This is a genomic window from Bradyrhizobium sp. AZCC 1678 (assembly GCF_036924765.1).
GTDB lineage: Bacteria > Pseudomonadota > Alphaproteobacteria > Rhizobiales > Xanthobacteraceae > Bradyrhizobium > Bradyrhizobium algeriense.
Map to the genome: position 1 here is coordinate 6009242 of NZ_JAZHSE010000001.1, position 57671 is coordinate 6066912.

51 protein-coding genes (2 of these 51 running past the window's edge) are annotated in these 57671 nt (G+C 63.6%); 19 read left to right on the forward strand and 32 right to left on the reverse strand.

From position 1 onward, the window contains the following. The 4 genes from flaF to V1294_RS28965 form a co-directional block, all read right to left on the reverse strand. Window positions 1-294 carry the 5' portion of a flagellar biosynthesis regulator FlaF gene (gene flaF / locus V1294_RS28950; protein WP_334501937.1) on the reverse strand. It extends 75 nt beyond the left edge of the window, so 294 of the gene's 369 nt are visible here — the first part of the coding sequence; its start codon is at window positions 292-294; the stop codon falls past the left edge of the window. Window positions 295-297: 3 nt separating this feature from the next. Continuing rightward, window positions 298-675, reverse strand: coding sequence for a flagellar biosynthesis repressor FlbT (gene flbT / locus V1294_RS28955; RefSeq protein ID WP_334358984.1), 378 nt, complete (start codon window positions 673-675; stop codon window positions 298-300). A gap of 230 nt (window positions 676-905) precedes the next feature. Then, window positions 906-2165: a flagellin N-terminal helical domain-containing protein gene (locus tag V1294_RS28960; RefSeq protein ID WP_334501939.1), complete on the reverse strand. Its 1260-nt coding sequence runs from the start codon at window positions 2163-2165 to the stop codon at window positions 906-908. A gap of 280 nt (window positions 2166-2445) precedes the next feature. Then, window positions 2446-3696, reverse strand: coding sequence for a flagellin N-terminal helical domain-containing protein (locus tag V1294_RS28965; protein ID WP_334501941.1), 1251 nt, complete (start codon window positions 3694-3696; stop codon window positions 2446-2448). Between V1294_RS28965 and V1294_RS28970 the strand changes: the two genes are divergently transcribed. Beyond that, a complete protein-coding gene (locus V1294_RS28970) occupies window positions 3695-3847 on the forward strand; it encodes a hypothetical protein (RefSeq protein WP_334501943.1) in 153 nt (50 codons plus the stop codon). The two genes, V1294_RS28965 and V1294_RS28970, sit on opposite strands and share 2 nt — an antisense overlap. 236 nt (window positions 3848-4083) lie before the next feature. Here V1294_RS28970 and V1294_RS28975 read toward each other — a convergent pair whose 3' ends face one another. The 5 genes from V1294_RS28975 to V1294_RS28995 form a co-directional block, all read right to left on the reverse strand. After that, complete coding sequence (locus tag V1294_RS28975; protein WP_334501945.1) at window positions 4084-5571, reverse strand: flagellar biosynthesis protein FlgL; 1488 nt, start codon at window positions 5569-5571, stop codon at window positions 4084-4086. Between the two features lie 39 nt (window positions 5572-5610). Continuing rightward, on the reverse strand, window positions 5611-7467 hold the full coding sequence (flgK, locus tag V1294_RS28980; RefSeq protein WP_334501948.1) for a flagellar hook-associated protein FlgK: 1857 nt from the start codon (window positions 7465-7467) through the stop codon (window positions 5611-5613). A 53-nt stretch (window positions 7468-7520) separates the two neighbouring features. Continuing rightward, window positions 7521-9365 (reverse strand): flagellar hook-basal body complex protein, encoded by a 1845-nt coding sequence (locus tag V1294_RS28985; RefSeq protein WP_334501951.1) that lies wholly within the window; start codon window positions 9363-9365, stop codon window positions 7521-7523. A 189-nt stretch (window positions 9366-9554) separates the two neighbouring features. Continuing rightward, window positions 9555-10055, reverse strand: a complete 501-nt coding sequence (gene msrB, locus V1294_RS28990) for a peptide-methionine (R)-S-oxide reductase MsrB (protein WP_334501954.1) — start codon at window positions 10053-10055, stop codon at window positions 9555-9557. Window positions 10056-10139: 84 nt separating this feature from the next. Next, a complete protein-coding gene (locus tag V1294_RS28995) occupies window positions 10140-11606 on the reverse strand; it encodes an NAD(P)/FAD-dependent oxidoreductase (RefSeq protein WP_334501956.1) in 1467 nt (488 codons plus the stop codon). 94 nt (window positions 11607-11700) lie between these two features. On the opposite strand from V1294_RS28995, the gene V1294_RS29000 reads away from it, so the two are divergent. The 3 genes from V1294_RS29000 (at window position 11701) to V1294_RS29010 (ending at window position 13424) form a co-directional block, all read left to right on the forward strand. Next, window positions 11701-12255: a SixA phosphatase family protein gene (locus tag V1294_RS29000; RefSeq protein ID WP_334478868.1), complete on the forward strand. Its 555-nt coding sequence runs from the start codon at window positions 11701-11703 to the stop codon at window positions 12253-12255. 159 nt (window positions 12256-12414) lie between these two features. Then, the gene (locus V1294_RS29005; RefSeq protein WP_334501958.1) at window positions 12415-12840 is read left to right on the forward strand and encodes a universal stress protein; all 426 of its coding nucleotides are present in this window, start codon (window positions 12415-12417) and stop codon (window positions 12838-12840) included. Between the two features lie 257 nt (window positions 12841-13097). Beyond that, a complete protein-coding gene (locus V1294_RS29010; protein ID WP_334501960.1) occupies window positions 13098-13424 on the forward strand; it encodes a hypothetical protein in 327 nt (108 codons plus the stop codon). A 212-nt stretch (window positions 13425-13636) separates the two neighbouring features. On the opposite strand, the gene V1294_RS29015 is transcribed toward V1294_RS29010, so the two are convergent. The 4 genes from V1294_RS29015 to V1294_RS29030 all read right to left on the reverse strand — a co-directional run bounded on the left by V1294_RS29015 (window position 13637) and on the right by V1294_RS29030 (window position 19513). After that, the gene (locus V1294_RS29015) at window positions 13637-14857 is read right to left on the reverse strand and encodes a Bcr/CflA family efflux MFS transporter (RefSeq protein ID WP_334501962.1); all 1221 of its coding nucleotides are present in this window, start codon (window positions 14855-14857) and stop codon (window positions 13637-13639) included. A 193-nt stretch (window positions 14858-15050) separates the two neighbouring features. Continuing rightward, entirely contained in the window at window positions 15051-16214 is a 1164-nt protein-coding gene (locus tag V1294_RS29020; protein ID WP_334501964.1) for a helix-turn-helix transcriptional regulator, read from the reverse strand. Between the two features lie 214 nt (window positions 16215-16428). Beyond that, window positions 16429-19053, reverse strand: a complete 2625-nt coding sequence (locus V1294_RS29025; RefSeq protein ID WP_334501966.1) for an autotransporter outer membrane beta-barrel domain-containing protein — start codon at window positions 19051-19053, stop codon at window positions 16429-16431. 223 nt (window positions 19054-19276) lie between these two features. Next, a complete protein-coding gene (locus tag V1294_RS29030) occupies window positions 19277-19513 on the reverse strand; it encodes a DUF1127 domain-containing protein (protein ID WP_334501969.1) in 237 nt (78 codons plus the stop codon). 180 nt (window positions 19514-19693) lie between these two features. Here V1294_RS29030 and V1294_RS29035 point away from each other — a divergent pair, with 180 nt between their 5' ends. Next, a complete protein-coding gene (locus tag V1294_RS29035; RefSeq protein ID WP_334501971.1) occupies window positions 19694-21034 on the forward strand; it encodes an aminotransferase-like domain-containing protein in 1341 nt (446 codons plus the stop codon). Between the two features lie 2 nt (window positions 21035-21036). Here the strand turns inward: V1294_RS29035 and V1294_RS29040 are convergent, their stop codons facing one another. Then, the gene (locus V1294_RS29040; RefSeq protein WP_334501973.1) at window positions 21037-21648 is read right to left on the reverse strand and encodes a YdcF family protein; all 612 of its coding nucleotides are present in this window, start codon (window positions 21646-21648) and stop codon (window positions 21037-21039) included. A gap of 87 nt (window positions 21649-21735) precedes the next feature. Then, window positions 21736-22341, reverse strand: a complete 606-nt coding sequence (locus V1294_RS29045) for a hypothetical protein (protein ID WP_334501975.1) — start codon at window positions 22339-22341, stop codon at window positions 21736-21738. A gap of 70 nt (window positions 22342-22411) precedes the next feature. Between V1294_RS29045 and V1294_RS29050 the strand changes: the two genes are divergently transcribed. Continuing rightward, window positions 22412-22846: a hypothetical protein gene (locus V1294_RS29050; protein WP_108513464.1), complete on the forward strand. Its 435-nt coding sequence runs from the start codon at window positions 22412-22414 to the stop codon at window positions 22844-22846. On the opposite strand, the gene V1294_RS29055 is transcribed toward V1294_RS29050, so the two are convergent. Together V1294_RS29055 and V1294_RS29060 are read right to left on the reverse strand one after the other, a co-directional pair. Further along, entirely contained in the window at window positions 22843-25245 is a 2403-nt protein-coding gene (locus tag V1294_RS29055; RefSeq protein WP_334501978.1) for an EAL domain-containing protein, read from the reverse strand. The two genes, V1294_RS29050 and V1294_RS29055, sit on opposite strands and share 4 nt — an antisense overlap. Before the next feature lie 334 nt (window positions 25246-25579). Then, window positions 25580-26086, reverse strand: coding sequence for a YciE/YciF ferroxidase family protein (locus V1294_RS29060; RefSeq protein ID WP_334501980.1), 507 nt, complete (start codon window positions 26084-26086; stop codon window positions 25580-25582). Between the two features lie 383 nt (window positions 26087-26469). Between V1294_RS29060 and V1294_RS29065 the strand changes: the two genes are divergently transcribed. Both V1294_RS29065 and V1294_RS29070 read left to right on the forward strand, forming a co-directional pair. After that, on the forward strand, window positions 26470-27525 hold the full coding sequence (locus V1294_RS29065) for a lysylphosphatidylglycerol synthase transmembrane domain-containing protein (RefSeq protein WP_334501982.1): 1056 nt from the start codon (window positions 26470-26472) through the stop codon (window positions 27523-27525). Between the two features lie 97 nt (window positions 27526-27622). Beyond that, the gene (locus V1294_RS29070) at window positions 27623-29614 is read left to right on the forward strand and encodes a hypothetical protein (RefSeq protein ID WP_334501983.1); all 1992 of its coding nucleotides are present in this window, start codon (window positions 27623-27625) and stop codon (window positions 29612-29614) included. Here V1294_RS29070 and V1294_RS29075 read toward each other — a convergent pair. Both V1294_RS29075 and V1294_RS29080 read right to left on the reverse strand, forming a co-directional pair. After that, window positions 29611-30219, reverse strand: coding sequence for a DUF2147 domain-containing protein (locus V1294_RS29075; protein ID WP_334504857.1), 609 nt, complete (start codon window positions 30217-30219; stop codon window positions 29611-29613). The two genes, V1294_RS29070 and V1294_RS29075, sit on opposite strands and share 4 nt — an antisense overlap. A 125-nt stretch (window positions 30220-30344) precedes the next feature. Continuing rightward, a complete protein-coding gene (locus V1294_RS29080; protein WP_334501984.1) occupies window positions 30345-31373 on the reverse strand; it encodes an NAD(P)/FAD-dependent oxidoreductase in 1029 nt (342 codons plus the stop codon). Between the two features lie 159 nt (window positions 31374-31532). Between V1294_RS29080 and V1294_RS29085 the strand changes: the two genes are divergently transcribed. Together V1294_RS29085 and V1294_RS29090 are read left to right on the forward strand one after the other, a co-directional pair. Beyond that, window positions 31533-31988: an acyl-CoA thioesterase gene (locus V1294_RS29085; RefSeq protein ID WP_334478843.1), complete on the forward strand. Its 456-nt coding sequence runs from the start codon at window positions 31533-31535 to the stop codon at window positions 31986-31988. Window positions 31989-32138: 150 nt separating this feature from the next. After that, window positions 32139-32642 carry a hypothetical protein gene (locus V1294_RS29090; RefSeq protein WP_334501985.1) on the forward strand — a complete coding sequence of 168 codons (504 nt, stop codon included), beginning with the start codon at window positions 32139-32141 and terminating at the stop codon, window positions 32640-32642. Between the two features lie 14 nt (window positions 32643-32656). Here V1294_RS29090 and V1294_RS29095 read toward each other — a convergent pair whose 3' ends face one another. Together V1294_RS29095 and V1294_RS29100 are read right to left on the reverse strand one after the other, a co-directional pair. Continuing rightward, window positions 32657-32977 (reverse strand): 2Fe-2S iron-sulfur cluster-binding protein, encoded by a 321-nt coding sequence (locus tag V1294_RS29095; protein ID WP_247836033.1) that lies wholly within the window; start codon window positions 32975-32977, stop codon window positions 32657-32659. A gap of 140 nt (window positions 32978-33117) precedes the next feature. After that, window positions 33118-33495 (reverse strand): Hpt domain-containing protein, encoded by a 378-nt coding sequence (locus tag V1294_RS29100; protein ID WP_334501986.1) that lies wholly within the window; start codon window positions 33493-33495, stop codon window positions 33118-33120. 390 nt (window positions 33496-33885) lie between these two features. Between V1294_RS29100 and V1294_RS29105 the strand changes: the two genes are divergently transcribed. From V1294_RS29105 to V1294_RS29115, 3 genes are all read left to right on the forward strand, one after another. Then, window positions 33886-39168, forward strand: a complete 5283-nt coding sequence (locus V1294_RS29105; protein ID WP_334501987.1) for a negative regulator of septation ring formation — start codon at window positions 33886-33888, stop codon at window positions 39166-39168. 168 nt (window positions 39169-39336) lie between these two features. Further along, window positions 39337-39639, forward strand: coding sequence for a hypothetical protein (locus V1294_RS29110; RefSeq protein WP_334501988.1), 303 nt, complete (start codon window positions 39337-39339; stop codon window positions 39637-39639). Next, window positions 39636-40073 carry a PIN domain-containing protein gene (locus V1294_RS29115; RefSeq protein ID WP_334501989.1) on the forward strand — a complete coding sequence of 146 codons (438 nt, stop codon included), beginning with the start codon at window positions 39636-39638 and terminating at the stop codon, window positions 40071-40073. Before V1294_RS29110 ends, V1294_RS29115 begins: the two co-directional genes overlap by 4 nt. Before the next feature lie 24 nt (window positions 40074-40097). On the opposite strand, the gene V1294_RS29120 is transcribed toward V1294_RS29115, so the two are convergent. The 3 genes from V1294_RS29120 to V1294_RS29130 form a co-directional block, all read right to left on the reverse strand. Then, on the reverse strand, window positions 40098-40994 hold the full coding sequence (locus tag V1294_RS29120; protein WP_334501990.1) for an MlaD family protein: 897 nt from the start codon (window positions 40992-40994) through the stop codon (window positions 40098-40100). A 131-nt stretch (window positions 40995-41125) separates the two neighbouring features. After that, on the reverse strand, window positions 41126-41896 hold the full coding sequence (locus V1294_RS29125; RefSeq protein WP_334501991.1) for an ABC transporter ATP-binding protein: 771 nt from the start codon (window positions 41894-41896) through the stop codon (window positions 41126-41128). 2 nt (window positions 41897-41898) lie between these two features. After that, window positions 41899-43032 (reverse strand): MlaE family lipid ABC transporter permease subunit, encoded by a 1134-nt coding sequence (locus V1294_RS29130; protein WP_334478832.1) that lies wholly within the window; start codon window positions 43030-43032, stop codon window positions 41899-41901. A 142-nt stretch (window positions 43033-43174) separates the two neighbouring features. On the opposite strand from V1294_RS29130, the gene dgcA reads away from it, so the two are divergent. After that, entirely contained in the window at window positions 43175-44170 is a 996-nt protein-coding gene (gene dgcA / locus V1294_RS29135) for an N-acetyl-D-Glu racemase DgcA (RefSeq protein ID WP_334501992.1), read from the forward strand. Here the strand turns inward: dgcA and V1294_RS29140 are convergent. Continuing rightward, on the reverse strand, window positions 44140-45339 hold the full coding sequence (locus V1294_RS29140) for an MFS transporter (protein WP_334501993.1): 1200 nt from the start codon (window positions 45337-45339) through the stop codon (window positions 44140-44142). The two genes, dgcA and V1294_RS29140, sit on opposite strands and share 31 nt — an antisense overlap. Before the next feature lie 76 nt (window positions 45340-45415). On the opposite strand from V1294_RS29140, the gene V1294_RS29145 reads away from it, so the two are divergent. Both V1294_RS29145 and V1294_RS29150 read left to right on the forward strand, forming a co-directional pair. Beyond that, a complete protein-coding gene (locus V1294_RS29145) occupies window positions 45416-46768 on the forward strand; it encodes a pentapeptide repeat-containing protein (protein WP_334501994.1) in 1353 nt (450 codons plus the stop codon). Between the two features lie 167 nt (window positions 46769-46935). Next, on the forward strand, window positions 46936-47877 hold the full coding sequence (locus V1294_RS29150; RefSeq protein WP_334501995.1) for a diacylglycerol/lipid kinase family protein: 942 nt from the start codon (window positions 46936-46938) through the stop codon (window positions 47875-47877). A gap of 24 nt (window positions 47878-47901) precedes the next feature. On the opposite strand, the gene V1294_RS29155 is transcribed toward V1294_RS29150, so the two are convergent. The 4 genes from V1294_RS29155 to V1294_RS29170 form a co-directional block, all read right to left on the reverse strand. After that, window positions 47902-48363 (reverse strand): universal stress protein, encoded by a 462-nt coding sequence (locus V1294_RS29155; protein ID WP_334501996.1) that lies wholly within the window; start codon window positions 48361-48363, stop codon window positions 47902-47904. A 141-nt stretch (window positions 48364-48504) separates the two neighbouring features. Next, the gene (locus V1294_RS29160; protein ID WP_334478822.1) at window positions 48505-48933 is read right to left on the reverse strand and encodes a universal stress protein; all 429 of its coding nucleotides are present in this window, start codon (window positions 48931-48933) and stop codon (window positions 48505-48507) included. Window positions 48934-48975: 42 nt separating this feature from the next. Continuing rightward, window positions 48976-50280: a metal-dependent hydrolase family protein gene (locus tag V1294_RS29165; RefSeq protein WP_334504859.1), complete on the reverse strand. Its 1305-nt coding sequence runs from the start codon at window positions 50278-50280 to the stop codon at window positions 48976-48978. A gap of 126 nt (window positions 50281-50406) precedes the next feature. Further along, entirely contained in the window at window positions 50407-50979 is a 573-nt protein-coding gene (locus tag V1294_RS29170; protein ID WP_334501998.1) for an HdeD family acid-resistance protein, read from the reverse strand. On the opposite strand from V1294_RS29170, the gene V1294_RS29175 reads away from it, so the two are divergent. Further along, complete coding sequence (locus tag V1294_RS29175) at window positions 50951-51181, forward strand: hypothetical protein (protein WP_334501999.1); 231 nt, start codon at window positions 50951-50953, stop codon at window positions 51179-51181. The two genes, V1294_RS29170 and V1294_RS29175, sit on opposite strands and share 29 nt — an antisense overlap. A gap of 191 nt (window positions 51182-51372) precedes the next feature. Here the strand turns inward: V1294_RS29175 and V1294_RS29180 are convergent, their stop codons facing one another. Then, on the reverse strand, window positions 51373-53022 hold the full coding sequence (locus V1294_RS29180) for an MFS transporter (protein WP_334502000.1): 1650 nt from the start codon (window positions 53020-53022) through the stop codon (window positions 51373-51375). A gap of 74 nt (window positions 53023-53096) precedes the next feature. Continuing rightward, the gene (glsA, locus tag V1294_RS29185; protein ID WP_334502001.1) at window positions 53097-54095 is read right to left on the reverse strand and encodes a glutaminase A; all 999 of its coding nucleotides are present in this window, start codon (window positions 54093-54095) and stop codon (window positions 53097-53099) included. Window positions 54096-54618: 523 nt separating this feature from the next. Here glsA and V1294_RS29190 point away from each other — a divergent pair. Both V1294_RS29190 and V1294_RS29195 read left to right on the forward strand, forming a co-directional pair. Continuing rightward, window positions 54619-55140 carry a DUF1269 domain-containing protein gene (locus V1294_RS29190; RefSeq protein WP_334502002.1) on the forward strand — a complete coding sequence of 174 codons (522 nt, stop codon included), beginning with the start codon at window positions 54619-54621 and terminating at the stop codon, window positions 55138-55140. Between the two features lie 296 nt (window positions 55141-55436). Next, window positions 55437-57215, forward strand: coding sequence for a metallophosphoesterase family protein (locus V1294_RS29195; RefSeq protein WP_334502003.1), 1779 nt, complete (start codon window positions 55437-55439; stop codon window positions 57213-57215). Here V1294_RS29195 and V1294_RS29200 read toward each other — a convergent pair. Beyond that, a protein-coding gene (locus V1294_RS29200; protein WP_334478814.1) for an AI-2E family transporter crosses the window boundary here: on the reverse strand, window positions 57212-57671 show its final stretch. 533 nt of this gene lie beyond the right edge of the window; 460 of the gene's 993 nt are visible here — the last part of the coding sequence; its start codon lies beyond the right edge, outside the window; it ends in the stop codon at window positions 57212-57214. The two genes, V1294_RS29195 and V1294_RS29200, sit on opposite strands and share 4 nt — an antisense overlap.

The window sequence follows — 57671 nt, forward strand, 5'->3', positions numbered from 1 at the left end:
GCTGATCTGCAGCGCCATGGTCTGGCTCAGAACGAAGATACCGAGGTTGGCGATGTTCTGCCGCACTTGCAACGGTTGCTGGTTTTCGTCGCGCAAGACGTCGCTGAGAAAGATGGCCCATAGCTTCCGGTTGAACATCAGCGCTTCGGAGATCTGTTCGCTCGTCGCGTTTTCGTTGCCGACGATGGCCTGCAACTTGTTCGCCGCCTTCAGCAGGGCCTGGGCTTCGATATCACGGGGGGAAGAGGTGGTGTTTGCAATACGTGCGTAGGCATTGGCGGCAGCACTAGACATTCGTCACCTCAGCAACTCCTCTTCCAGTTTGATAAGCTTGCGGATTTCCTTTAACGAATTGTAGAGTTGGCCGCTTAAAATTAGCTTACTTGCGTCCTCGATCTGCGGCCTGAAGCTCGGCACCGCCTCCAGCAAATCCTTGACGAAGCCCATATAAAGCTCCTGGTACTTCGGGATGTCCTTTTCCAGGTACATCATCTGCGCGCAGAGATAGAGCCGCTTCACCGGGGAATTGGCTGTCTCCGCCGTCAGGATGTCCTTCTCGCGCAGGATCGGCGCTGCGCCATCGATCAAAAAGTGGGCTCGCGTCTCCGAATTGGTGATGACGCTTTCACCGATGATGATCCGCTCGAACGGCTTCAATTCAACCTTCAGCGCCATCGCCTTATCCCTTGCAAACCGCCGCAGCGCGGCGCGCGTGTCCGGAAACAGTTACACGAATCACCATGAACAATACCCGAACATTCGAATGCAAAACTGCATCAAAAAAAAGGCTTTTGCTTCATCAACGGAGCTGGTTTTGGGGCGTCGTCCGTCGGCTCCATCGCGGTTTCAAGGAAAAGCGGCGGGGCCCTGCCCCGCCGTTTTGATGGCTCGAAACGGTTCTCCGCTTACTGAAGGAGCTTGAGCACGCTCTGCTGCGACTGGTTGGCGAGCGCGAGCGCGGAGACCGCGATCGACTGGCGGGTCGACAGCGCCTGGCTGTTGGCCGCCTCCTCGTTGGAGTCGGCCAGAGTCAGGTTGGACGAGCCGGTCTGCAGCACATTGATGATGTTCTTCGCGAAATCCTGGCGGATCTGCACGATCGAGAGGTTGGCGCCGAACGCCGAGGCCTGCGAGCGCAGCGTGCTGCTGGCGTTGTTGAGCGCCGCCAGCACCTTGCCTGTCAGCACGTTGTCGATGAAATCGGTGCCGGCGGCGAGCTTTGAGAGGCCGAGGCCATTCGGGTCGAAGCTGACGCCTGCAATCGTCAACGTCGACTTGCCGGTTTCGTTGAAGATCAGCTTCAGCGAGTTGCCGTCCAGAAGGTTGATGCCGTTGAACGATGCATCCTGCGCCGTGGTCTTGATCTGGTCGATGACCTGATTGTACTGGCTGACCAGGGTGGCGCGCGCGGTTTGCGAAACCGCGTCGGGAACCGCCGGAACGACCGCACCGCCGACACCGCCACCGAACGCGTTGGCGCTGATGTTGATTGCGTCTAGCGCCGTCGGCGGCGTAGGGGACGCGGTGCTGGTGATGGTCTGACCTGCACCGTCGTTGGTGGACGTGAATGTCAGGTTATCGGTTCCTGTGATCGAGGCCGACAGGTTGATGCCTGCCACTGCCAGCGCCGTATTGAGCTGGTCGAGAGTTTTGACAGTCGCCGCCTTGGTCGTCGGATCGAAGGCCGAGGCAGCCGTGCCGATCGTGATCGTCGCAGCGAGGCCCGCGGAATTGTTGAACGTGTAGACACCACCGTTGAGCTTGCTGACCGTAAGGTCGGCGGCAGTCGCCGGACCTACGGGGGCGACGCCGGTTCCCGCACCGATGTACTGAATGTTGGATTTCGTGCTGTAGCCCGTCGGCTGCTGCAGCGCCTGGTTGGCGATCGACTTGGCGGTATCGACCAGCTTCTGCAGCGAGGTGATGCCGGTGTTGGCGGCCTGCAGCACCTGGACGCCGTTGCCGATGCTGTCGAGCAGATTGCTGATGTCGCCGGCGCGGGCATCGAGCCCGGCTGCGGTGAAGTAGTTGGTCGGGTTGTCGAGCGCGCTGTTGACCTTCTTTCCGGTGGCGAGGCGGGTCTGCGTGGTCGAGAGCAGATCGGCGGTGCCCTGCAGCGAGAGCAGGTTCTGGCGGACTGCCGCCGTCAGGACGATATCGGACATATTCAACGCCTTCCTCAAGTGTGCGTCGCCAGCGACTTCTCCCGCGCCGACGGGCTACATGACCTCACCCGAGTACGTTATGAACAAAAGCTTTTAAAATGTGGTTAACGGTACCTTATGAGGCATGGTTAATGACTGGTGCCCTGCTCACGATGGTTTAAGGCGCTGTTTTCGAGCGACCTGATCCTCCTGTTTGCGATGCCAGTTCCGGACCTCCGGACACAAAAAAACGGCGGGGCCGAAGCCCCGCCGCCGTGATGGATCGAATAGTACGCCGAAATCAGCGCAGCAGCTGGAGAACGCTCTGGTTCGACTGGTTGGCGAGCGCGAGCGCGGAGACCGCGATCGACTGGCGGGTCGACAGCGCCTGGCTGTTGGCCGCTTCCTCGTTGGAATCGGCCAGGGTCAGGTTGGACGACCCGGTCTGCAGCACGTTGATCAGGTTCTTCGAGAAGTCCTGACGGATCTGCACGATCGAGAGGTTGGCGCCGAACGCCGAAGCCTGCGAGCGCAGCGTGGTGCTGGCGGTGTTGAGCGCCGTCAGAACCGTGTTGGTCTGGGCGTTGTCCGTGAAGTCAGTGCCGGCGACCAGCGACTTCAGGCCGAGGCCGTTCGGATCGAAGGTCACGCCCGTGATCGTCGAGGTCGACTTGCCGGTTTCGTTGAAAACCAGCTTCAGCGAGTCACCATTCAGCAGGTTGACACCGTTGAAGGACGAGTCCTGCGCCGTTGTCGTGATCTGCTGGATGATCTGGTTGTACTGCGCGACGAGACTCGCACGAGTGCTCTGCGAGACAGCATCCTTAACCGCAGCGCTAACGGTGCCTGCAGCCGCGCCGGTCGTATTAATGTTGATCGTGTTCGCAGCCACCGTTGTCGGAGCAGTCGTGCTCGTGGTGATGGTCTGGCCGGCAGCATCGTTGGTCGACGTGAAGGTCAACTCGTCAGAACCCGTCAGCGAAGCTGTCAAACCGACGCCAGCAGCGCTCAAGGCGGTGTTGAGGTCGTCCAGCGACTTGACGGTCGCGGTTTGCGCCGAGGCATCGAAAGCAACAGCCGTGGCGCCAACGGTGATCGTAACGGCCACGCCAGCGGCATTCTTGAACTCAAGGGCGGCAGCGGCGAGCTTGCCGGAATTGAGGTCGGCGGCCGTCGCCGGATTTCCCACGGTCGCATTCGAACCGGTGATCGCAACGTTAGCTTTCGAGCTGTAGCCCGAGGTGGTCTGCAGTGCCTGGTTGGCGATCGACTTGGCGGTATCGACCAGCTTTGACAGCGAGGTGATGCCGGTGTTGGCAGCCTGCAGCACCTGCACGCCGTTGCCGATGCTGTCGAGCAGGTTGCCGATGTCGCTGGCGCGGGCGTCGAGGCCGGCGGCGGTGAAGAAGTTGGTCGGATTGTCGAGCGCGCTGTTGACCTTCTTGCCGGTGGCGAGGCGGGTCTGCGTGGTCGAGAGCAGATCGGCGGTGCCCTGCAGCGAGAGCAGGTTCTGGCGAACCGAAGACGAGAGGGTGATGCTGGAGAGAGACATGGAACAAACCTTTCTGGTGTACGCAACAGCTCAGCCTTCTTGGCCGAACCCGGGGGGCACCCTGGAAGCAAATGATCAACGAGAAATAAATTGGGACCGGCAGAAACGGGGCTACCGCGCCGGTTTCAAAATCATGGTTAAAAAGGGGTAAAGAGGGTGGGAGAGATCAAATCGATGTGGCGGGCGAGGTGCTGGCCAGGTCTTAAGTGAACGTGAATCCTGCCCGTCGTTCCTGCGAACGCAGGAACCCATACGTCGCAGCCATCATTGTCGGAAAAGACAAGTTAACAACCAGCGCGCAAAACAATTGCTGCCGGTGGCTATGGGTCCCTGCGTTCGCAGGGACGACGCTGAGAGTTTGAACAAATTCAAACCGGGCGGCGCGCCTTAGATGTATTTCAACAGCGTGGTCTGATACAGCATCGCCGTCGTCTGGTACGACGCGTTGAGGCTGTTCTGCACGGCGAGGAGTTTCGCCGTGACCTCCGCGTCGGTAACGCCTTCGATCGATTGCAGCATGGTCTCCGCGGTGTTCCTGGTCTGGGTCTGGCGATCGCCTGCCGACTTCATCGCGGCCTGCGCGCCGGCGAAATCCGCCGCAATATCCTGCACGCTCTGCTGGCCGGTCTGCGTCAAAAGTTTTGTCGCCACCCGCTGGTAGAGCGCGCCGATCTGGGCGCTGGCGTTCGGGTCGCCGGTCGTGGTGGTCATGGCGGCCATGGCGGCAATGGTCTGCAACTGCGCCGTCAGCGCCTGCTCGTTGGCGCGGGCGCCATATTGCACGGTGATGCTGCCGTCGACGCGTGCCACCGCGGTGCCGCGCGCGGGGTCGGTGCCGGTTTCACCAGTATACCAGGAGAGCGTATTCGCAGCCGTGCCGGGCACCTGCGTCGTCGCGGTGGCGAACGGCGGACCGCCGACGCGCGGCACCGGGCTGCCGCTGAAGAATTCGCTGGACGCCTTCAGCGCGGACGCTGCGACCAGGGCGCCGTTGGCGAGGCCGCCGACGGCGGTGGTCAACGCGGCGTTGATGTTGGCGGCGGTCGCGGTCGAGTTGGCGCCGATCAGGAACTGCCCGGCCTGCGGCGGCGTCGTGGTGGTCGCGGTCAACTGCACGTTTTCCGAGGTGCCGTCCGGTAGATTGAACGCCAGCGTGATAGTGTCGCCGGTGTTCAGGTTGGTCGCGCCGAGATCGAACGACCCGGTGGCCGGCGAGCCGGTCGGCCCGGTGGTCGTGACGCTTGCGGCCGACGAGGTGATCGAGGCGAGCTTCAGGCCAAACGGACCTGTGTCCTCGGTCAATGAAATCGACGTCGCCGTCGGCGTCGCCTGTGTCAGCCGGCCGGTGCCGGAGCCGACATCGGCTTGCTTGCGTTCCGCGATCAGCTGCTTCAGGCCCGCCTGCGCGCCGACGCCGTTGAGAACGTCGGCGGTCGCCGCCGTCGCCGCCGTGTCGGTGGCCCGTCCGGAAAACAGATAGCGATCGCCCGACTGGCTGTTCAGCAGGCTCAGCATCTCGTCGAGCGAACTGCGCGCCGTGCCCTGGGCAATGGTCTGGCCGTTGCTGGTGATCTGCGTCGAGGACGTCACCGCCGCGCCCTGCACCGTGGTTCCGATCGCGATAATCCGCGTCAGTGCCGCGTTGGCGACGTTGATGCGCGTGGTGACGTTGGTCATCGTATCTGCGAACGCGTCGATGCTGCTGATCTGCGCGCGCAGCGCGACGGCAAAGCCGCGGTTGACGCCCATGCCGGCATAGGTGTTCGATTTCTTGCCGGTGGCAAGCTGGGTCTGCAGACTGTCGAACTGGCTTTGCAAGTCCAGGATTCGCGATGCCAGAATCGATGTCTTGGTGCCTACACCGCTAACCGTCATGATGACCTACTCCAAAACCGTCGCGCCAAACGCATAACGCTAGACCTGCAACAACGCGTCGAACATCTGCTTGACGGTCGACATCACCCGCGCGTTCGCCGCATATGCATTCTGCAGCGACAGCAAATGCGCCATCTCTTCGTCGATGTTGACGCCGGACTCGCTGTTGAACTTCTCCTGCAGCGTGCTCAGCACCACGTCCTGACCGTCGGCGATCTGCTTGGCGGTGTCCGCCGCCTGGCCCTGGGCGCTGGCGATCTGCTGCGAAAAATTCGATAGCGTCGCCTGGAACGGTAACATCGAGGTACCGAAGCCGGTCGACGGCGAATACAGCGACTTGCCGGCGGTGAGCTGCTGGTAAAGGAAATCCGGTCGCGTGGTGTCGCCGGACGGCGTCGTCGCGTTGTACTGCACCAGCTTCGCCGGATCACCGACGATCTGGCTGTTCACCCGGATGCGCGCCGCGAGCCCCACCGACTGCTGGCCTGCCGCGGTGATCGCGCCGGTATAAAGGCTGTTGCCGTCGGTAAACAACGGCACCTCGCCGCTGCCGCCCAGCAGCGACGATGTGGTCGACGTCACGGAGGCGGCATTCACGGTCGCGGTTCCGAAGCCGTTGTCGAGCACCCGCAGCGTCGAGCCGGTGTTGGAGAATTGCAGGCCGGCTGAGCCGAGCGCCGCGTTGAGCTGGCTTGTCACCGAAGCCATGCCGGCGGAGAAATCGATACCGATCACCTGATCGTTGGGATCGGTGGTGGCGTTGTTGGACAAGGGCAGCACCGACGGATCGTTGACCCGCAGCAGCGACAGCTGATGCTGGACGTTGCTGGTATCCGTATAGGTGAGATGGATTACATTGCCGTTCTGCAGGCCGGACAGATCGAGATCGAAGCCGTTCGACGCCCCCGAACTCACCGCAGTTCCCGCCGTGGTCTTGTCGGACAGCAGGCTCGACATGTTGGCGGCAAACTGGTCAAGCTGGGTTTGCGCCTGCACCAGCGTTTTGTCGCGCAGCTCGAGATAGCCGGCGATGGTGCCGGAACGGATCGAATTGGTCTGAATCAGGTTGAGCGAACCACCGTTCGGGAAGTGGAGCGTGAGGGTGCCGAGGTTGCTCTTGGTCGGATCGGCGTCCCACTGGGTGTTCGGTGTCACCGTGCCTTGCGGATTGAACGACAGCGTCGAGGCCTCGGCACCGACCAGTTGCACGCCGGAATTGGTGAAGACCTGGATTTGATTGTTGCCGTTGTCGATGACGCGAATGTCCATCAGTTGCGACAACTGATCGACATACTGGTCGCGCTGGTCCCTCAGGGCTGCGGCCGCAGCATCGGTGGTGTCGCCGCTAGCAAGCTGGGCGTTGAGATTGACGATCTGCTGCATCGCCGTATTGGCGGTGTTGACCGCCGAATTGAGCCCGGATTCCGCCTGGCTGCGCAGCGACTGGATGCCGCCCGACATGCTGTTGAGCTGCTGCGTCAGCGACTGCGCGGCATTGAGCACGCCGATCCGTGCCGACTGGCTGTCCGAGCTGGTCGATAGCCCCTGCACCGCGGTGACCAGTTTGTTGAACGCGGTTTCCAGCGTTCCGGTGCCGCCGGGGGTGCCATAGATCGACTGCAGGCTACTCAGGATCGAGGAGCGCAGGTCGGCGTACGACGCGCCGGACTGCTCGGTGCGGATCTGCTGCTGCAGATACAGGTCGAGTTCGCGATTGACGCCGGTGACGCTGACGCCGGCGCCGATCGAACCGGAGGACGTCTGGATCTGGTTGACGGTCTTGCGGATGTAGCCCGGCGTGTCGGAATTGGCGACGTTCGACGACGTCAGCGACAGCGCGAGCTGGTTGGCGCGCAACCCCGACATGGCAATCGAGAGGGCTTGACTGAGACTCATGACAAACTGCTCGTTTCAATTCCCTGCCGGATCAGACCGTCCATGTGCGCGACCTATCGCAGCACGTTCAGCAGATCCTGAACCATGGAGTTGGATGTGGTGATCACCTTCGTGTTGGCCGAATAGGCCTGCTGGGTGACGATCAGCTTGGTGAACTCGTCGGCGATGTCGGTGTTGGAGTTTTCCAGCGACGAGCCGACGATCGTCCCGCCGCTGCCGTACAGCGCCTGGCCGGACTGGTCCGTCGCCTCGAACGCGCCGCCGTCGATGCGTTTGAGGAAATTGGTGCCGTTGAAGGTTGCGACCGAGATCTGCGCAAGGTCGATGTTGCGGCCGTTGGAATAGTTGCCGACCACCCGGCCGTTCTGGCCGATCGACACGGTCTGCAGCGATCCGGCCGGAAAGCCGTCCTGCTGGATCTGGTTGACCTTCACGTTGCCGTTGGCATCGGCGAACTGGGTGACGCCGCCGGCGCCGAAGTTGATCGAGATATTGCCGAGCGGCACGCCGCCGATGGTCGGCGCCGTCAGGGTGATGCCGGCGATCGGTGGCGTCATCTGGCCGTTCGGCGAGAAGGTGAAGTCGGTATTGACGTTCTGCCAGGCGAGGTCGGTGCCGGTGGCGCTGGAGTTGACCTGGTAGAACATGTTCCAGGTATCGGTGTGGCCGGCGCCGAGCGATGAACTGTCAACCTTGGCCCAGCGCAGTTGCAGGCTGACCGGCGAGCCGGAGATGTCGTAGGCCGTCACCGCTCCGCCGCTGACGGATTCGTTGATGAAGGCCTGGAGATCGCTGCCGAGCACCTGTCCGGTGCCGGCAGTGCCGCCGCCGGTGCGCGGCACATTCACGGGCGCGGTCAGGCCGAGGGCCCCAAATGCAGTAGTATTGGTGGTAGTGATCGTGAGGTTGGCGGCAATGCCGCTATGCAGCGTGATCGCACCGCTGCTGTTGATCGTGGACGGCGTTGGCGGCGTCGTCGATGACGCACCGGTGATGCCGTCGATGGTCGAGAGCAGGTTGCCGACGGTGGCTGTCGCAAGATCGAGATAAAGATTCGGCGGCGCGCCTGGGGTGCCGCCGGCAGCCGAGTCGTAGAACTGGATGGTTGTTGAGTTCACGGTGATGGTATTGCCGGCGACGAAGTTCGTGGTGAGCGAATTCGTATTGGTGCCTCCGGCCAACAGGGTTGATGTCGAGATGGGTGTCGGCGTCGTCAGCTTGTTGTTCTTGGCGGCGCCCACGATCGTGGCGTCGCCATAAGGCGTGGCAGGCGTGCCGAGCGAACGCGGATTGCCGGACGCGAAATCCGCCGGCTGCAGCAACTCCGACCCCGGAATCGAATTGTCGTGCTTGGTGGTAAGCGGATAGCTCGCCAAATTGGCGCGATAGCTCACCACCGATGTCGGCACCGCCGGCAGGAAGTCGTTGGCGAATTTCAGCACCTGCGGCACGCTGCCGGTCATGTTGCCGGTCGCCGGATCGATCGGAACGCCTTCGACATAATAGCCCGCGCCGTTGACCAGGTAGCCGTTCTTGTCGAGCGCAAAGTCGCCGCGGCGGGTGTAATTGTCGACGCCCGAAAATATCGGCTGGTTGTCGCTGAAGCTGCCGGGCTTCTGCACCACGAAGAAGCCGTTGCCGTTGATCGCCATGTAGGTGGAGACCGACGCGGCCTGCACGTCGCCCTGCACGGTGTTGGTCTCACGCGATGCGGTGGTGACGCTGCCGGCGAGCTGATTGTTGACGCCGGTGTCCGGGATCAGATCGAGGAAGCTGGTGTCGATCCGCTTGAAGGCGGTGGTCTGCGAGTTGGCGATGTTGCCGGAGATGTTTTCCAGCGCATAGGACTGCGCGCGCAGGCCCGCAACCGAGGTCGTAAGAGCGCCGAAGATACCCATGACATTTTCTCCAAATTCGATCCGGGCGGCTCGCCGGTGTCAAAAGAACCCAGGCCGCGTCGGGAGAAGATGTCGCAAGCGTTGTGCCAAACTACAAAATCATTATAAATCAATGACTTAAATAAAAAGCCCCGGTCCGAAGACTGGGGCACATTTGCCGGGCGGGCAACAATTGCCGGGCAGCGCCTGTTACGAAGCCGAGGGACCGGCCGGGTGAAACACCAGCCCAAACCCGTCGATGCAATAGCGCAAACCGGTCGGCTTCGGTCCGTCGTCGAAGACGTGACCCATGTGTCCGCCGCAGCGGCGGCAGTGGACTTCCGTGCGCGTCATCCCGAACGTCGTGTCCTTGGTTTCGCCAAGGGCATTGTCGAGCGGCTTCCAGAAGCTCGGCCAGCCGGTGCCGCTATCGTATTTGGTGTCCGAGGAGAACAGCGGCAGATCACAACCGGCGCAGGCAAAGATGCCCTTGCGTTTTTCCTTCAGGAGCGGGCTCGAACCCGGCCGCTCGGTGCCGTGCTTGCGCAGGATTTCATACTGCTGCGGCGTGAGCTGTGCGCGCCATTCGGCGTCGGTCTTTTCCACCTCGAATTTCTCGGCGGCTTGCGCCGGCGTGGTACGCAGCCAGCGGAAAGCGGCGAGGCCAAACAGGCCGGCCAGGGATGCGAGCAGGATACGGCGTTCGATCATGGAAATCTCCGTGCGAGGCGGGCGTAACGGTTCGCCATCAAGTACGGCCCACAGGCGCCGACGTTACACGGAACCGTCCCGGAATTACTCACTTTCCTGCGAGGAAGCCGCTGATATCCCGCCGTCCTGCGCCGCTAGCGGTCGCGGAGGCTGCGGACGCACCGGGCGCGGCGCAGCCGACGGACCGCGCGGCGGCCTGGTTCCGGCCTGCCGGTTGGCCTCCGCCAATCGCGCCTCGCGCACGCGTTCCCGGGCGCGGGCGCCTTCGCGGTAACGGGCCAGCGCGCCCGCCGCGGCGGAATGGCCCCGCCCCCACAGGCCGATCAGATGGCCGGCGGCGCGACCGGTGGCGCCGCCCGCCCAAACCAGTTCGAACGGCGAGAACAGTTTCCAGCGTTCCTCGCCCCACAGGATGCTGCGCGCGATGACCTGCCCCGCCATCGCCGAGGTGTTCAGCCCATGGCGGCCGAAGCCGCTGGCGACCCACAGCCCTTTGCGCAGCTGGCCGATCTGCGGCATGCCGTGCACGGTCACCCCGACCGCGCCGCCGAACACGTCTGATATCGCGACCTTGCCGAGCCCTGGAAAGATGGTGGCAATGCGGCGCTGAATAACGGGTCCAAAGCGGCGCGGCCGCGCCTCCCAGGTGGTTTCCGGGCTCGCCCACATCAGCCGGTCGCCGTCGACGATGCGGAAATGATCGATGCCGTCACTGTCGGCCACCGACCCCTTGAAGGCGATCACCTCGCCCAACCGCTCGCCGAGCGGCTCCGTGACCGCGGCATAGCGCCAGACCGGCAGCAGCGTCTCCGACAGGCGGCGCAACGGGGCGCCGAGGTGAACGTTGCCGGCCAGCACGATGTGCGATGCGCGCAGCCGCGCCGACGGCGTTACGATGCGTTTGCGAATGCCTGACGAATCGATGCTGACGACCGGCGTGTCCTCGAAGATGCGCGCGCCCGCCCGCCTCGCCTGCGCGGCAAGACCGTGGATGTATTTGCGGCCGTCGATCTGGAACGCGCGCGGATAGTAGACGCCGTGGAAATAGCGTGCGGTCCCGAGCTGATCGCGGACGCGATCGACCTGCCATCCCTCGACCTCGGTCTCGAAATCCTCGCTCAGCGTCTGAAGCCGGCTGATCAGCGTTTCGCCGGCGTCGACGGTGGAGACCTCCAGCGCGCCCTCGGTCAGTGCAATTCCCGGCATCGCCTCCTCGGTGGCGGCGGCACGAACGTACTCGGCGCCCTCCTTCGACATCGCCCACAGCTCGCGCGCGTCATCGAGGCCGACGCGCTCGATCAGGTCGCCGATCGGAAGGCTGTAGCCCGGCATGACCGTGCCGAGCTGATGGCCGGACGCGTTCCAGCCGACATGCCGGCCTTCGAGCACGGCCACGCTGGCGCCGAGGCGCGCGGCCTCCAGCGCCACCGTCAGGCCGGCAAGGCCGGCTCCCACCACGCAAATGTCAACATCCAGGTCGAATGACAGACGCGAGCGAAAAGGCGCGTCGTCCTCGGGGCCGTTAGTCACACTTGTGAAAGTCTCGGGCATGGCGTTTCTTACGGACCGCTGCTGCGCTTGTCACCTTGTCGCGGACATGAGCTTGTAGATTAGTCCAGACTAAGACCGAATCGAGATCGCGATCATGCGCCGTTTGATGCTGCTGCGTCACGCCAAGACCGAACACGACGCGCCTTCGGGCCATGACCAGGACCGCCGTCTCGACGAGCGCGGCCGGCTGGATGCCGCCGCCATCGGAACCTGGATCGGCCGGCATCCGCCACTCCCCGACGCCGTCCTGGTTTCGACCGCGGTGCGGGCGCGGCAGACCTGGGAGATCGCGCGCGATGCGATGAACGATGCCGTGCGGGAACGGCTTCCGCAGCCACAGGTCGAACTGCTCGACGAACTCTACGGCGCCGAGCCGGCGCAGCTGCTGCGGATCATCCGCATGGCCGAAGTCACCGATCCGGCGCGCTTGATGCTGATCGGCCACAATCCCGGCATGCATGAGCTGGCGCTGATGCTCGCCGGCAGCGGCGACGCGGCGGCGAAGAAATCACTCGAACACAATCTGCCAACCGCTGGCCTTGCCATCCTGGATTTTGCGGTCGGCGACTGGAGCGAAGTGGCGTTCCGCCGCGGCAAACTCGTGCGCTTCACCAGCCCGAAATTGCTGAAGCAGGCGCTGGACGATTGAGGCAGGCGGACATCCCTGCGCCGCCATGCTAAGCTCTCCACGACGCGGTTTTCGAGCGAATTAAGAACAAGTTCGCGTAAAAGAAAACACGTCAAAACAAATGGCTGGAGTCCGATCCTGATAAGTCAGGACCGAACGGGCGCAAACCAGGAGGCGCAGATGTTCAAGTCGATTCTCGTTCCGATCGACCTGGCCGATACCGATCTGGCCAAGCCGGCGATCGCGACCGCCGCGACGCTGTCGCAGACCTGGAACGGCACGGTGCGCCTGCTCAACGTATTGCCGATGACGCCGGTGATGCTGGCCGAATATGTGCCGGCCGATTTCGATGCCCAGCAGCGCGCCACCTCGGAGGAAGCGCTCGCCATCGTGGCGAAGGAATCCGGCATCGAGGCGTCACGCATCTCTACCGCAGTGCGGCAAGGCGGCATCTATCACGAGATCCTCGAAGAGGCCGCGGCGATCAAGGCCGATCTGATCGTGATGACCTCGCACCGGCCGGCGATGCGGACCTATTTCCTCGGCTCCAACGCCGGTCATGTCGTGCGCTACGCCAGGTGCTCGGTGCTGGTGGTGCGGCATTAGGCTGCCAACAGCGCGCCCAGACAAAAAACGCAAAACAACCCCATGCAAAGTACAATGGACCCCGGCTCGCAGCGCTCACGCCGCCTGCGTCCGGGGCTCGAGATGGTCCGTCGTCACGGCCCGGCCTGATCTCATCCTGCTCTAGAGCCTTTTCCGTTCCGATAGAATCGGAACGGGGCTCTAGATTTTTGTTTTGACGCGTTTTCTTAACGCGAACCGGTTTCCACTTCGCTGCAAAAACGCTCTAATTTCCGATCGTGGCGATCGTGGCCAGACTCGAGCAGGCGTCCTTCACTGCGGCGTCGAGCTCGTTCAAGGCAAACCCAAGCGTCAATGCGAAGCCTACAATCAAGGCTGCGATGAAAATTTGCTCAATCCTGCCGCGCAGCCTGATTCGCCGGTCATGCATGGGTTTTTGGATCCGTCCCACGGCCGGGAAGTTCGATAGCTTGAAAATTCTGAATGAGATCCCGATGCCGGCGGATCACTCGCGCAGCTTCCTGCTGCCTCGACTCGTGCAAGGCGGCCAGCAACCATGTCCAGATTCGGACGCCCAGCGCCGGTCGTGGATGGCTTTCGGTTGACCAAAGATTGGGGCGGTGTGCGCCGGTGACCCGCAATTTATTGACGGAATGCATCTGATGTTCCTCGACCAGCCGCGAAGCATTTGCGCAACCATGTCACGGCGATGCCTGCGCCGCGTCGTAGGATCATAGGATTTCGCGCGCTTCGTCCTGAGAAAGAGGATGGAGCGGAGCCACGCATGGGTGCGGTGGCCGTGAAAATCGACGGCCGATTACTCCGGCCGCCTCTTCCACCCATGCAGGACCAGGGCGGGAAAAGCCGTCAGCGCCAGCACGGTTCCAAGCCCGGTGGCCGGATCGCTGGAGAGGATGGCCGCGAGCGACGCGCCGCATGCCGCCCCGGCCATTTGCGAGAATCCGAACAGGGCCGCCGCGGCACCGGCCTTGTCGCCGAATGGCGATAGCGCGGCCGCACTCGACAGCGGACTCGCGATTCCGACTCCGAACAGGAAGATCGAAGCGGCGACAAGAAACGGCACCAGCGAGTGCTTCGCGACCAGCACCGTGACAAGCAGCGCGACAGCTCCGACGACGGCCGATCCCAGGCCAAGCAGCGTCGCATGTGAGGGCCCGAACCGTGCCGACAACCTTGGCGCCAGCATGCCGGCCCCGAATATCAGGAAGACAATTGCGGCAAACAGCAGGCCGAGCGTGATCGGCGACAGTCCAAAGCCTTCGAGAAGCACGCGCGACGCGCCGGAGAAAACGGCGAACACGCCGGCCATCAGAAGGCTTGCGGTTCTGGCAGGCGCAGCAAACCGAGCGTCTCGGATCAGGCCGAGGTAGGAACCGGCAATTTTGAGCGGATGCAGGGAACTGTCGGAGGCTGCTTTGGTCTCGCCGATGAACATCGCATACGCCGCTCCGGCGCAGATGGCGACAATCGCCACAAAAGCAAATTCCGCGCGCCAACCGAAAAGACGATCAAGCGCGCTGCCGACGAGCGGCGAGAATCCCGGTGCCGCCGCAGTTGCGATCGTGATCGACGCCATTGTCTTTGCCAGCGCCTGGCCGTCGAACAGATCGCGGGCGATGGCGCGCGAGAGAACGGCCATCGTACACGCGCCGGAAGCTTGTATCGCCCGGCCGATTAGCAAGCCCAGCAGATCGCCCGCAAATGCGCACCACATCGTCCCCAGCACAAAAATGCAGAGCCCGATCAGGATTGGCATTTGCCGCCCCAACCGGTCCGACAACGGGCCGACAATCAATTGTCCCAAGGCAAAAACCGCCAGAAAAATGGTGATGGTCGAGGTGACGGCCGCGCTGGATACGCGCAGATCGGCCGCGATCGCCGGCAGCGAGGGTAGAAAGATGTTGGTCGACAGGATTCCTGTGGCGGCGAACGCACAAATTACCGCTCTGCAAGTCATTGCCGTTCGCGGCCCGGGCTTTGTTGCAGGCGCCTTGCTCGGAACGACTTCAATGCTCATGGTATGCGTGTCCCGTGCTTGCAGGTCAAAACGCAGGAGCACCGGATGTCTGATGGCCTACGCTGCCACGGCTCTCAGGCCGGACGTCTGCCATCCTGAACAATTGTCTGTGATGTGTCGTCCTAGGAATGCTGGAGGAGGCGTTGGATCGTCAGCGTCCGGCGTGGACAAAAGCGGCTGCGCCCCGTCGCGCTCAGTCCGCTAGCGGCGTCGCATATCCCGCAACGAGCTTGACGAGATCGGCCTGCCGCGACGTACCCGTCTTTGCGAACAGGCGGGTGACATGCGTCCTGACCGTCGTCTCGGCGATGCCGAACGCGGCGGCGACTTCCGGAACGCCTCCCACCTCGACAATCGCCATCAATACGCGAAGCTCGGTGGGCGTCAGCTTGAAGGCGCTGCCGATGGCTTCAGGCGCGGAAGACACCGCCAGAGCCGCTTTGCGCACGAACAAGGCGGCAGCCGCGGTGTAGACAACTCCGGCGCGCCGCCGCGCTCCCGACGTCAATGGCAACGCATGGGCGACGTAGCGTTCACCATCCCTTCCGATCAGAGGTACGGCGATCCCCTTGACGCCGAGAGCTGCGTCGCCCTGCCCTGCGGCCGCAAAGACCTCTCGCAACGCCCGGTCGACCTGCGCGTCGCCGGCGACCAGCCGTCCGCTCACCGAACTCAGGATATCGCTTGCGCCAAGGATGGCATTGCCCGCGACATTGGCGTGAATTAGACGCCCGGTCCCGTCAACGAGATACATGCCGGCACCAAGCCCATCGAGCGCATCGAAGGTTGCGACTTCCGCCGCCTTGAACTCGAACATTCTGCCAATCAGCACGGCGCGCCTGACATGCGGAGCGATCAGCCTCATTTGCCGGCGTGCCTGATCATCGACCATGCCGTTTCGCTTGTGGCGGAACACTCCGAAGATGGCTGAGCTGATTACCGTCCTGTCGAGGACGACGCTCAGGAAATCAATCAGGCCCTGAGGTTCGGCCCATTGGCGATAGAAATCGGTCTGGGCATAGGCTGCGAAAGGCATCAGGTCGGTGGTCGCAATCGGCACTTCGAGGTCGCCGAGAAAGTGCCCTTCTGCGGCCGAATAGATCTGTCGAAAGAGCGCAACGGGCAACGGCCGCTCAAAGCCAACGCTGTGCGGAATCACGGCGTGCGGCACTCCGACGTCCTTGCAGAAGAGTCCGGCGCCGGAGCCGCCGACAAACAAGGCGATCGTTTCGAGGGTGCGCTGCCAAAGCGACGGCTCGATGGCGGCATCGTATATGATGCCAATCAGGTCGCTGAGCTGTTGCTGATGATCGAAAGCGCCGTGAGAGATCGATCGCAGATGTGACACTGTATTCATTCCGAAACATCTCCAGGCGCAGGCGCTCCATGATACGCCTTCGCGTTCTTGCGATGATCCGGGCATATCGTCTCCTCAAATTATGTTGAGGCGGTCGCAGGGAATAACAGCCATCCTCCAATTGGAGGATGGCTGTTCGGGCACAAGGCCGGTCGCTGTGCCGCGGCGCATCATCAAGATCGCGCCTTGCCGGTGCGAGGTGTCCTGCGCCCCGTCAGAAGGCGACGCGAATGCCACCCCTGGCGGTCCCGATGCGGCTCTGGTCGGACATCGCAATGCCTTCCACCGCGCCGAACAGCGCGACGTTCCTGGCAGTGTGGTAGTCGAAGCCGGCGCCGAACACGGCGCCCACCGTGCTGCCTTTGCCGGGAGTCGCGAACGAAAGCCCCTGCCCGATCAGCACCGTGTTGACGGTGGCATCGCCGACGCGCTGCTGCGCGATCACGCCGCCATGCACGCTGGTCTTCAGCGTGTGGTCGCCGCCGAAGAAGTTCGTTGTCTTCGACACTTCGAGCTGGCCTCGCTCCTCGAAATTCTGCAGCGTCCGGCCGCCGACCGACAGTCCCTGCGCCGAGCCTGTCTCGGAGTAGCCGTCGAAGAAGCCTGCGACATAGCGCACGCGCGCGGTCGGCGTCAGCAGATAGCCGTTGCCGATTCCGTAGCGCAGACCGTAGGCGAGCTCCGGGCTGATGAACCAGCCGTCATAGCTCGCCTTCGCCGTCTCCGCGGCATTGTTGTTCAGCACCAGCCGGCTCGACTTGTTGGAAGAGCTGCCGCCCTGCACGGTAAAATCGAAGAACTGCGCGGCCCATTCGAAGCGGCTGTAGGCGCCGGCGAACAGGTAATCCGTATCGACGCGCTGCGAGCCGAGATCGACCGACAGCCGCCCCGAGCCGCCGCCGATGAAGGCTCCGACCAGCCAGTCCGGCCGGATCTTGCGGTCAATGCCCATGGCGCTACTCCAGGCGGTGTTGGTGGCGCGCAAGGTGGCCGCTGTCTCGTCCTGGGTGCGCTGACCGCCGAAACTGTTGGCCCACACCGTGATCGGCGCAGCATTGCTCCAGCCGGAAGCGCTGGGAGCCTTGAAGAAGCCTCCGGCATGGCCGCTGTCGGGCGCATAGGCCATCGCCATCATCGATCCGTTCGCCGACGGCGACACGCCGTTCAGCCGGCCCTGCACCAGCGACGACACGCCGCCGGTGAAATCCATCAGCGCGCGATCGGTCAGCGCCAGCGCGGTCGGATCGAGGGTTGTGAGCGTCGCCCCGGCCGAGACCGCCGGATTGTTGTTGCCGGTGGAGAAGCTGGTGTTGAGGACACCCGTGAAATTTATGAAAGTTGGAAGCGCCACTGACGTCAGTGACGACACCCGGGTTTTGGGCGCGCTGATCGCAACATTGACGATGTCGTCGCCAAAACCCATGTCGACCACGCCGATGATGCGCGAACCGGCCCGCAATGTCAGCGTGTCGGCGGCGGAGGTCAGCTTGATCGCGGTGCCGCCAGTGCCGACGATGGTGCCGGAATTGTCGATGGTGCTGCCGCTGCCAAAGGAAAGGATGCCAACGTCGCCCGACACCGTGCCGGAATTGGCTATCGTGCCCCGGTCGACAAGGATGCCGCTAAGCGCTCCCGAAATGCTGCCGGAATTGGTGATGGTCGCAATGTGTGCCGCCACACCGAACCTGCCTCCCGCAATCGAGCCGGAATTGATGCCCTTGACGTTGTCGCCGAAAACAGCCGATTCGCCGCCAGACATGGCGCCCGAGTTGACGAGATCGATATTGTTCGCGCCGATCGCTCTATTGCGGCCGGAGATATTGCCGGAATTAGTGAGGTTGACGACGCTGGCCGAGAGCGCGATGTCGCGCGAGACGATGCTACCGGAATTGGTGACGTCGATCCTGCCATTACCGCCGTTTCCGGCGGCGATGCCGAACACACCGCCGGAGATGATACCGCCGTTGTTCACGGTCGCGCGCGTGAAGGCGGTGATGCCGCTGTTCCCGCCCGAGATGGTGCCGGAATTCGCAACGTTGGCGGCGTCGCCTCCCCGAATGCCGGTGCCGTCTACAGCCGTCGCTTCGATGGTGCCTGCGTTCTCTACCCTGGCGACACGGGCGGAAACGCCGAACTGCCCACCCGCAATGGTGCCAGTGACGGCATTGGTCACATTGGCTTCGGTGGCTGATAAAATGCCAAATCCATCGGCGGCCTGCCCGAAAATGGCGCCGGAGTTCGTGACATTCAACGCCTTGAGGCTTTCGATCCCAACTGTGCCACCCGAGATAGTGCCTGCATTGGACACTTTGGCATCGTCGACAAAATGAACCCCGTTTATCCCTCCCAGGATGGTGCCGGCGCTTGTGTTCGTCACTTCGCCGTTCCCGAGAGAGAGACCCTGCCCCACCCCTGAGATGCTCCCGGAATTGGTGACGAACCCGGTAAACTGGATGAAAATGCCGTCGCTGCCTGTACCCGTTGCCAAAATGACACCGGAATTGTTCACGGTGCCGTTGATCTGGACAGAGATGCCGCCGGTAGCACCCGTGCTTGCAATGGTTCCGGAATTGTTGACGGTTCCGAGGTCACGGAACCGCAGACCAGTATCCGCTCCCGTCACCGAGGCGCCGGCACCGATGTTATAGGTGTTGCCGTTATCGTTAGTGGTGCCGTAGCCGGTGGTACCGTTGGCATTGATCGTTGTGCCGGTACAGGTGACGGTCGTGTTGTTGACCGGCGCTGGTGGGTCGCATGCAGCCTGCGCCTGCCCGACCGATGCGATCAGCGGCACCAGCGCGATTGCGTGTCGCCGTATCAAATAACTTCCGCCCGACATTCCCATCTCCAGTTTTCGCTCGATACCGTGCTGATCGTTGGGGTACCGATCGCGCACGAAATCTGCGTCCTGCGAACCTAGGAGGCGGCATTCTATTCTGGGTGGTGGGATATTTTAGCCACGCTGCACGATCGCGCGTGGCGCGGTACACTATCCGCGCAAACATTTCGGCCCGGTCGATGGACCGGGCCGGTTGCTGTGCAGAGCGATCAGGTCAGACGCCTTACATGATCCTTCCGAAATCCGGATCGACGTTACCGCGTACGGCCGATTCAATCCGGCTGCGTTCGATGCCGATGTCGCGGAGCGCGCGATCGTCCAGTTCGCTCAGGGTCTGGATGGCCTGGCGGCGCGCAAAATAGGTGACGATGCCGTTTACCCAGCTTCCGAGCAGGCGGAAAAATCCGCTCACCGAGCTCCGGGGCGCAGGCTGGGCTGCCGTCGAATAGATCGTGGTCATCGCACTTCTCCTTGCTTTCACGCGGCAAGCCGCTGCCGCCGGCGCAAACGCTTGCGAGAGCGCCTGCACCTTAATGGACCGATTGTTTTGCACCCCTCTCAGTGCAATCTCTGGCTTGATGGTTCCAAAATGATCCGATACACTACTCGGTGCAAGGAAAACATTGCTCTCGGTGCAATAATGTCAAAGTTCGAGTACCTGAAGCTTGCCGATACCGTCGCCGCCGAGATCGCCAATGGCGGGCTCAAACCGGGCGACCGCCTGCCGCCGCAGCGCAGCTTTGCCTATGAGCGGAAGATCGCGGTCTCCACCGCGAGCCGAGTCTACACCGAGCTGTTGCGCCGCGGCCTCGTGGTCGGCGAAGTCGGACGCGGCACGTTCGTTTCGGGCGAGACGCGCCGCGGCATCGCCATGCCGACTGAGCCGCGCGGCGCGCGCATCGATCTCGAAGTGAACTATCCGATCCTGCCGACGCAATCGGTGATGATCGCAAGAAGTCTTGCCGGGCTGGAGCGCCCCGAAGTGCTCGATCTCGCGCTGCGGCACTCGACCACGACGGGCACACAGGCGGCACGGACCATTTCCGCCGAGTTTCTCTCCCGCGAGGACTGGACCCCGGCCGCCGATCAACTCGTGTTCACCGCGAACGGCAGGCAATGCATTGCCGCCGCCCTTGCAGCGATGGTACCGAGCGGCGGCCGCTGCGGCGTCGAGGCGCTGACCTATCCCTTCATCAAGGACATCGCCGCCAGGCTCGGCGTCACGCTGGTGCCGCTTGCGATGGACGAGCACGGCGTTCGCCCGGACGCGGTGGCGAAGGCGCACCGCGAAGCGCATTTGTCCGCGCTGTACGTTCAGCCGACGATTCAAAATCCGCTCGGCATGACCATGCCGCCGGCGCGCCGGGCCGATTTGCTGCGCGTTGTCGAGAAGCTCGGCCTCACCGTCATCGAGGACACGGTCTATGGCTTCCTCGATGAAGAAACGCCGATGGCCGCGCTCGCGCCGGATAGCTGCATCACCCTCGACAGCCTGTCGAAGAAGGTGGCGCCCGGCCTTGCACTCGGCTTCATCGTTTCGCCGCCGCGCCTGCGCGAGCGCATCATGGCCGCGGTTCGCTCGGGCGGATGGACGGCTTCCGGATTTGCATTTGCAGCCGGACAACGGCTGATGGCGGATGGCACGGTGGCCGAACTGTCACGCCTGAAACGGATCGATGCGGCGCGGCGCCAGCAGATGGCCGCCAAATACCTCGCCGGCTTCGAGGTTCAGGCGAATGTCAAATCCTACCATCTCTGGCTGACATTGCCCCAGCATTGGCGCTCGCAGACATTCGTCGCGGCCGCGGCCCGGCGCGACATCGCGCTGACCCCTTCCACCACCTTCGCCGTGAGCCCCGGCCACGCCCCCAACGCCGTCCGTCTCGCGCTCGGCGCCCCCAGCACCGAACAACTCGATCTGGCGCTGCGCACGCTTTCGGGAATGCTGACGGCGAAAGAGGACGTCGATACGACTGAGTAGAGTTACCGATCGCGCGTTTCACGCCCCGGCCACTCCGCGATAAAGCCCCTCGCCTTGTACGGCTCGATCTTGTCCCACTCATGGAGCATGCGGCGCGAGAATTCGGCGTCGGTGTGCCACAGCGCCCGCGGCGTTTTGAAACTGTCGACCATGACCAGCATCTTCTCCACTTCCGGCCAGTGCCGGTGCAGCGTCATCGGATAGCGGCGCGCCGTCCAGGTGTTGCCGAGACAGATCACGCTGCGGATGCTGGCGAGCCCGAGCGCGGCGTCGATGATCGGCAGCGAGAAGATCACGTTCTCGCCGGTGTTCATCGCGCAATCTTCTCTCAGGATGAGGTCCGCGGGAACACCGCGCGCGACCATTGCACCGGCAATGATCTCGCATTCCGACAGATCGGATCCCGGCGTCACGCCGCCGCTCACGATCGCCCAGCGAAAAAACCCTTCGCGCCACAGCCGGCAGGCTTCATCGACGCGCTCGCCGACATCCACCCGCGTCCCGAACACGAACAGCAGGTCGGCCGGCCGCAGCGGCGTCTCGATCAGATGCTGTGCATTGATCGCGGCAATCTCGGCTTCCGTCGGCGATCGCGTCGTCGTTGTCACGGTCATCAGCTGTTATCGGGAACGCCGCGTAGAGTGCCGTGCCCTGCGGTGCTTCGCGAAATCACATTTCGTGTCGCTTGATTGCGAAGCCTGTTACGGCAGCAGTGTCTCAGGAAGCGCGTCGAACGAGTATCTGCGCGGCCGGTTGCGCTTGATGAAACCGCCGATCGTCCAGGCAAACCAGACCGCCATGCCGACAAGAAACAACGCGCCGGTGAATTCGGAAGTCGCAAGCGCCCGGACGAGAAGCCCGACCATGGCGATGGCCAGCAGCGCCAGCATCACAACCGCCGTGGCATAGGTCACCGTCCCGATGCCGCCGGTCAGGGAAGCCTGGCTGCCTGCCGCCTTCATCCTTCGATGCAGCTCGGTGATGAAGACGCGGTAGCCCTGGTCCTGCGGCGTCATCAACGAGACGGTCTGCCAGGTCGTCGAAAGGATGGCGATCCGCCCCTCCCCGGCCCTTGCGATATCGGCGCGGAAGCGGCGGGATTGCATCGACATCGGCCGGTACGACAGGCGGATCGAAGCAATATCGGCATAGGGCCACACACCGGACCGGCGGCCGATCCGCCACGACAATCCGGCATCCGTCAGTTCGAATTGATACGCCGACGAGATCAGCGACGCCTTGTAGAGGTAGCTGATCGTGCGCGCGCCCTCGCCTTCCCCGGCCTGGTTCGGCAATGATGTCGGCAATCCAAAATATCCCGTGTCGTTTGAAGCCGCCTGCTTGCGCGGCGAGCCGGCTTTACCTTACAAGCGGGCCATGGCCGAGACGACTTATTTTCCGCGCCGCCTGATCCTGGCCGGCGCGATTGTTTCCGGAGTTTTGCTGGCGCTGGCCGTCCACATGCTGGGCGCGCGTTACGGGCTCGATCTCGGCGGCCTGTGGCGGTCCGATACCAGCGAATTCATGCCCGCGGGCGCGGCGATCGCCTGGTGGCTGATCGCGACCGTCGGCTTTTCCGGCGGCTATTTCACCGCCAACCTGATGCACAGCGCGGCCTCGGGCCAAATTCCACAGCGGATGCGCCAGTTCCTGATCGTGGTTGGCGTGTTGATCCTCGCCGGCGCGGGACAGGCCGCCTCGGCGCCGAGCCCCGTCCCGACCATATCAGGCGTGCTGGCGGGCCTTGCGGCCCTATGCCTCGGTGCGGCAATGGCGTTCTGCGGCGCGCATTTCGCGCTGCGCAAGGCTTAAGCGATCAGGCGCTGCCGCGGCTGTATCAGCATGTTCTCCACGTCGGCGGCGGGACGCGGGCGGCTGAACAGATAGCCTTGCGCCTGCGTGCACCCCTCCTGGCGAAGGAGATCGAATTGCGCATCGGTCTCGACGCCTTCGGCCGTGGTGACGATGCCGAGGCTCTTGCCGAGGCCGGTCACCGCACGGACGATCGCCATGGAATCTTCGCGCGTTGCCAGTTCGCTGACAAACGAGCGGTCGATCTTGATCTTGTCGAACGGAAAGCTGCGCAAATAGCTTAGCGACGAATATCCGGTTCCGAAATCGTCCAGCGAAATCTTGACGCCGAAGCCGCGAAGCTCATGCAGAACCGAAAGCGTTGCCTCGGTGTTCTGCAGCAGCACCGATTCGGTGATTTCCAGTTCGAGCCGATGCGCCGGAAGGCCAGAAGCACTCAATGCATCCTTCACCGACGCTACCAGGTTGAGGTTCTTGAATTGCACCGGCGAGAGATTGACGGCGACGCCGACATCCTGCGACCACTGCGCCGCGTCCATACAGGCCTGGCGCAACACCCAGTCGCCGATCGGCACGATCAGGCCGGTTTCTTCCGCCAGCGGAATGAAATTGACCGGAGAGATCATGCCGCGCAGCGAATGATTCCATCGCACCAGGGCTTCGAAGGCGACCACCACGTCTTTGGCAACGTCGCGGATCGGCTGGTAATAGACCTCGAACTCTCCGCGCTTCAGCGCCGCGCGCAAGTCGAGTTCCAGCAGCCGCCGCGCCTGCGCGCGCGCGTCCATTCCGGTCTCGAAGAAGCGGTAAGTGCCGCGGCCGTCCTCCTTGGCGCGGTAGAGCGCAAGATCGGCCTTCTTGAGGAGCTCGTCGGGATTCTTGCCGTCCTCCGGCGCCAGCGAAATGCCGATGCTGACGCCGATGACGAGCTGGTGACCGGCGATCTCGTAGGGCGCGGAAACCTTCTCGACCACGTGGCTGGCGAGCATGGCGACGGCGGACGGCTCGCAATCGCTGCAGAACTGCACGATCGCGAATTCGTCGCCGCCGAGCCGCGCCACCGTGTCGTGCTCCGTCACGCATTCGCCGAGACGCCGTGCGACCTCTCTCAGCAGCGCGTCGCCGACCGGATGGCCGAGCGAATCATTGATATCCTTGAAGTGATCGAGATCGAGACACAGCACCGCAAGCTGATCGCTGCGCCTGACGAGCCGCAAGGCCTTTTCGAGCTGTTCGCGGAACAGCGTGCGGTTCGGCAGATTGGTCAGCGCGTCATGCCGCGCCATATGCGAAATCTGTTCCTGTACCGCCTGCCATTCGGTGATGTCCTCGAAGGTGGCGACCCATCCGCCGCCCTTCATCGGCTGATCGACGACGCGGATCGAACGTCCGTTGCGGCTCACCGTCCTGGTCACGCTGTTGCCGGCCCTGGCCTCGGCGATCACGCTGGCGACGAACTGATCTGGATCGCCATCCCAGCGGCCGAGCACCTTCTGCTGCCGAAGCACATCGAGCAGCAAACGACCCTGAAGGTCTATACCGGTCCGTCCCATCATTTCGGCATAGCGATCGTTGTACAGGAGGATGCGGCCATCCGCATCGAACATGGAGAGTCCCTGCGACATGTTGTCGAGCGCGGTGTCGAGCAGGACTTTCTGCTGATGGAGTTCGCTCTTCGCGCGGCGGTCGATCATGGACGCCAGCAGCGACAGACCGAGGAGGGCGAAAGCCGCGACCGCCGTCAGGAACGAAAGCGCGGTCGGAGAAATCGACAGCCCGTCGCTACCAAGCGTCGGGTCGGGAACAAGCGTGACGGCGCCCATCGCCGTGAAATGGTGCGAAACGATCGCAACCGTCAGCAGCCCGGTGGCGGCCACGGTGTGAACGGGATTGTCGCGACGCACGGCGACGAGAAGCGCCATGGCCGCAAACAGGCTGCCAAACACAATCGAGGCCGCAACGATGCCGGGCGACCATACGATGAACGCCGGAAGCTCGAGCGCCGCCATGCCGGTATAGTGCATCGCTGCGACACCGCCGCCAATGACGGCGCCACCAAGCGCAATTACCGATTGGCGCGCACTGGACAATGCAATGCAGAGACCGATGGCGACGATGGTTATCGCGAAGACCAGCGACAACGAGGTGATGGATATGCTGTATCCGGCGTTCGCACCTGGATCGTACGCCAGCATCGCGACGAAATGGGTGGCCCAGATTCCGCAGCCGCCGACAGCCGCATCGAGGCCGATCCAAACCGCGCGCGTTCGGCCGCTTGACGCCCTGGCCCGATGAAACAGGCTGATGGCGACGGCGCTGGCGAGCCAGCAAATGGTGCCTGCCAATACGACCAGACGCCAGTCATGCTCGGTAGTGAGACAAGTTAGAACGCGGTACATTTACAGACTCCCCAGTGGCCTGTAATTGCGGTTCCATTCGTATATTTGAGGTAACCCACCGCAGCTCAGTTGCGCGGATGGTGAACAACGTTTTGAAAATTCACCGGAAGTACCCGCCGCCGATGGTTAAGTTCAGGTTAGCCAACCATACCTGGACGGCTCCGGAGCACCTTTAGTGACGGCGAATTCATTTCACGAATCCGGTCTACAAATGCGTCCGTTTCAACCAAACGTTTCGCTAATGATCGAAGTATGGCTGCGATGTCTCCGCTCGCGAAATCGCCGCCCGAGAATTGCTCCCGGCGCGGCGTTTTGCCTCAACTGCGCGACCAAATCAGCTTGCGGCCCGCAGGTTGACCCTGCCTTCCGCAAGTGTGGTCAGCTTCTTGTCGGCCGTCTTTTCCTCGTCGAGCGTCTTCTGCAGGATGCTGGCGCAATCATTGCGTCCAAGTTGCCGCGCCCACGCGATCAGGCTGCCGTAGCGGGTGATCTCATAATGCTCGGCGGCCTGCGCGGCGTTGATCAGGGCTGCGTCGAGCACGGCCTTGTCAGCGACGTCACCCGCGACGTCGTCGGCTTCCTCGATGATGCCGTCGATCGCTGGGCAATCGACCGCCTTCACCTCGGCGCCGTGCATGCGGAATATCTCCTCGAGGCGTTCTACATGCGTCCTGGTTTCATCGAGATGGGTCAAAAAGCCCTGTTTGAGCAGCTTGTCGGTGGCCTTTTCGGCCATTTTTGGCAATGCTCTCACGAGCTGCTTTTCGGCATAATAGATATCCTGCAATTGATGGATGAACAGGTCGTTCATGGTCTGGATGTCTCTGGTGAAGAGTCCCATTGTGGTCATCCTTCGTTTGGGGAACATGCAGGCGCAGGCCTTTTCCCGGCCGCACGCGCGCTATTCATGTTCGATGCTGACGGGGAGCTAACCGGCTCGCGAAAAGGATGTTCCTGAAGGCCTCGAAAACGCCGTGATGGAACGGACGGAACGGCAAAAAGAGCACGCGGAACGGACCTCGATGCGACTCAAAATCGTTAACGCGGCGACATATGTAGGGCGTATGACAAGGACGGCGAACGAAGCCAAAAGGCATGCTTGTCAAGGGCTGCACAACGGCCCGGTTTTGGCTTATGGGTTGCGCGAACGGTCCCTCTAACCGTCGACTGTCACCTGTCGTGACAGACCTTGATATTTACGTTGCCGCCCCGCCGGGAGGATGAATGCATCGGCTGCTGACCGCGCTCGGGCGTGGCTTCAAGAAGAAGATCGGCTGGAAACGGCTGGGAATCGCTGCGAGTCTACTCATCATCGGTCTTGCGATTACCCACCTGGTTCAAACCCTCAAGGGGGTCGACACCGGCGTTATCCTGACTGCGCTCACCGACATCGCCCCGCATCGGATCGCGTTGGCCGCGCTGTGCGTGGTCGGCGCGTTTTGCACGCTGACCTTCTACGATTTCTTCGCGTTGCGAACCATTGGCAAGACGCACGTGCCCTATCGCATCGCCGCGATGTCGAGCTTCACCAGCTACACCATCGGCCACAACATCGGCGCCACCGTCTTTACCGGCGGCGCGATCCGGTTCCGGATCTATTCCGACTACGGCCTGACCGCGATCGATGTCGCAAAAATCTGCTTCCTCTCCGGCCTGACCTTCTGGCTGGGCAATCTGTTTGTGCTCGGCTGCGGCATGGCCTGGCATCCCGAGGCGGCAACGGCGATGGACCTGCTGCCGCCGGCGATGAACCGGCTGATCGCGCTCGGCTGCCTGGCCGGCATCGCCGCCTATTTCGTCTGGATACTGATGGGCGAGGGTCGCCGCGAGCTCGGGCAGAACGGCTGGAAGGTCGTGTTGCCGTCTGCCCGGCTGACGCTGCTGCAAGTCGTGATCGGCGTCGTCGATCTCGGGTTCTGCGCGCTGGCGATGTATCTGTTGATGCCAACCGAGCCGCATATCGACTTCGTTTCACTGGCGGTGGTGTTCATCCTGGCAACGCTGCTCGGCTTTGCCAGTCATGCCCCCGGCAGCATCGGCGTGTTCGACGCCGCGATGCTGGTGGCGCTGCCGCAGTTCGGCAAGGAACAGCTGCTGGCGACGCTGGTGGTGTTCCGGATCCTGTATTTCCTGATTCCCTTCGGCATCTCGATCTGGATCATGGGGGCACGCGAACTCTGGCTCAGTGTGCTGCAACCCTGGCTTGAACGGCGCCGGCTCGGCGAAGCCTGCACGGCCAAGGCCCGGGTGCGACCACCGATCAAGGGCCGGCAATCCTGAAGCCGGTAACGGCGTCGTTATCTGCGCCGTCTGGTCTTTTGACGCAGAGCCGCCTCATTCTCTTATTTCTGCCTTACCGCTAACGTCAAACGACGCCATGGCTGGAATCCTCCTACGTTCAATGCTGTCGGTCGCGCTGGTTGCCGGCGCGCTGGCCGGCATCTTCACCTCGGCTGCGGAAGCCCAGACCGCCGGCGGCTATGGGCCGCTGCAGATTTCCTGGGAGGTGCGCAACCGCTTCCGCCTGTTCCGCGAGGAGCGGGATTTCCTGCTGCACGCCGAAAGCGGCCGCGGCCGCAGCGTGCTGGCTTCGGAGCAGGTGCTGGAGATCCAGAGCGACGGCCGCGGCTGGGCGCGCAACACGGTGAACAGGCTCTGCATCGATCTCGCCGGTCGCGTCAACGAGCCCTGCACGCGCGACAACGTCAAGGAAAGCTATCTGACCCCGATCGATCATCCGGTCGTGATCCGGCTGACCGGCCCGGTGCCGGTCGGCGCCACCTGCGCCTGGACGGTCGACGATGGCGACGGCCCGCAAACCTCCACCTTCGACTGCGCCGAACCGGTCAACCTCCGGGTCCGCTACGGCCGCACCACGGTGGTGACCGCCGACGTGTCCAGCTCGGATGGCAGTCAGCGCGTGTTCACCGAGATCGCGGTGCGCGACATCTTCATCGCCGGCCTCGGCGACAGCGTCGCCTCCGGCGAGGGCAATCCGGACCGGCCGGTTGCGCTGGCCGATGAAGGCTTTTGCTTCCGCTCCTATCTCGGAACGGCAGCCGCGCAATATTACCGGCCGAGCCGCGCGGGCTATAAAGGCGGACGCGCCTGCGAGGCGCCCGACACGCTGCCGGTCTGGCAGCGCCAGAGCGCGCTCTGGTTCAATCCCGCCTGCCACCGTTCGCTCTACAGCTATCAGACCAGGACCGCACTGGCGCTCGCCGTGCGATATCCGCACATCGCGGTGACCTATCTGCCGCTGGCCTGCACCGGCGCCACCATTTCCGACGGGCTGTTCGGTTCGCAACGCGCCCGCGACTGCCTGCCGTCGAAATCGGGCGGTGCGTGCCAGGGCACCGTCAACGGGCAACTGGCCGAACTGCGCGATGCCCTCACCGCCGCGAAACGCCGTCAACCGGATCGCAACCTCGACCTGGTGCTGCTGTCGGTCGGAGCCAACGACATCTATTTCTCCGGCCTCGTCGCCGACGTGATCGTGGATACGGCGACCGAACGCGTGCTGTTTCGGCGCAGCGGCGTGATGGCCTCGGTGGACGACGCACGCAGTGCGATGACGCGCGACCTGCCGCAGGGCTTCGCAAAACTGCGCGAGGCGCTGAAGCCGCTGGTCGGCGGCGACCTGTCGCGGGTGGTCTATACCTCCTACGCCAATCCGACGCTGTCGAATGGCGGCGCGCCCTGCCCCGGCGGACGCGCCGGCTTCGACATTCATCCCTCCTTCAACGCCCAGCCGCAGCGGCTGGCCGCCGTATCGAACTTCGTCGAAAGCGAATTCCTGCCGCAGTTGAGAGGGCTGGCGCTGTGCGAGGGCGGCATCCTGTGCCGCAATCCGCGCACCGACCGCATGACCTTCGTCGACAACCATCAGACCAGCTTTGCCAACCACGGCTTCTGCGCACGCGCCGAAAGCGATCCCGAATTCGACCGCCAGTGCTTCTCGGCGACCGGCGACAGCTTCGATCCCGATATCGTCTCGGCCGCCAGCCAGCCGATGCTGTGCGGCCGCAGCGCCGGCGAGTACCGCGCCTATCTGCCGCGCGCGCGCTGGATCCGCGATGCCAATGACAGCTACTTCGCAGCGATGACCTACCCGCAAGGCCTGCCGACGTCGCAGCAGCCCTCCGATATCCACGACGCGACCTGGGGCGTGCTGTCGGCGGTCTATGGCGGCGCGGTGCATCCGAGCGCCGAGGGCCACGCCGCGATGGCCGATGCCGCCGTGCCGGCCGCTGCCGCCGTACTGCAGCTCGATGCGGGAGTGCCTGAAGTCACGTCGCAGCCGGCGCCGCCGATACCGGTTGCGCCGGGCACGCCGCGACCACCAGGTAGAACCGGCGGATTGAACTAACGCGCAGGTGCAGGAACTTGTGCCGGCGCAGTGGTCTTCTTGGGCGCTGCGGGGGCCTTTGCGGCACCGGCAGGTGGCTTCATCGCCGCGGCCTGCGCCGGCAGATATTTTGCGATGATCGCGGGATCGACCTGCGCCAGCGCCGTATCAGGCAGGCGGGTCCAGACCTCATCCCTGCCTAGCAGCGAAATGCCGAGATAGCCGCGCATCGTCAACGTCTGCCCATCGGGACTGAGCGTCATCTTGGCTTTGTAGATCTTGCCGTCGCGCGGATCGAGCACATTGCCGTTCTCGTATTTCAATCCGTCACGCTTCATCTCCCGGATGAACGAGAGCCCGAGCCACGGCGCATCCTTGCGATCGTCAGTGCATTTCGAGCAAGTGGGATTGGGAGCATCGCCGGGTTCGGAAAAGAGCTTGGCGAACACGCCCTCGAAGGCGCCATTGCGGTCTACGACGAGGAACCATCCGACCGGCTTGCCCTTCTCGACCTTCTCCCACAGCCCGGCAGCCGAAAGTTCCGTCGGCTGCGCGGCGAGTTCACCGGCAAACGCGAGCCCGAACACGATCGGAAGTATCAGTTGAAATCCGGCCAGCTTGCGCATCGTCATCACCTGATCAATCCCCTAAATGAATGGCCGCAGACTAAGGCCATTTCGCGGACGGTTCCAGTAACGATCGCCGCACGCTCCGGCAAAGCACCGCGAGCCCTACTGTCATTTTTTGAGAATCAGTTGACCCCGAGCTTCTTCTGCAGGCTCGACGACGAGGTGGTGTACTGGAACACCAGCCGCTTGTCCGGATAGACGTAGCGGTGCGCCTTCTGCGCCATCAACGCACCTTCGTGGAAGCCGGACAGGATCAACTTGAGCTTGCCGGGATAGGTGTTGATGTCGCCGATCGCGAAGATACCGGGAACATTGGTCTCGAACGCCGCGGTGTCGACCGGCACCAGATTGTTCTCGAGCGCGACGCCCCAGTTCGCCACCGGACCGAGCTTCATGGTCAGCCCGAAGAACGGCAGCATCGTATCGCAGTCGATCTTCGAGATCGCGTTGTCGTTGCCCTTCATCATCGCGGCGGACAGCTTGCCGCCCTCCCCTTCCAGCGACGTCACCTGACCGATCTTCAGATCCATTTTTCCGCCAGCCACCAGCGCGCGCATCTGCTCGACGCTGTGGGGCGCGGCGCGGAAATCGTCGCGCCGGTGCAGAAGCGTCACGCGCTTGGCGATCGGATGCAGGTTGAGCGTCCAGTCGAGCGCGGAATCGCCGCCGCCGACGATCAGGATGCTCTTGTCGCGGAACTGCTCCATCTTGCGCACGGCATAGAACACCGAGGTGCCTTCATAGGCCTCGATGCCCGGCACCGGCGGACGCTTCGGCTGGAACGAGCCGCCGCCCGCTGATATCACCACCACCTTGCACTCGAACACCTGGCCGGCATCGGTCGTCACGCGGAAGCCGGGATCGCCGATCTTCTCGATCGTCTCCACCATTTCGTTGAGATGGAAGGTCGGATGAAACGGCTTGATCTGTTCGAGCAGCGCCTCCGTCAGGCCCTGGCCGGTGACGAAGGGAATGCCGGGAATGTCGTAGATCGGTTTTTCCGGATAGAGTTCGGCGCACTGGCCGCCGATCTTGTCGAGGATGTCGACCAGATGCGCCTTCATGTCCAACAGGCCCAGTTCGAAGACGGCAAACAGGCCGCACGGACCCGCACCAATAATCAGCACATCGGTTTTGATCGCTTCGCTCATATCAGCTTCTTTTCGGTTGAACCTGGCGGGAAGGCCGCACCTGTCTAGCCAACCCGGGGCTGACAGGAAAGCCATAATATGGCGTTCGTGATGGCGGCAACCCCTTGCCGTCATTCGACAAGTGGGCTGTAAGGGAACGAGATTTTCGGAGATGACCCCGTGAACGCCCCCTTGCGTCCCGACGCGACCCCGCGCCTGGAGGATTTTCCCTATCGCCTGTCGGACAACGTGAGGTTTGCCGACCTCGATCCCAACCAGCACGTCAACAACGCGGTTTACGCCACCTATTTCGAAACCGGCCGCGTCACGCTGATAAAGGACCGCAGCTACGGGCTGATGCCGGACGGCGTCACCTGGATCATGGTCCGCCTCGACATGCATTTCCGCGCCGAATTGCGCTGGCCCGGTACGATCGAAATGGGACTTGGCGTCGTGAAGTTCGGCCGGACTTCCGTCACCTTCGATCAGGTGGTGTTCTCCGAAGGCACATGCGTAGCGTCAGCACAATCGGTATCGGTGCTGCTCGACGAAGCCACGCGCAAGCCTAAGCCATTGACGCCGGATATCCTGGCGAATTTTCAGCGCTGGATTCGCCACGGAGCAAAACCTGCATGACGCGCGCGGCGATGTTGGCGACACTGATCGTCTGCATCGCGATGCAGCCTGCCGGGCCTCGCCGCCGCGATCAACTTCGCCGGTGGCCGCGGTTCGCGCGCCGACAATGACGTCTGCGATGAGGATGCGCTGGTCCGCGCCTTCGCCACGTTGGGCAAGACGTCACGGATTCCGACGCTGTGGATCTACGCGAACGACAAGTTCTTCGGGCCCGAACTGATGCGCCGATTGCGCGACGCCTTTACCGGCGCCGGCGGCCGAGCCCAATTCGTCGATTTCCCGCCGCACGGCGATGACGGCCATTCTCTGTTTTCGCGCGGGATGCCGCTGTGGACGCCGGTAGTGGATGACTTCCTGCGCGATCAAAATCTGGGAACGCGCGATATCGCCGCGATGCCGGCGCCATCGCCGCTGCAGCCGCCGCCGCAATTGCGCGACAAGGGGCGCGCGGGATTTGCCGATTATCTCTCGGCGAGCCCGCAGAGGGCCTTTGCCGTCTCGCCAAAGGGAGCTTTCGCTTTTCGCAGCGGGCGCCGGTCGATGCGCGAAGCGGCGGAGGCTGCCCTCACCGCCTGCGCGGAATACGCACCCGATTGCACGCTATATGCGGTCGACGACCATCTCGCCGACACGGCCAACGCCGGATCGCGCTGAATGTTTTGCGGACTTCAGGCCTGCCGTTCCGGCGTTGACACCACGAGGCCGTCGAGGTCGTCGCTCACCTTGATCTGGCACGACAGGCGCGAGTTCGGCCGCACGTCGAAACCGAAATCCAGCATGTCTTCTTCCATCGGGGTCGGAGCGCCGACCTTCTCGCGCCAGGCCTCGTCAACATAGACGTGGCAGGTCGCGCAGGCGCAGGCGCCGCCGCATTCGGCTTCGATGCCCGGAATGGCGTTGCGAATCGCGGCTTCCATCACGGTCGCGCCGTTCTCGACATCAATGGTTCGTTTTTCGCCGGTATGGTCGACAAAGTGGATTTTGGCCATGATCGCTCGTGCTGCCGGAATATGTAAGGATGGTCCCGGCAGTCCTATAACGGGTCGATCCGCACAGCGCCAGCGGTCGGGACGAAAACCTTAAGAGCAGCATTTTATCGGGATTTTGGCCAATACGGACCGCTTTCCGCTCAGGAACGGCGCAGAACCGCCTCGATCGCTGCCCTCGCCTCTGCAACCGCCTCGCCGAGTTCGGCGAGCGCAGCGGACGCATCGATGCCTCTGGCGATGGCCGCCTCCAGCCGGGCTGCGGCATCGGCAACCGCAAAAGCGCCGATCGCGCGCGCCGACCCTTTGAGCGTGTGCGCCAGCGCGTTGGCATCCGCAGGTATGGCAGCGAGCGTGTGCATAAGGGTTGCCGATTGGGCCGAGAACATCGTCAACACCTCCTGCTCGATGGCAGCGTCGCCGAGCGTCATGCGTTGCAGATGGTCGAAATCGATCGGCCCGTCGCCAGGAGCCAGCGGTGGCGATGGCATCCATTCTATCCGTTCGAGATGAAGCGGCATGGCCTAAAGTCCGGATCGCCCCGCCGCACTGATTCTCGGGAGGGGCATCCCGGCCAGCCAACCACAGCAACGGTTAACGGAACGTTCCCGGAATTCGCCCCAACTTAGCCTTGTTTTAGCCGACAATCCGCCTCGATCGACGATCCGGTTCCAGAAATTTGTGTATCCTTAAGGCCTTAAGGAACAAAGCTGTTAACGATGATTAACAATGTCTTAATCGCGGCCATTTCATTCGTATCGCTCAACCAATAGGATGTTTGCGGATGTATGCGGACAAGCTGCCGGCGGGCGGGCTTGCGGTCCGCGGGGGTTATGAATCCGGCTTCGAGCTTGCGGGGGCTTTTTGCAAGAACGGCTGGGTGCATAAAAGTTAGAGGGCTCAGACTGAACATGGCGAACAATCCCAAGAAGGTCAAAGATCCCACTGAAGTCGCGCTCTCCGCAATTCAGGAAGCGCTCAACATCGGCGATACGACCGTCAACACCAGCCGAAATTCGCTCGGCAACGAGCTCGCCCCTCAGACCAGTCCGTCGGCCCCGCCGCCCTATTCCGATATGTCTTTTGACACGCGCGGAAGCGCCGAGCGTCCGGGGTTCGATCCGATCGAGGAGCCGCGCAGTCCCCGTCGCGCCGCCAATGACGATCGCGAAACCATCGGACAGATTCTGCAGGCGATCCAGAAGGGCAGCCCTGCCCGCAGCGTCTACACGCTCGCCTCCGTGTTTGGCGGAGTCTGGGTGATCGGTTGCGGCCTGCTGACCGTCAGCTTCCTGCCTGCGCTGCAGGCGGCGATTGGACAGAGCGGCGGCGTGCTGGTGCTTGCCGGCCTCGCCGCGTTGTTCTTTGCGCCGGTGCTGTTGTTCTATTTCCTCGCCAGCCTCGCCTGGCGCGGCCAGGAAATGCGGATGATCGCGCAGTCGATGGCGCAGGTCGCGATCCGCTTCTCCGAGCCCGAGGGAGCCGCCGCCGATTCGATGGTGACCGTAGGGCAAGCGATTCGCCGCGAAGTCGCCGCGATGGGCGACGGCGTCGAGCGCGCGATCGCGCGCGCCGGCGAACTGGAAACGCTCGTCGCCAATGAAGTCGCGGCCCTCGAGCGCGCCTATAGTGACAACGAGGTGCGGATTCGCGCACTGCTGCAGGATATCGCCCATCAGCGTGACAATCTGGTCGGCCAGGCCGAGCAGGTTCGCAGCGCCATTTCCGGCGTCCAGATCGACCTGCGCCACGATATCGCGCTGATCTCGGACGCCATCGCCTCGCGCGTCGACGAGGTCGCGAAAAGCATCACCGGCGCGCTGGAAGAGCGCGGCCAGCACATCACGAGCGCGCTGAGCCATGCCGGCGACAACATGATCCTCGCGCTCGGCGAGCGCGGCGGCGACCTGCTCGACCGCCTGGAAGAAGCCAGCGCCGAGACCACGCGCGCCGTGCTCGACGCCTCCGAGCGGCTGACCACCAGCCTCAACTTCAAGACCGGCCACGTCCACGACGAGTTCGTCGATCTCGCCGATCGCGTCCACGAGATGCTGAACGAACGCATCGACCGCATCACCGGCGAATTCGAGCAGCGCTCCTCGACCATCGTCGACGGCATCTCCGACCGCACCGAGCAGGTCCACGACTCCCTGAAGAACTCCTCCGACTCGCTGCTGCTCGAACTCGAACTGCGCTCCGGCGATCTCGTCAGCAAGATCGACGATGCCGGCAACCGCCTCGCGAGCCGCATCCTCACCTCCGGCGACAAGGCCAGCGACGCGCTCGACGTGACCGTGAACACGCTGGTCGCCAAGGTGATCAGCCAGACCGAAAACGCCCACGACAGCCTCGCGCTGCAGATGAGCGCCTTCGACGAACTGGTGAAGAACCAGGGCGGCGAGCTTGCGGAAAAGTTCGCCCGCGACAGCGGCACGCTCGGCGCGCTGATCACCCGCCATATCTCCGAGTTCGATCGCACCGTCAAAACCTTCGGCGGCGAGATCGTCGAGCGCATGGGCGCGCGCACCCAGGAGATCAGCGACAGCCTGAAGAATTACGTCGACACTTTCGACACCCGCATGGTCTCGAACAGCGGCGAGATCACCGCTTCGCTCGATCAGCGCCTGCTGCAGTTCGAAACCACGCTCGGCACCCGCGTCAGCAACCTCGATACTTCGCTCGAAAACAAGCTCAAATGGTTCGATGAGACCATCGACGGCCGTCTGCAATCACTGGAGACGACGTTCGACAGCCGCGCCAGGTCCGTCACCGAGACCATCGACAACCGCCTCAGCACCCTGACGGGCTCGCTAACCGACGGCGCGGCGCAGGCGATCCAGTCGATTGACCAGCGGCTCAGCCTGCTCACCTCCTCGCTGACCGAGGGCACCGCGCAGGCGATTGCAGCGGTCGACCATCGTATTGCCAATGTCACCGAAACCCTCGACGGCCGCAGCGCCTATCTGACCGACACCATCCAGGCGCGGTTCCAGGAAATTCATCAGGGCATTGAGACGCGGGTTGGCGACATCGCCAGTGGACTTGAGACCCGGGTCGGCGACCTCACCAGCGGCATGGAGACGCGTGTCGGCGCCATCGCCACTGACATCGATACCCGCGTTACGCAGTTCGAGGATCTGCTCGGTTCGCGCATCGAGGCCGTGGCCGGCCGGATCGAAAGCAGCGGCCGTCAGGCCAGCGAAGATCTGATGTCGCGCGCCGAAATGCTGTCCTCCGGCATCAAGTCGCATGTCGAGGACGCCGAGCGTTCGCTGACCAACCTCGTGGTCAATACCGCCGAGACCATCCAGACCGGCGCGCGCACCGCCCAGCAGGCGCTGCTGACGGTTTCCTCCGATGTCGGCGCACAACTCAAACTGACGTCGGCCGAGGTCGAAGCTTCCCTTGCCGCCGTCGGCACCGGCGCGGCCACCTCGATCCTCGCCAGCGCCCAGGAAGCCCAGACAACGCTGGTGTCGGCCTCCTCCGAGGCTGCCTCGCAGATCAAATCTCTCGCCGCCGACGTCGAGCGCACCCTCTCGGCCGCCGGCGACGCCACGGCCGCGTCGGTTCTCGCTGGCGCGCGCGAGGCGCAGACCACGCTGGTGACCGCATCCGCAGACGCCGCAAACCACGTCAAGTCGCTCGCCGCCGACGTCGAGCGTTCGCTGTCGATCGCAGGAACTGCGACCGCCGAGGCCGTCACCGCAGGCGCCCGCGAAGCACAGAGCACGCTGGTCGCCGCCTCTACCGAGGCCGCCACTCAGGTCAAGTCGCTCGCGGCCGACGTGCAGCGTTCGCTCTCGATCGCCGGAACGGCGACCGCCGAGGCGATCACGGCAGGCGCCCGCGAGGCCCAGAGCACCCTCATGAACACGTCCGCCGACGCATCGAGCCAGGTCAAGTCGCTCGCCGCCGACGTGGAGCGTTCGCTCTCGATGGCCGGCAACGCTACCGCCGAGTCGATCACGACGGGCGCGCGCGAAGCGCAGAACACGCTGATCACGGCGTCGACCGAGGCCGCCAACCACGTCAAGTCGCTGGCGATCGATGTCGAACGCACGCTGACCGCGGTTGGTGCCGAAACCGCCTCCTCCATTCTCGGCACCGCGCGCGAAGCCCAGAGTTCGCTTTCGGCGACCTCCGCCGACGCCGCGAACCAGATCAAGGCGATCGCCGCCGACATGGAGCGTTCGCTCGGCGTCGTCACCGCCAGCACGACCGACACCATCCAGACCACCGCGCAGAACGCGCAGAGCGCCCTGATCGCCGCCACCAACGAGGTCAGTACCAAGGTCAAATCGACCTCGGCCGATATCGAGCGCTCGGTGCTTGCCGCGAGCAGCAATTTCGGCTCGACGATGACCGGCAAGACCGACGAAATCGTCACCTACGTTCAGCAGCAGACCGACCGTCTGGCGCAGATCGTCGACAGCCGCCGCGGTTCGCTGGTCGAGGCGCTCAGCACCAGGACCACGCAACTGACGACCGACATCGACCGCGTCACCGCCGACGCCCTGAAATCGATCGAGACCCGCGGCCAGGCCTTCTCGCAATCGATGTCGACCCACGGCTCGGAAGTCGCGCGCACGATCACGTCCGCGGGCGACATGGCCACCGGCGCGGTGGCAAAGTCGCTGAAGGATCTCGAGCAGTCGTCGCGTTCGGCCATCGACCAGTCGCGTCAGGTCTCGATCGCCGCCGTCACCGAAATGCAGGAGACCAGCAAGATCCTGCGCACCGACACGGTGGCGCTGTTCGAACGGCTGCGTGAAGGCAACATCCTGCTGCAGGAAGTGCTGACCGGCGCCCACGACAATCTCAACTCGCTGGAGCGCGCGCTGGTGACCCGCGTGGCCGACTTCGTGTCCGCCATGAACGACGTCACCGCCCGCAACGGGGTCGCCACGCAGACCCTGGAAGACCAGCTCACCGTCTTCAACAGCAAGACCACGAAGGCGCTGGAGGATCTCGGCTCACTGTCGAGCGAGTTCGAGAAGCACGGCAAGGAGCTGGTCGAGGCAGCCGGCGTGGTCGAACAGGCCAACCGTTCCACCACGACCTCGGTCGCCGACCGCAAGTCGCAGCTCGAATCGCTGGTGACCACCATCGACCTGCGCACCACCGACCTCGACCAGCGCCTGTCGCGCTTCACCGGCCTGCTCGACGAATCGCTCGCCGCGGCCGAAGAGCGCGCCCGCGATATCGCGCGCGTGGTCGCGGAAACCGCGGGCGCCGGATCGGCCGCGATCAGCCGCCAGTTCGAAGCGGTGCGCGCGGCGGCCGAAAACGAGCGGCAGCAGACCCTCCATGCGATGAACGACCTCTACCAGCAGAGCTCCCACGAGACGGATGCGATGTTCAAGGAGTCGACCGAGAAGTTCGGTTCGATGGTGCAGGCCATGAAGCAGATGGCCGCCGAAATGCATAACGAACTCGAGGCGACCCGCAACGAGCTGCGCCGCGGCGTGCTCGAGATGCCGCAGGAGGCCGCCGACAACACCGCGCAGATGCGCAAGGTGATCGTCGACCAGATCGAGGCGCTCGCCGAACTCAACCGGATCGTCGCCCATCATGGCCGCGGCCTCGACGTCGTGACCTCCGGCCGTGCCAGCGTGCAGCGCCAGGAAGAACCCGTAGCGATGGCCGCCGGCGGCCGCAACGAGGTGCGCATGCGCGACGCCGGCAGCGCATCGACGCTGCCGCCGCCGGACCTCGGCGTGCCGGCCGCGCGCCGCGCCGAAGCCCCGCCGGTCTCGCCGGCAGGCGGTCAGGACGGATGGCTGTCCGACCTGCTCCACCGCACCGATGCAGGCGCGGGACAGGCTCCCCGTGGCCGCGCGCCGCAGACCCCCGCCAATCCGCTGGAGTCGCTGTCGCTCGACATCGGCCGGCTGATGGATCGCAACCTCGCTTCCGAAATGTGGGACCGCTATCAGCGCGGCGAGAGCAAGGCGTTCAGCAAGCGGCTCTACACGCCGGCAGGCCAGAAGGCGTTCGACGAAGTCGCCCGCAAATACCGTGCCGACCGCGGTTTCAAGCAGACGGTCGACCGCTATATCGCCGAGTTCGAACGGCTGCTCGACGAAGTCGCGCGCGAGGATCGCGGACCGCAGGCGCTGCGCGGCCACCTCACCTCGGAGACCGGCCTCGTCTACACGTTGCTCGCGCACGCGGCGGGGCGGCTGGGGTAAGCCGCGAATAGCGAATGGCGAATGGAAAACGGAGGCCTCGCGGCCTCCGTTTTGTTTTCGGAGATCCGTTGTTCCCACCAACGTCGGCCTTCGCCTTCCAGATGCGCGTCTTGCAAACAACCTCATATCTGGCTATATTACCGGATACATCGACACAGGAAGCCTCAGATGGCCGACACCGCTCAGAAGCGAGCGCTCCGGAATTATCGAACGCGGTTGGTAAAGCGAGGCATGGCGCGATTTGAGGTTCTTGGCCTCGACGCCGACCGCGACCTGATTCGATCGCTAGCGAGGCGCCTTGCGGAGAACGATCCCGATGCCGTGCGGATTCGGGCGGCCGTGAGCCAAACGATCGCGGGCGAACCGCCAGGGAAAGGTGGCATCCTTGCCGCGTTGCGTCGTTCGCCGCTGGTCGGAGCCGATCTCAATCTCGCGCGTTCGCGCGATACCGGTCGCAAGGTCGACTTGTGACACGCTACCTGCTCGACACGAATATCATCAGCAACGTTACACAGCCGGATCCTTCTACGTCGCTGCTGGCATGGATGTCGGAACAGGTTGACACTGAGCTGTTCATCTCCGCACTGACTGTCGCGGAAATTCAGCGCGGGCTGCTGCAGAAGCCTGCCGGAAAGAAACGCGCTGTCCTGGAAGCCTGGTTCGCCGGTCCGGAAGGACCGCAAGCCCTGTTCGCTGGCCGCGTACTCGCCTTCGACGAGAAAGCGGCCCTGATCTGGGCGCGGCTGATGGCCGATGGAAGAGCCAAAGGGCGGCCACGCAGTGCGCTCGACATGATCGTGGCCGCGACGGCGGAGGCAAACAGTTGCGTGGTCGCGACCGACAATGAAAAGGACTTTGCCGGATTGAAGTTCATAAACCCGCTTCGAGCCCAAGGGAAGCGGTGACTGCGTTTGGCGCTCGAGGACGGCCTACTGCCGCTTCTGCCCGCTCGGCTGCCTCGGCGGAGCTGCCGCGGTCGGCCTCGGGGCGGCCGCGCTTGATTCCGCCGGCGCCGCGTTGTTGCTTCCGCCGAATATCACCCGGCTCGGATTACGATCGAAATTGTTCACGGCGCGGCTGATGTCGGAGAGGGTGCGGCGGCCATCGGCCATCAGCGCGCCCGATCGCTTGTCGAAATCCTCGGCGAGTTCGCGGATCGACTTCACCATCAGATTCAATTCGCCGCCGGCGGCGCCGCCCGCGATCGTGTTCAGCCCGAGCATCAGACTGTCGGCTTTGCCCATCACGCCATCGACCCGGAGCATGACATTGTCGATCTTCTCGGAGTTGCGCGCGAGCGCGGCGGTGAAGGTCTCGAGATTCCGCAGCGAGTTCTTCACGGATTCCTGGTTGTCGGCGACGAGCCGGTTGACGTTCTGCAGCGTGGCGCGGATCGACTCGGTCACGTCCTGCAGCGCGCTCGGATCGGCGGTCAGCATCGGCACGCCGTCCTCGTCGAGCGGCACGGCAGCCGCATTTTCCTCGCCGCCCTTCAGCGAGATCGCCGCGACGCCGGTTAGTCCCTGGAATTCGAGACCGACGAGCGTGTCCTTGCGGATCGGGGCGTTGTTCTCAACCATCGCGAGTGCGACCACGCGCCGCGGGTTGTCGAGCTTAACGGATACAACCTCCCCTATCCGGATACCGTTAAAATTGACGCTGCCGCCATTGCGCAGGCCGGACGCCGGGCCTTCGAACACGATGCGGATCGGGCTGCGCTGCTTGGTGGTGTGCAGGCTCTGAAACCACAGCACGAAGCCGAATGCGGCGGCGATCACCGCCAGCGTGAAGGCCCCGATCAGGACGTAATTCGCCCGCGTTTCCATAACTCAAGGTACTCCGGAACCTGGGTCTGTTCAGCCTCGCCGACCAGACCCGTCGTTTATCGCTTGTTTGAGCATGAACTCATCAAAAACCGGTGCGCACTTCGTGATCATGCTCTCTAGCCCATGACCTTCTAGCCAATGACCGCGCGGGCGCGCTTGCCGTGGAAATATTGCCTCAGCCAGGGATGCTGCGAGGCCTGCATGTCGGCAATCGATCCTGCTGCAATGATCTTACCGTTCCCTAAAACCGCGATGCGGTCGCAGGCCGTATAAAGGCTGTCGAGGTCATGGGTTACCATGAAAACGGTCAGGCCCAAAGTACGCTGCAGGGTGCGCACCAGCTCGTCGAAATCCCCGGCGCCGATCGGATCGAGCCCCGAGGTCGGCTCGTCCAGGAACACCAGTTCGGGATCGAGCGCGAGCGCGCGCGCCAGCGCAACGCGCTTGATCATGCCGCCGGAGAGTTCGGACGGATAGCGGTCGGCGACCTCGGGCCGCAGGCCCACCATGCCAAGCTTGGCCACCATGATCTCGTCGAGCAGTCGCTGCGAGACCTTGAGATATTCGCGCACCGGAAACTGGATGTTCTGGCGTACCGTGAGCGACGAAAACAGCGCGCCCTGCTGAAACAGGATACCCCAGCGGCGCTCGACGCTGCGGCGCTCCGCGGCACTCGCCGCGTCCAGGTCGACGTCGAACACCTCGATACGCCCGGCGATTTTCGGCACGAGGCCGATGATGGTCCGCGTCAGCACCGATTTTCCAGCGCCCGAGGGGCCGACGAAGCCCAAAATCTCGCCGCGCTTGACGTCAAGGTTGAGCCCGTCGAGCACGCGTGTCTTGCCGAACTGCACGGTGATGTCGCGGACCCGGATGATGGCGTCGGAAATTTCGCCCGCCATGGTCACATTCCGATCGATGCGAAGAAGATCGCGAACACGCCGTCCATCACGATCACGAAGAAGATCCCCTTCACCACCGAGGATGTCGTGTGCTGCCCGAGCGACTCGGCGCTGCCCTGCACGGCCAGTCCCTCGACGCATGCGACGATGCCGATGACGGCCGCCATGACCGGCGCCTTGATGATGCCGACGATGAAATGGTCGATCGAGATGGCGTCGCGCAGCCGCAGCAGGAAAGCTTCCGGTTCGACGCCGCCATAGAGCCACGCCACCAGCCCGCCGCCGTAAAGTGCGGCCATCGCACCCAGAAACGCCAGGATCGGCAGCGCCAGCACCAGCGCCAGCATCCGCGGCAGGATCAGAACCTCGACCGGGTCAAAACCCATGGTGCGCAGCGCGTCGATCTCCTCGCGCATCTTCATCGAGCCGAGTTCGGCGGTGTAGGCCGAGCCCGAGCGGCCCGCCACCATGATCGCCACCAGCAGCACGCCGATCTCGCGCAACACCAGCACGCCCAGCATGTCGACCACAAAAATGTCAGCGCCGAACTTGCGGAAATGAAAAATGCCCTGCTGCGAAATGATGCAACCGATCAAAAATGTGATCAGCACCACGATCGGGACCGCGCGCCAGCACACCTGCTCCAGATGATGGATGGTCGAGGTCAGGCGGAAGCCGCGGGGCCGAATGAGGACGTGGGCGGCCGCGGCGAGCACCGCGCCCAGCATGTCGATCAGCCCGATCAGGGTGCCGCCGACGCCGGCCACGCTGCGGCCGATCTGCTCCAGCATGCCCGTGATCGTCACGCGGTCGGTTTCGACGATCGGCTCGGCCTTCACGCGGCGTACCTCGTCGACCAGGCTCGCATAATTGGCCGAGAGCCCGGCAATCTGGGTCTCGACACCGCCCTTGGTCAGGCTTCGGCGCAGCCGCTCGATCAGCCAGGCGCCGAACGTGTCGAGCTTCGACACCTGGGAGACGTCGATAAAGATGTCGGGCCGGGTGCCGCGGAGCTTCTCGGCGTCGGCGACCATTCGTTCCAGCACCGGCGCAAAGCGGGCCGTCCACGAGCCGGTCGCGCACAGCGCCAGCGCGTTGCCCCTGGCTATCCGCTCCAATGTCGGGTTGCCGCTCACGATGCCCACCCTTCGACCGATACGCGCCCCCCTGAAAAACGTCAGGTTCCGCACACCGCTTGCCTTGTAGAATCTGTCCCTAACCAGCCATAGTTGGTTGCAGCGAGCAAGCTTGCGGTTCAGAAAATTGCCAGATTTTAAAATGACTTCCAGCCTTTCCCGAAAGCTTGCCGCCAGCATCGAACGCTGGCCGATCGCAGGCGCCTTCACCATCAGCCGGGGCGCCAAGACCGAGGCCATCACGGTCGTCGCCACCGTCAGCCATGACGGCGAGAGCGGCCGCGGCGAATGCGTGCCCTACCCTCGTTATGGCGAGACCCCGGAAGCAACACTTGAAGCGCTTAACGCGATGCAGGAAGCGCTTGCCAAGGGGCTGGACCGAACGGCCCTGCAGGTGGCGATGCCCGCAGGCGCCGCCCGCAACGCGCTGGATTGCGCGCTGTTGGACCTCGAGGCCAAGCGCAGCGGCCAGCGGGTCTGGACCCTGCTCGGCCGGCCCGCGCCGCGCTCCTGCACCACCGCCTTCACGATCTCGCTCGGCAGCCCGGAAGCCATGGCGGCAGCAACCGCGAAGGCCGCGCACCGGCCGCTCTTGAAGATCAAGCTCGGCGGGGACGGCGATGACGCGCGGATATCAGCGGTACGCAAGGCGGCCCCGGAATCCGAACTGATCGTGGATGCCAACGAAGCCTGGACGCCAGATAATCTCGAATACAATTTGGCCGCCTGCGCCAATGCCGGCGTGACGCTGGTCGAGCAGCCGCTGCCGGCCGGGCGGGATGAAGCGCTGGCGCGCATCAAGCGAAGGGTCGCGGTCTGCGCCGACGAAAGCGTGCATGACCGTGCCTCGCTCGAAGGCCTTCGCACGCGCTACGACGCCGTCAACATCAAGCTCGACAAGACCGGCGGGCTGACGGAGGCGCTCGCCATGGCCGATGCCGCCCAGGCGCTCGGCTTTGAAATCATGATCGGCTGCATGGTCGCGACCTCGCTGGCGATGGCGCCGGCCATGCTGCTGGCGCAACAGGCCAGATTCGTCGATCTCGACGGTCCGCTCTTGTTGGCGCGCGACCGCGATGGCGGGCTGCGCTACGATGGCAGCCTGGTCTATCCGCCGGAAGCCGCCTTGTGGGGCTGACGCGAGAGCCGGTCCCGCGCAAGCCAGACCACCAGCCCGCCGAGAGCGGCCATGACCGCCATCACGTAATAGATGCCCTGCCCCCAGGTCCCATAGATCGTGCCTGACGCGATCGACGCGAGGCCGGCGACGATGCCGCCGCAGGCGGTCAGATAACCCTGCGCGCGCGCCATCACGTGGCCGGGCACGTGATGCAGCATCAATCCCATGATGCCGACCTGCGTCAGCCCGAAGCTCAGCGCATGCGCGAGCTGGACGATGGCGAGAACAGCCAGCGGCGGATCCTGCGCCGTTATCGCCCAGCGCGCGGCCGCGCTCAGGGCCGCGATCATCACCAGCATCGACGGTTGCAGGCTGAAGCGCGGCGACAGCGCGAACAGCACGATCTCGGCAATCACGCCCAGGACCCACAGAACTGCAATCGTCAGTCCGTCGAACCCCGCTTGTTGCCAGGCAATCGACGCGAAAATGTAATAGGCGGCATGGCTGCCCTGGATCAGCGCCGACGCCACAATGATCGCGATAAAACCGCCGTCGCGCAGCAACGCGCCCGCGCTGCCGGTGCCCGGGCGGGCCGTCCGGGTGTCGTCCAGCGGCTGCAGCGCGAGGCTGGCCAGCGCCCCGAGCGCGGCAGAGCCTGCAATGATCCAGATCAGGTTTCGGGCGGCGATGAGGTCGAGCAGCACCCCGCAGACCAGCGCGCCGAGGACGAAGGCGGCCGAGCCCCACAGCCGCAACGGTCCGTAGTTGAGGCCATAGCGCTTCACCCCCCGCAACGCATAGGCATCCGTCAGCGGCACCATCGGCGTCCACAGGCAGCAAGTCAGGGCGTAGATCAGGAACACCAGCACCGGCAGATGCTGGGTGCCCAGAATGAAAAAGCCCAGGGCGGTGGCAAAGGCGGTCACGATGATCGCCCCGCGCAAGGCCTGGCGCCGTTCCGCAAGGCCCGTCACCAGCGGTAGCACCGTAAACCGGGTTACCGGGGGGACAGCCGTGATCAGCCCTATCCAAAACGCATCAATGCCGACCGCCTTCAACCAGACCGTGAAAAACGGCAGGTGGGTGCCGGTCATGCCGAACAGCGTGCCGTAAAATAGCGCCATCCGCGTCGCGAAACGCCTGGATGCACCTTGAGATGCGATGGGGATTTGTGATTCGCTCTGCATCAATTCAATTGCGATTCGGGCAATATCGTGTTGTTTCGTTATCGCAATGCGCGCTGATTTGCGCGAAGAGTTTGACATGGCCGACGAAGCATTCGCCCTTTCGCCGATCTCAGCACGCGCCACGCTGCCGAGGGAGGAGGATTATGCCGCGATCGCGGAAGCCTTCATGGAGACTTCGCGGGGCCGCTGGTTCCTGACCGAATACGCCAAGCGCAACCGCAATGCCGACACCCGCATGGTGCTGGACGCGGTGGTGCGGATCGAGCAAAGCCTCGCCTCACAGCGGGAAGAGAACCTTGAGCGGGAGGCAAGCCTCCAGCGGGAGGAAGGCCTTTCGGCGCAGCAGGCCGCGGAGGCCGTCGCCGCGGCGGCCGCGGCGCAAGAGCGCCTGACCGAGGCGCTCGCCGCCATCCGCAGTTCGGTCGAGGCCGCCGAAGAATCGGCGGTGGAAGCGCTCGACAGCCTCGCGCTGGAACAGCGGCTGGCGCCGGTCCGCAAGGGCGCACGGGTGCTGCGGGAAATCGCCTGGCGGTTGCGCGAAATCGGCAATGACGGACGGATCTGCGACCTGATCGATTCGCAGGTCACCGTCATCGAAAAGGGCACCGACCAGTTCTCCTCCGAGGAGGCGCGAGCGGCGCTGCGTGCGGCCTTTGCCGCCCTGCAGGGCCGGCTTGTGGAATTCGGCGACGACGACCGCTCCTCACTGGTTGCCGGGACCGAAACGGCGGCGCCCTCCTCGGCCGACCCGGAAATGGCCGCGGCGGCGGAGACAGCCGAAGCAACTTTGGCACAGCAAGCTGCCGAGGCACCGTCTGCTTCGCGGGCCAAGCCCGCCGAGGCCATGCTTGCGGCGGTGGAAGCCGTGCTGACGCAAACGGAAACGCCGCCGGCCGCCGCAGCCGAGGAAGCCGCGCTCCAACAAGCCGCGGTCCAGAACGCCGGCCCCCAAGACGCTGACCTCCAAGACGCTGACCTCCAAGACGCTGACTTCCAAGACGCCGACCTCCAAGACGCCGACCTCCAAGACCCCGACCTCCAAGACGCCGATGCCCAGGACGAGGCGGTCCTCGACATGATCGCGATGGAGATGGGCGCGCCGGATCCGATCAGCGACGACGAGATCGCCGAAGCGGTAGCCGAGCAAGTCCGCCTGGCGGAGCCTGCGCCAATAGCTCCCGCGATCATCGCGAAAGCGCCCGAACCAGTCGCCGTGCCGGCGCCGCCGCCGGTTCAACGGGTGGTTCAGGTGGTTCAGCCACCCCCGCCGCCCGCCGCCGTACCTGTGCCACCTGCGCCTATGGAAGTGTCACTCGGCTCGACCATCATCGCGAGCGGCATGCTGCGAAAGCCCGTCACCGCGGCCAACGACCCGCTGGCGCCGATCCGGCGCATGAGCCAGGCCGAGAAGATCGCGTTCTTTTCGTAAAAGGCCCGCTGCTTGTAAAAGACCCTGTGCGTCGCCGCTCGAAGCGCTCCGGCTTCCACGACGCGCCCGCAGCATTTTGTTGCATCTGCGAATAGTTCGCTTTCCGGTTGCTTCACACCTTCACCGACGTCAAGCTGGCGCGATTGTCTTCGGAAGCGGAGATCGCCGTGAAAACCAGGATCATCGTCAATCCGATGGCGAACAAGGGCGGTTGCGGCAAGCGCTGGCCGCAGATTCGTGCCGGACTCGAAAAGCACCTCGGCCCGATCGATGACGACGACATCACGATGACCCGCGCGCCCAATCACGCGACGAAGCTGGCGCGGGAAGCGGTCGATGCCGGTTGCCGGCGCCTGATTTCCGTCGGCGGCGACGGCACCTTCAGCGAGATGATGAACGGCGTGATCTCGGACGACCGGCTGATTGCCCCCGATCTGGTGCTGGCGCAACTGCCGGCCGGCACATCGAATGAACTCTGCCGCTCGTTCGGTCAGCTCTCGCTCGGCGAGGCCTGCAAGGCGATCGCCATGGGGCACACGCGCGACGTCGATGTGTTCCGCGCCGACGCCAAGGGCTATGGCGGCGGACAGGTGACGCGCTACGGCTTCGTGCTCGCCATCGTCGGCGCCGCGGCCACGATCTCCTGGCGCGCGCAACGTGTGCCGCTCTTGAAGCGGCTCGGCCCGATCAGCTATGTCCTGATGACGGCGTTCACATCGCTGACTTACAACCCCCGCAACTACCGCATCAGGATCGACGACGAAGCCGAGCAGAGCCTGCCGATGTGGTCGCTGATGCTGTGCAGCTTCGACGGCGCGGGCGAAGGCCTGATGCTCGCGCCCGGTGCCGACCCCGGCGACCGCAAGCTCGACCTGATCCTGGTCGGCGACATCGGACATTGGGAAACCCTGACCAGGATCGTCCCCAACCTCGGCGATGGCAGTTATCTCGCGCACCCGAAGGTGTCGCGGCGCCACGCGACGCGGATCACCATCGACAGCGATCGCATGGTCCGCGCCGACGTCGACGGCGAAAGCATCGGACAATTGCCGATGTCGGTCACGGTGCTGCCATTCCACCTCAAGGTCGCCGCGGTCAATCGGCAGTAGGGCGGCGTTTCAGTCGCACCTCACTTATGTCCGCGGGTGAACCACCAACACCGGCACGCTCCCGTCCACCAGGATCTCCGACGTTTGACTCCCCAGTATCAGCTTCCTGAGGCCGCGACGCCCGTGCGAGGCCATGACAATCAGGTCGCAGCCTCTGGACTTTGCTGTTTCGATAATCGCAGTGGCCGGGTGCGCGTTTGGTACATGCAAGAATTCAGCGGATATCCCAATCTCCTCCGCCATCGCCCGAGCTTCATCAAGCAGTTTGCCCGCCTGTTCCTCGCAGGCTGCATCAAAGCGATCAAACTCTTCCTGGGAGGGCATCCATCCCGAGGCATGTCCGCTGCCGTAGTAGATCGGCAGCGGTTCCGTTACGGTGATAACGGTCGCCTTCGCATTCAAGGCCTTTGCTAAAACCATCCCATGCTTGACGCCTTGTCTCGCGACATCCGACCCATCCGTGCTCAAGAGAATGTTGGCATACATTTGAGGGCTCCTGTGCTCGTCGAACGTTTTCCCTAACAAGTGATGGCTAGACATCGATCAAGCCGCGCTCACGATCCCGGCGGATGAGCCACGTCCAGTTTAGCATGCTGTCGGCGACGTTGTGTCGAGCGGCCCACTCATTCACGGACAAACCAGTACCGGGGTTTTCGCCTGCGTCAGCACCTTGTTTGTCACGCTGCCGATCAAAAGCATGGAAAGTCCGCTGCGACCATGCGATGACATGACGATGAGATCGCAGCCCTTGTCCTCGGCTGCTGCGATGATGGCTTGATGGGGTTGTCCGCTCTCCGCTTGAATCGTCTCGCAGGGAACACCCGCCTTCTTGGCCGCGTTTGCCGCGCGATCCAATACGCTTGTCGCCTGTTCCTTGCGCAGCTCAACATAGGTTGCGACTGCTTCAAGCATTCGTCCCGTCAGTTCTGAAAACGGCTCCACAACGAAGATCACGGATACCTTGGCTCCAAGGGATTTCGCGAGCGCCAACCCGTGCGTCACCCCACGCTCCGCCAGCTCAGATCCATCTGTCGGAATGAGAATATGCCGGTACATGCTTCACCTCCCGTCTTAGAGATAGGCTGATGAGTCCGTGCGCTAGTTCGGCCTGCCGCCTGTAACCAGGTTCTTGTGAATCTTCCCGTCCTTCATGATGACGAGGAAATTCCTTGCCGGATCCTCGATCAGCTTGATGTTCTCGATTGGATTGCCGTCCACCAGCAGCAGGTCAGCCAGCGCGCCCTCTTCGACCACGCCGAGCTTTCCCGGATAGGGATTGCGCTTACCGGACAGTGCCAGCAATTCGCCGTTCGTCCCCGTCGCCATGGCGAGTGCTTCGGCGGGGGTGTACCAACGGACAAGCGAGGCCAGAATTGCCCCCTGGCGCTGAGCCAGCGCCGGGGCGAACAGAACATCGGTGCCCCACGCCGTCTTGAGCTTGTACTTCTTCGCAAACTCGTATGCCTTGCCTATGCCCGGCCAGACCTCATCCGCCTTGGCTCGCTGGACTGAACCCTCGGGAAGGCCTTGCCTCAACTCCTCGGGAAGCGGCTGCAAGCTCAGCCAAACGCCCTTCTCGGCGATCAGCTTGGCGGTCGCGTCGTCCATGAGGAACCCGTGCTCGATACACTTCACGCCGGCGGCAATCGCCTGTTGGATCGCAGCCGGCGTAAAGGCATGCGCGACGACATATGTGCCCCAATTCTCGGCCGCTTCGACCGCGGCGCGCATCTCGGGCCCGGTGAAGGTGACGGCATCGATCGGACTGAAGGGCGATGAGACTCCGCCGCCCGCCGTCAACTTGACCTGGGACGCCCCCTGCATGAGCTGCTCGCGCACGCGCACGCGCACCTCGTCGGGACTATCCGCGACCATACTGCCGCCGACCTGCTCCATGCGGGCGAGCATGCCGCCGATCGTTCTTGGCAGCTCGGAAAGCTGCCGGAAGTCGCCATGGCCGCTGGTGACCGTGATCATGGCGCCGGACGGGTAGATGCGAGGACCGGGGACGAGGCCATCATCAATGGCTTGCTTGAGCCCAAAGCTTGGCCCGCCCACGTCGCGAACAGTGGTGAAACCCCGCATGAGCGTGTCCGTCGCTTCCGCAGCCGCAAGAAGATTGTTGTAGCCGACGTCGCCCGCTATGGCGGCAGCCGGCGTTGGGCGGATCAACATCGCGTGCCAATGCGCGTCGATCAGGCCGGGCATCAGCACGCGTCCTCCGCCCTCGATGACGACCGTTTGCGCGGCGTCCGCCGCGATCGCTGCGGGCGAGATTTTCGCGATCTTGTTGTCCCTGACCAGGACATTGGACGAGGCTGAAAGCGTGCCGCTCCTGCCGTCGAAGATGCGTACGTTTTGAAACAGGACCGCCGCGCCTTGCTGGGCTTGCGCAGGGAGCAGTGCCGCGGTGAGATTTAAGGCCGCGGCGACTGCCAGGATTTTGACGACTCCGGACCGTTCGCTTAAGGGCACGTAAGACCTCCCTCCGAGTACGCACGGCTGGGCACGAAGCAACTACATCCACCGCTAGGCGCTGCTCGCTGTCCTCGTCGTCGGCAGCCACGCGTAAGCCAGCCACCCGATCCCGTGGGATATCAGGTCGACGCCGAGCACGAATCCAAGGACCCACAATCCCGTCATCGGGAATCCCGTCAGGATCACGAGACCGGCCAAGACGCCGAATATTCCCGAAAGTAGCATGATCCAGCCCGCCTGTCGCCAGTGGCTGATGCCGAGCAGGATGCGAACGAAACCCGAAATCAGCAGCACCATGCCGAGGATGTAGGTGAGGATCAGCGCGCTGGCGACCGGCTGGCCCACCAGTACGATGCCGAATGCCATGTACAGGATTCCGAGAAGCACCTGCCAGGCGAACCCTCCCCATCCCTTGGTCCAGAAGGCGTGGATGACCTCGAAGGCGCCCGCGATGATGGCGACCCAGCCGATGAAGACGGTGCTGATAAGGGTGACGAGCATGATGTCGCCGAGAACCAGGATTCCGGCTCCGATCATCACGAGCCCAAGCAGCACACAAATCCAGAACGGCGGCGCAGGCAGACTGCCGACGCCCATGCGCGAACTGCTGTCATATGTCGTCATGTCATTCTCCTCACCTCAGGTCTCACCGACCTCCAGTTCCGTTATTTCCATCGCCAGCCACACCGGCGACGGCCGCGATGCCACCAGCAGACCCAACGGCGACGACGACGATGGCGGCGATGCCAATGAGGGGGAGGCCGCGATGGCCGCGTGGGCGGCCGTCCAGGCGGCCGCGTGCCAGGGCCTTGAGTCTCCAGCTTGAATTCTCCAGCGTCCTTTCCGGGATCTTTCTGCATCGCGAGCGGTATCGCCTCGGCCACATCAGGTAGCAGGCTTGCGCCCAGGCCGACGGTCACGGCACCACACATCAGGGTCCGGAGCGCAGTGCGACGGTCGATTGCATCCATTGTTGTTCTCCTTCTTGGGACGCCCCCTTCCCCGCATGCTCACTGATCAGCTCGACCTCAATCGGCTACCCGGCGCATCGCTCGGAATCTCACCCGGCAAGTAGTTCGGAAGCCGGCCCGCCGGGATGATCGCCAGCAGCGCAAGGCCGGCCATGATCAGGAGCCCGATCCTCAGGGCACGCAACCGCGCCTCGGTGTTCACGCGCACGGCTTCCTCGACCTGCTGCGGCGAGGCGGTCGTGCCTTCCATCACGCTGCGCAGCCGGTCGTTGCTGACGAAGGTGATGTCATCGAGATCGACCTGGCTCTGGATTTCCTTCGGCAGCACCGGGTTCGCCGCGATGCTGGTCAGCGCGATCGAACTCAGCAGGCCGACGAGAAGCGCACCTGCCAGCGCCGTTCCGACCGCCGCGGCAAGATTTTGCGTGGTGCCGCGCAGTGAACCGACGTCGCCGGCGAGTTCCTTTGGCGAGGCGGTGACCAGCACGTTGAACAGCAACGTCACCAGCGAACCCTGGCCAATGCCGAACAGAACCAGGCCGAGAATCACAGGGACCTCGCTCCGGTCGTTGCGCACGACAAAGGCGAGCCACACCAGGCCGATCGTGCACAGCATGAAGCCATAGCGGCCGATCTGCCGCGGCGTCAGCCGGTCATAGACGTTGACGATCAGCATCGCCGTGAAGAACACCGTCAGATTGAACGGCATCATCGCAATCGCGGTCGCCAGCGGCGAGCGGCCCTGGACGATCTGGATGTAGAGCGGCACCGAGAAATTCAGCGCCGCCTCCAGCGCGACCACGGCAAACAGCGCGTAGACCGCACTGCGCTCTTCCGGCGAGTCGATCACCTGAAGCGCGAGCAGCGGCGTCTTCCCCGCCGCCTGCCGCCGGTGCGTCCACGTCAGGAACGCCTGCCCGAGCACGACACCGAGAATGATTATGACCGGCGCCGGCGAAAGGCCGAGCAGATCGAACGGCGCATTGGCGGTCGCCAGCGCAAGGCCCCAGCCGTTCAGGTTGTTGAAACCGAAACTGATGAGGATGATGGCAGAGGCGGCCAGCACGACACCGAAGATATCGATCTGCACGTCGGGGCGGCCGAAATCGCGCTTGAGACGGAAACTCAACAGGAAAACGATGGCGGAAACCGCGATCAGGATTCCGAACGCCGGGCGCCAGCCGATATAGGTGCCGAGCACGCCGCCGATGATGAACGCCAGCACGCCGGCCGCCGCACGCGCCGAGCCGAGCGAGCCGACGGCCGTCGCCTGCTGCCGCCCCGTGTAGTTCTCGGCGATCAGCGCCACCAGCGACGGCACGATGACCGCCCCCGCCGCGCCGCAAAGCGCCTGCGCCGTGATCATCAACGTTGCCGTGGGACTGAAGGTCATCAATATCTGCGATGCGCAGAATAGAACGACCGCGAAACGAAACACCTGCAACGCGCCGAACCGTTGCGCGAGCTTGGCGCCGAGCATGACGAAGCCGGCCACCAGCATCGAATAGGCCACGATCCCGGTGGCGACCGTGGTCGGCGGCACCCCGAAACTCTTGACCATTCCGCCGAGCGCGACCGGCAGCGAGGCAACGTTGTAGGACATGATCATCTGGCCGAGCGCGATCGCAATCATCGGCACCCATGACTCCCGCGCCCGTTCCCGGATTGCTCCGATCGACATCGAGTGCGTCGCCATGGCGTTCTCCCGAATTGCTCGGCTTTCGGATCGACCGAGCCACAAGCTCGATCGAGCCGCTCTTTGCCTCTGCGTCAGTTTTCCGGTTGCGATACGAACAAATCCATTCCCAGCCGCTGCGACAGGAATTTTGCCGCCAGTTGTCCCTTCACGCTGTTGCCGGCCGCATCGAGCGGCGGCGCGAAAGTGCCGAAGCCGCCCTTGCCCGGAGAAACCGCGACGATGCCGCCGCCGATCCCGCTCTTGCCGGGCAGGCCGATGTCGTAAAGCCAGTCGCCCGAGGTCTCGTACAATCCCGCGGTAATCATCGCAGTGAGCGCATAGTGGCAAACCGAAGCGTCAACCACGCGCTGCCGGGTAACGGGATTGACGCCACCGTCCGCCAGTGTCGCCCCCATCACCGCCAGATCTCTGGCGCTCACGTTCAGCGAGCACTGCCTGGTGTAGAGATCGGTCGCCTGCTTGGGGTCACAATAGATGCGGTCGTAGCTCTGCAGCAGCCGGGCGATACTGCGGTTGCGGTAGTTCGTCTGCGACGCCGAGGCGTAAACCTCCTCATTGAGCGCGAGCTTGCGACCCGCAAAGCGCGACAGCCCGTCGCGAATGAATTGCCATTGACCTTCCGCTGTCAGGCCCGGCACAAGACTCGTGGTCGCGATCGCACCCGCATTCACCATCGGATTGGTCCGGCCAGCGCCCTGCTCGACGGCGGCGAGCGAGTTGAACGGCAATCCTGTGGCGTTCGCACCCAGTCTTGCGCGCGCCTCCTCGGGGCCGACCGTCTCGCAAACCAGCGCGAACACGAACGGCTTCGACACGCTCATGATCGAGAATTTGAATTCGGTGTCTCCGGCCTCATAGATGCGACCGCTGGTGCCGGCCACACAGATCCCGAACAGTTCTCTCGGCACCCTGGCAAGCGCCGGATAGACTTGTGAATTGCGCCCTTCGGCATTCGACTTGAAACGCCGGTGGGCATCGGACACCAGCCTCTGTACCATCTCGGGCTCGGGCAGATGTCCCGTCGAGACGTATGGCCGCTCTGCTTGCACTGCGGTCGAAGGAAAGTCCATTGGACTCCTCCCGGCGGCTGAAACGATCTACCTGAGGATCGCCGAGCCGTTCAGCAACACGGATTGCGCGCCGAAAAGCGGCCTCCATCGACCGCTTCAGCTTCTTGTGACCTGCAATGAGCGTAGTGTTCGAAGGTGCATCGAGTCAATCACACAACCTTAAAGTAGGTTTGCGGCGAGTGTGTTCCGCTACAAAATTTTGTGACAAATCGCGCGACGCTGACGATGATGTCATCGACAAACCTCGGCGAATTAGCGACCAATTTGACCGAGCGCTGTCACGGTGATGAGCGCGATCAGCGAACCGTGATCCGTTCGCCCGCAGGTTGTGATAGCGTGGGACTTGTGCCGTACGCGGCTACCGAGCGACCCGCAACGCGCCGCTGATAAACGGCTCCGCGGGATCATCCTCGCCGCCGGCCGACTTGCCGGCAGCGGCGCTGCGCGGCGGAAGGAGCGTTGATCCGTTAACGCCCCGTTCGGCCTGCAGCAGGTCCATCACATCAAGCTGGAGGACACGGAGATGTCAGATCTGATCGCCATCATCTATCCATCCGAGGCAAAGGCCGAGGAAGTGCGGCAACGCCTGTTCAAACTGCAGAAGGAGTATCTGATCTCGATCAGCGATGCCGTGATTGCCGTGAAGACGGAGGCCGGCCCCGTCAAGCTGAACCAGCTCGTCAACACGACGGCCATAGGAGCCGTATCGGGCAGTTTCTGGGGACTTCTGATCGGCGTGATCTTCCTCAATCCCATCCTTGGTGTTGCGCTCGGCGCGGCTTCGGGCGCGCTCGGCGGTGCCCTGTCGGACTACGGCATCGATGACGCCTTCATGAAGGAGCTCTCAACAAGCATGCAACCCGGCAACGCGACGCTGTTCGTACTCATCAAGAACATGACGCCGGACAAGGTATTGCGGGAAATTCAGGACGCCGGCGGCACTGTGCTCAAGACGTCGCTGGATGACAGCAAGGAACAGAAGCTTCGCGACGCGCTCGCGAAAGCGAGCACCGGGCAGCCGGCGCCAAAAACGAATGCCGCTTAGCCCGCGGCAGCCAACTGAAGGATCAGCCGGTTGCGACTGTGGCGGCGTAGCCGGCTGCCTCTCGGAGTACGCTCGGTAAGGACGGCTGTGACATGCGCGCCGTGAGAGAAGCAAAGGCTGAAACAGCAAGGGCACCCAAACGAGCCGTTCTCGATACCATCGAGCGAATCGGAAACAGCGTCCCCCATCCCGTTGGATGTCTGCGCTCTGGATACTGCTTTTCGTCGCGTGGTATCTGTTGGGCCTGCCTTGGGGCGTGTAGCCGAAACAACGAGTGTCCGAAGCGGAGCCCGGTGATGACGAGGTCGACCGCGGAACGCGATTCAACCAGCACCAAAGACCGCATGCTGATCGATCCGCGCGATGGCGACATCGAAGACGATGCAGCAAGTCCCGGACAGCGGTCGCTGCTCGCGATCGCCGGAACCCTGCTCGTCGAAATCAGCCTGCCGAAATTGCTGTTCGCCTGGACGGTATTGCTGCTGCTGCCGGCCGTGCTGCTCGGCCTTGCGCCGCTGCTGGCGTCCGCCTGGTTTTCGAAATTGTCGGAACGTCTTGCCGCATTGACTGAAATCGGTGCGGCCGTCGCGCTGATCGCGGTTCTTGCGCTGGGGTGGATCGGATGGCGGCCGCTGTTTCGAATTGCCGAGACCAGTTTCTGGTCGCTCAACGCCCTCCTGGTCCAGCCCGGCTACGCGTTCGGACGCGAAGCGTTGCGGCATCTGACGGAACTGGTCGGAGGCAAAAACCTGACCCCCGCCGGCCGGGCGCGCCTGCGCAGCGCCAACTCGGTTGGCTCCGGCATCATGCTATCCGCATGCGCCGTGGCGATCGCGATGCTGGCCTGGCCTGCCTCGCGCTGGACCGGCAATTGGAGCGACATCGCCCTGCTGCATCGCCTCGTCGTGCCGATGCTTGCGAATGCCGTCGTGCTGGTGTCGGGATATCTGGCGATCGCATCGCTGGTCTGGGGCTTTGCCGACGCCAGCATGCCTCAACCGCTCGACCTTGCCGCGTTCGATGCTGCCTCGGCCGAAAGCCGGCGCTGGCGCATCGCGCATCTATCGGACCTTCACGTGATGGGCGAACAATATGGCTTTCGCATCGAAAGCGGACGCGCCGGCCCGCGCGGCAATGACCGGCTCGATCGGATCCTGGCGCATCTCGCCGCCATTCACGCGATCGATCCGCTCGACCACGTGCTGGTCAGCGGCGATATGACCGACGCCGGCCGCGCCGGCGAATGGGCCGCATTCCTCGACGCACTGGCGCATCATCCGGAGCTCGCGGCGCGGATGATCCTGTTGCCCGGCAATCACGACGTCAACATCGTCGACCGCGCGAATCCGGCCCGGCTCGACCTGCCGTTCAGCACCGGCAAGCTGTTGCGGCAAATTCGGACGCTGTCGGCGCTCGCCGCCGTGCAAGGCGATCGCGTGCACGTCGTCGACGCCGAGGGAAAGCCGATCGCTACGCTGCAGGCGACGCTGGCTCCGCACCGCGATGCGATCGTAGCCGTTGCCAAGCGCGGCGGCCTGCGCCGCGTGGCGGCGCTGCGCGGGCTGTTCGATGACCAGTTTCCGATGATCGTGCCGCCCGACACCGACGAGGGTCTCGGAATAGCCATCCTGAACTCCAACGCAGAAACCCACTTTTCATACACCAACGCACTCGGACTGGTGTCCGTCGAACAGACACGCCGCTTCGAGGCGGCGGCCCGACACTATCCGAGGGCACGGTGGATCGTCGCGATGCATCATCATGTGGTCGAGTATCCCATGCCGGTAAAGGCGTTTTCCGAACGCATCGGAACCGCATTGATCAACGGCAACTGGTTCGTGCGCAGGCTGGACGCATTGGCCGATCGCGCCATCGTGATGCACGGCCATCGTCATCTCGACTGGATCGGCGCGTGCGGCCGCTTGAAAATCATCTCCGCTCCGTCGCCGGTAATGAATGCGACTGATGATGCGACGACGTATTTCTACATTCACACCCTGGCGGCTGGCCCGGATGGGCGGCTGGATCTGCTGTCGCCGGAGCGCGTGGAGATTGCCGGCGCGACAGCGAGCTAGATTTTACCGGGCTTCGCCGGGTCGGGCCCGCCAAGCAGATCGGCGATCCAGCGGCTTGATGGATGCGCGGCGCAAAAAGTAAGTATCGCGAGCGCGATCGGCACGCCAATGAAGGTCCCGAACAGGCCCCACAGGAACGTCCAGAAGAAGATCGAAAACAGCACGACGACGGGCGAAATCGACAGCATGGTGCCGGCGACGCGTGGCTCGATGTAGCTGCCGACCGCGAACTGGATGATGTTCAGGCAAACGAAGACGCCGAGCACCGCCGGCCAGCTTTCGAATTGCGTCATCGCCAGCAAGGTCGGAAACAGCGTCGCGACGAACGGCCCGATGAACGGGATATAGTTGAGCACGAAGGCGATCACGCCCCACTCGAATGCGAATGGCAGTCCGGTAATCGCCGCGAAAGCGCCGACCAGCACGCCGGTCACCGCGCTCATCTTCGTCCGTACC

Excerpts from the sequence above, each read along its gene's own strand:
- flbT (WP_334358984.1), bottom strand. The coding sequence starts at position 675 with ATGGCGCTGAAGGTTGAATTGAAGCCGTTCGAGCGGATCATCATCGGT.
- V1294_RS28960 (WP_334501939.1), bottom strand. The coding sequence starts at position 2,165 with ATGTCCGATATCGTCCTGACGGCGGCAGTCCGCCAGAACCTGCTCTCG.
- V1294_RS28970 (WP_334501943.1), top strand. The coding sequence starts at position 3,695 with ATGGAACAAACCTTTCTGGTGTACGCAACAGCTCAGCCTTCTTGGCCG.
- V1294_RS28965 (WP_334501941.1), bottom strand. The coding sequence starts at position 3,696 with ATGTCTCTCTCCAGCATCACCCTCTCGTCTTCGGTTCGCCAGAACCTG.
- V1294_RS28975 (WP_334501945.1), bottom strand. The coding sequence starts at position 5,571 with ATGACGGTTAGCGGTGTAGGCACCAAGACATCGATTCTGGCATCGCGA.
- flgK (WP_334501948.1), bottom strand. The coding sequence starts at position 7,467 with ATGAGTCTCAGTCAAGCCCTCTCGATTGCCATGTCGGGGTTGCGCGCC.
- V1294_RS28985 (WP_334501951.1), bottom strand. The coding sequence starts at position 9,365 with ATGGGTATCTTCGGCGCTCTTACGACCTCGGTTGCGGGCCTGCGCGCG.
- msrB (WP_334501954.1), bottom strand. The coding sequence starts at position 10,055 with ATGATCGAACGCCGTATCCTGCTCGCATCCCTGGCCGGCCTGTTTGGC.
- V1294_RS28995 (WP_334501956.1), bottom strand. The coding sequence starts at position 11,606 with ATGCCCGAGACTTTCACAAGTGTGACTAACGGCCCCGAGGACGACGCG.
- V1294_RS29000 (WP_334478868.1), top strand. The coding sequence starts at position 11,701 with ATGCGCCGTTTGATGCTGCTGCGTCACGCCAAGACCGAACACGACGCG.
- V1294_RS29005 (WP_334501958.1), top strand. The coding sequence starts at position 12,415 with ATGTTCAAGTCGATTCTCGTTCCGATCGACCTGGCCGATACCGATCTG.
- V1294_RS29015 (WP_334501962.1), bottom strand. The coding sequence starts at position 14,857 with ATGAGCATTGAAGTCGTTCCGAGCAAGGCGCCTGCAACAAAGCCCGGG.
- V1294_RS29020 (WP_334501964.1), bottom strand. The coding sequence starts at position 16,214 with ATGAATACAGTGTCACATCTGCGATCGATCTCTCACGGCGCTTTCGAT.
- V1294_RS29025 (WP_334501966.1), bottom strand. The coding sequence starts at position 19,053 with ATGTCGGGCGGAAGTTATTTGATACGGCGACACGCAATCGCGCTGGTG.
- V1294_RS29030 (WP_334501969.1), bottom strand. The coding sequence starts at position 19,513 with ATGACCACGATCTATTCGACGGCAGCCCAGCCTGCGCCCCGGAGCTCG.
- V1294_RS29035 (WP_334501971.1), top strand. The coding sequence starts at position 19,694 with ATGTCAAAGTTCGAGTACCTGAAGCTTGCCGATACCGTCGCCGCCGAG.
- V1294_RS29040 (WP_334501973.1), bottom strand. The coding sequence starts at position 21,648 with ATGACCGTGACAACGACGACGCGATCGCCGACGGAAGCCGAGATTGCC.
- V1294_RS29050 (WP_108513464.1), top strand. The coding sequence starts at position 22,412 with ATGGCCGAGACGACTTATTTTCCGCGCCGCCTGATCCTGGCCGGCGCG.
- V1294_RS29055 (WP_334501978.1), bottom strand. The coding sequence starts at position 25,245 with ATGTACCGCGTTCTAACTTGTCTCACTACCGAGCATGACTGGCGTCTG.
- V1294_RS29060 (WP_334501980.1), bottom strand. The coding sequence starts at position 26,086 with ATGGGACTCTTCACCAGAGACATCCAGACCATGAACGACCTGTTCATC.
- V1294_RS29065 (WP_334501982.1), top strand. The coding sequence starts at position 26,470 with ATGCATCGGCTGCTGACCGCGCTCGGGCGTGGCTTCAAGAAGAAGATC.
- V1294_RS29070 (WP_334501983.1), top strand. The coding sequence starts at position 27,623 with ATGGCTGGAATCCTCCTACGTTCAATGCTGTCGGTCGCGCTGGTTGCC.
- V1294_RS29075 (WP_334504857.1), bottom strand. The coding sequence starts at position 30,219 with ATGCGCAAGCTGGCCGGATTTCAACTGATACTTCCGATCGTGTTCGGG.
- V1294_RS29080 (WP_334501984.1), bottom strand. The coding sequence starts at position 31,373 with ATGAGCGAAGCGATCAAAACCGATGTGCTGATTATTGGTGCGGGTCCG.
- V1294_RS29095 (WP_247836033.1), bottom strand. The coding sequence starts at position 32,977 with ATGGCCAAAATCCACTTTGTCGACCATACCGGCGAAAAACGAACCATT.
- V1294_RS29100 (WP_334501986.1), bottom strand. The coding sequence starts at position 33,495 with ATGCCGCTTCATCTCGAACGGATAGAATGGATGCCATCGCCACCGCTG.
- V1294_RS29105 (WP_334501987.1), top strand. The coding sequence starts at position 33,886 with ATGGCGAACAATCCCAAGAAGGTCAAAGATCCCACTGAAGTCGCGCTC.
- V1294_RS29110 (WP_334501988.1), top strand. The coding sequence starts at position 39,337 with ATGGCCGACACCGCTCAGAAGCGAGCGCTCCGGAATTATCGAACGCGG.
- V1294_RS29120 (WP_334501990.1), bottom strand. The coding sequence starts at position 40,994 with ATGGAAACGCGGGCGAATTACGTCCTGATCGGGGCCTTCACGCTGGCG.
- V1294_RS29125 (WP_334501991.1), bottom strand. The coding sequence starts at position 41,896 with ATGGCGGGCGAAATTTCCGACGCCATCATCCGGGTCCGCGACATCACC.
- dgcA (WP_334501992.1), top strand. The coding sequence starts at position 43,175 with ATGACTTCCAGCCTTTCCCGAAAGCTTGCCGCCAGCATCGAACGCTGG.
- V1294_RS29140 (WP_334501993.1), bottom strand. The coding sequence starts at position 45,339 with ATGCAGAGCGAATCACAAATCCCCATCGCATCTCAAGGTGCATCCAGG.
- V1294_RS29145 (WP_334501994.1), top strand. The coding sequence starts at position 45,416 with ATGGCCGACGAAGCATTCGCCCTTTCGCCGATCTCAGCACGCGCCACG.
- V1294_RS29155 (WP_334501996.1), bottom strand. The coding sequence starts at position 48,363 with ATGTATGCCAACATTCTCTTGAGCACGGATGGGTCGGATGTCGCGAGA.
- V1294_RS29160 (WP_334478822.1), bottom strand. The coding sequence starts at position 48,933 with ATGTACCGGCATATTCTCATTCCGACAGATGGATCTGAGCTGGCGGAG.
- V1294_RS29175 (WP_334501999.1), top strand. The coding sequence starts at position 50,951 with ATGCGCGAACTGCTGTCATATGTCGTCATGTCATTCTCCTCACCTCAG.
- V1294_RS29170 (WP_334501998.1), bottom strand. The coding sequence starts at position 50,979 with ATGACGACATATGACAGCAGTTCGCGCATGGGCGTCGGCAGTCTGCCT.
- V1294_RS29180 (WP_334502000.1), bottom strand. The coding sequence starts at position 53,022 with ATGGCGACGCACTCGATGTCGATCGGAGCAATCCGGGAACGGGCGCGG.
- glsA (WP_334502001.1), bottom strand. The coding sequence starts at position 54,095 with ATGGACTTTCCTTCGACCGCAGTGCAAGCAGAGCGGCCATACGTCTCG.
- V1294_RS29190 (WP_334502002.1), top strand. The coding sequence starts at position 54,619 with ATGTCAGATCTGATCGCCATCATCTATCCATCCGAGGCAAAGGCCGAG.
- V1294_RS29195 (WP_334502003.1), top strand. The coding sequence starts at position 55,437 with ATGACGAGGTCGACCGCGGAACGCGATTCAACCAGCACCAAAGACCGC.